Annotated in this window: 57 protein-coding genes and 2 tRNA genes (1 of these 59 running past the window's edge); 23 read left to right on the top strand and 36 right to left on the bottom strand. The window is 67.2% G+C overall.

The features are described from left to right. Positions 1-558 carry the 3' portion of an AEC family transporter gene (locus DDZ14_RS15400; protein ID WP_109425868.1) on the top strand. Its footprint begins 375 nt before the window's first position, so the window shows 558 of its 933 coding nt (coding positions 376-933); its start codon lies beyond the left edge, outside the window; it ends in the stop codon at positions 556-558. A gap of 63 nt (positions 559-621) precedes the next feature. On the opposite strand, the gene DDZ14_RS15395 is transcribed toward DDZ14_RS15400, so the two are convergent. From DDZ14_RS15395 to DDZ14_RS15375, 5 genes are all read right to left on the bottom strand, one after another. Continuing rightward, the gene (locus DDZ14_RS15395; RefSeq protein WP_109425867.1) at positions 622-1,809 is read right to left on the bottom strand and encodes an ABC transporter permease; all 1,188 of its coding nucleotides are present in this window, start codon (positions 1,807-1,809) and stop codon (positions 622-624) included. Between the two features lie 5 nt (positions 1,810-1,814). Next, positions 1,815-3,503, bottom strand: a complete 1,689-nt coding sequence (locus tag DDZ14_RS15390) for an ABC transporter permease (protein ID WP_199221357.1) — start codon at positions 3,501-3,503, stop codon at positions 1,815-1,817. 104 nt (positions 3,504-3,607) lie between these two features. Continuing rightward, on the bottom strand, positions 3,608-4,717 hold the full coding sequence (locus DDZ14_RS15385; RefSeq protein ID WP_109425865.1) for an extracellular solute-binding protein: 1,110 nt from the start codon (positions 4,715-4,717) through the stop codon (positions 3,608-3,610). 115 nt (positions 4,718-4,832) lie between these two features. Beyond that, a complete protein-coding gene (locus DDZ14_RS15380) occupies positions 4,833-5,930 on the bottom strand; it encodes an ABC transporter ATP-binding protein (protein ID WP_109425864.1) in 1,098 nt (365 codons plus the stop codon). A gap of 259 nt (positions 5,931-6,189) precedes the next feature. After that, positions 6,190-6,939, bottom strand: a complete 750-nt coding sequence (locus DDZ14_RS15375) for a YebC/PmpR family DNA-binding transcriptional regulator (protein ID WP_109425863.1) — start codon at positions 6,937-6,939, stop codon at positions 6,190-6,192. 175 nt (positions 6,940-7,114) lie between these two features. On the opposite strand from DDZ14_RS15375, the gene DDZ14_RS15370 reads away from it, so the two are divergent. After that, positions 7,115-8,893: an SLC13 family permease gene (locus DDZ14_RS15370; protein ID WP_109425862.1), complete on the top strand. Its 1,779-nt coding sequence runs from the start codon at positions 7,115-7,117 to the stop codon at positions 8,891-8,893. Between the two features lie 104 nt (positions 8,894-8,997). Beyond that, on the top strand, positions 8,998-9,384 hold the full coding sequence (locus DDZ14_RS15365; RefSeq protein ID WP_109425861.1) for a hypothetical protein: 387 nt from the start codon (positions 8,998-9,000) through the stop codon (positions 9,382-9,384). 18 nt (positions 9,385-9,402) lie between these two features. Here DDZ14_RS15365 and DDZ14_RS15360 read toward each other — a convergent pair whose 3' ends face one another. Genes DDZ14_RS15360 through DDZ14_RS15345 form a run of 4 tightly spaced genes read right to left on the bottom strand, consistent with a single transcriptional unit; the run spans position 9,403 to position 12,859 of the window. Continuing rightward, positions 9,403-11,193 carry an SLC13 family permease gene (locus tag DDZ14_RS15360; protein ID WP_233252607.1) on the bottom strand — a complete coding sequence of 597 codons (1,791 nt, stop codon included), beginning with the start codon at positions 11,191-11,193 and terminating at the stop codon, positions 9,403-9,405. A gap of 4 nt (positions 11,194-11,197) precedes the next feature. Next, entirely contained in the window at positions 11,198-11,437 is a 240-nt protein-coding gene (locus tag DDZ14_RS15355) for a hypothetical protein (protein ID WP_109425860.1), read from the bottom strand. Continuing rightward, positions 11,434-12,246, bottom strand: a complete 813-nt coding sequence (locus DDZ14_RS15350) for a TIGR00282 family metallophosphoesterase (protein WP_109425859.1) — start codon at positions 12,244-12,246, stop codon at positions 11,434-11,436. The genes DDZ14_RS15355 and DDZ14_RS15350 overlap by 4 nt, the downstream gene beginning before the upstream one ends. A gap of 49 nt (positions 12,247-12,295) precedes the next feature. After that, entirely contained in the window at positions 12,296-12,859 is a 564-nt protein-coding gene (locus DDZ14_RS15345) for a 5-formyltetrahydrofolate cyclo-ligase (protein ID WP_109425858.1), read from the bottom strand. A 79-nt stretch (positions 12,860-12,938) separates the two neighbouring features. On the opposite strand from DDZ14_RS15345, the gene DDZ14_RS15340 reads away from it, so the two are divergent. Then, entirely contained in the window at positions 12,939-13,571 is a 633-nt protein-coding gene (locus tag DDZ14_RS15340) for a VOC family protein (RefSeq protein ID WP_109425857.1), read from the top strand. Positions 13,572-13,574: 3 nt separating this feature from the next. Here the strand turns inward: DDZ14_RS15340 and DDZ14_RS15335 are convergent, their stop codons facing one another. Beyond that, positions 13,575-14,837 (bottom strand): SulP family inorganic anion transporter, encoded by a 1,263-nt coding sequence (locus tag DDZ14_RS15335; protein ID WP_109425856.1) that lies wholly within the window; start codon positions 14,835-14,837, stop codon positions 13,575-13,577. 383 nt (positions 14,838-15,220) lie between these two features. Between DDZ14_RS15335 and DDZ14_RS15330 the strand changes: the two genes are divergently transcribed. Continuing rightward, on the top strand, positions 15,221-15,664 hold the full coding sequence (locus DDZ14_RS15330; protein ID WP_109425879.1) for an MmcB family DNA repair protein: 444 nt from the start codon (positions 15,221-15,223) through the stop codon (positions 15,662-15,664). Positions 15,665-15,674: 10 nt separating this feature from the next. Here the strand turns inward: DDZ14_RS15330 and DDZ14_RS15325 are convergent, their stop codons facing one another. Then, positions 15,675-15,863: a DUF6324 family protein gene (locus DDZ14_RS15325; protein ID WP_109425855.1), complete on the bottom strand. Its 189-nt coding sequence runs from the start codon at positions 15,861-15,863 to the stop codon at positions 15,675-15,677. A gap of 117 nt (positions 15,864-15,980) precedes the next feature. Here DDZ14_RS15325 and DDZ14_RS15320 point away from each other — a divergent pair. Next, positions 15,981-16,057, top strand: a tRNA-His gene (locus tag DDZ14_RS15320). A 113-nt stretch (positions 16,058-16,170) separates the two neighbouring features. Here DDZ14_RS15320 and DDZ14_RS15315 read toward each other — a convergent pair. From DDZ14_RS15315 to DDZ14_RS15305, 3 genes are read right to left on the bottom strand one after another with little or no spacing between them, the layout of a single operon-like run. Then, positions 16,171-16,815, bottom strand: coding sequence for a hypothetical protein (locus DDZ14_RS15315; RefSeq protein WP_109425854.1), 645 nt, complete (start codon positions 16,813-16,815; stop codon positions 16,171-16,173). Between the two features lie 17 nt (positions 16,816-16,832). Next, entirely contained in the window at positions 16,833-17,393 is a 561-nt protein-coding gene (locus DDZ14_RS15310) for a TadE/TadG family type IV pilus assembly protein (protein ID WP_109425853.1), read from the bottom strand. Beyond that, on the bottom strand, positions 17,390-19,126 hold the full coding sequence (locus DDZ14_RS15305) for a TadE/TadG family type IV pilus assembly protein (protein WP_109425852.1): 1,737 nt from the start codon (positions 19,124-19,126) through the stop codon (positions 17,390-17,392). Before DDZ14_RS15305 ends, DDZ14_RS15310 begins: the two co-directional genes overlap by 4 nt. 233 nt (positions 19,127-19,359) lie before the next feature. Here DDZ14_RS15305 and DDZ14_RS15300 point away from each other — a divergent pair, with 233 nt between their 5' ends. After that, complete coding sequence (locus tag DDZ14_RS15300; protein ID WP_109425878.1) at positions 19,360-20,790, top strand: Glu/Leu/Phe/Val dehydrogenase; 1,431 nt, start codon at positions 19,360-19,362, stop codon at positions 20,788-20,790. A gap of 24 nt (positions 20,791-20,814) precedes the next feature. Here the strand turns inward: DDZ14_RS15300 and DDZ14_RS15295 are convergent, their stop codons facing one another. The 4 genes from DDZ14_RS15295 to DDZ14_RS15280 all read right to left on the bottom strand — a co-directional run bounded on the left by DDZ14_RS15295 (position 20,815) and on the right by DDZ14_RS15280 (position 23,804). Next, positions 20,815-21,303: a hypothetical protein gene (locus tag DDZ14_RS15295; RefSeq protein ID WP_109425851.1), complete on the bottom strand. Its 489-nt coding sequence runs from the start codon at positions 21,301-21,303 to the stop codon at positions 20,815-20,817. 60 nt (positions 21,304-21,363) lie between these two features. After that, a complete protein-coding gene (locus DDZ14_RS15290) occupies positions 21,364-22,209 on the bottom strand; it encodes a hypothetical protein (RefSeq protein WP_109425850.1) in 846 nt (281 codons plus the stop codon). Further along, positions 22,206-23,174 (bottom strand): NAD(P)-dependent oxidoreductase, encoded by a 969-nt coding sequence (locus DDZ14_RS15285; RefSeq protein ID WP_109425849.1) that lies wholly within the window; start codon positions 23,172-23,174, stop codon positions 22,206-22,208. The genes DDZ14_RS15290 and DDZ14_RS15285 overlap by 4 nt, the downstream gene beginning before the upstream one ends. A gap of 258 nt (positions 23,175-23,432) precedes the next feature. Continuing rightward, the gene (locus tag DDZ14_RS15280) at positions 23,433-23,804 is read right to left on the bottom strand and encodes a hypothetical protein (RefSeq protein ID WP_146193160.1); all 372 of its coding nucleotides are present in this window, start codon (positions 23,802-23,804) and stop codon (positions 23,433-23,435) included. Between the two features lie 95 nt (positions 23,805-23,899). On the opposite strand from DDZ14_RS15280, the gene DDZ14_RS15275 reads away from it, so the two are divergent. The 3 genes from DDZ14_RS15275 (at position 23,900) to DDZ14_RS15265 (ending at position 26,263) form a co-directional block, all read left to right on the top strand. Then, positions 23,900-24,661 carry an alpha/beta fold hydrolase gene (locus tag DDZ14_RS15275; RefSeq protein ID WP_109425847.1) on the top strand — a complete coding sequence of 254 codons (762 nt, stop codon included), beginning with the start codon at positions 23,900-23,902 and terminating at the stop codon, positions 24,659-24,661. A gap of 103 nt (positions 24,662-24,764) precedes the next feature. Then, positions 24,765-25,916: a methyl-accepting chemotaxis protein gene (locus tag DDZ14_RS15270; RefSeq protein WP_158275542.1), complete on the top strand. Its 1,152-nt coding sequence runs from the start codon at positions 24,765-24,767 to the stop codon at positions 25,914-25,916. A 68-nt stretch (positions 25,917-25,984) separates the two neighbouring features. Beyond that, positions 25,985-26,263 carry a hypothetical protein gene (locus DDZ14_RS15265; RefSeq protein ID WP_109425845.1) on the top strand — a complete coding sequence of 93 codons (279 nt, stop codon included), beginning with the start codon at positions 25,985-25,987 and terminating at the stop codon, positions 26,261-26,263. A gap of 12 nt (positions 26,264-26,275) precedes the next feature. On the opposite strand, the gene DDZ14_RS15260 is transcribed toward DDZ14_RS15265, so the two are convergent. Beyond that, positions 26,276-26,458, bottom strand: a complete 183-nt coding sequence (locus DDZ14_RS15260) for a CTP synthetase (protein ID WP_109425877.1) — start codon at positions 26,456-26,458, stop codon at positions 26,276-26,278. A gap of 297 nt (positions 26,459-26,755) precedes the next feature. On the opposite strand from DDZ14_RS15260, the gene DDZ14_RS15255 reads away from it, so the two are divergent. The 6 genes from DDZ14_RS15255 to DDZ14_RS15230 all read left to right on the top strand — a co-directional run bounded on the left by DDZ14_RS15255 (position 26,756) and on the right by DDZ14_RS15230 (position 31,065). Beyond that, entirely contained in the window at positions 26,756-27,529 is a 774-nt protein-coding gene (locus DDZ14_RS15255) for a DUF5020 family protein (RefSeq protein WP_109425844.1), read from the top strand. A 115-nt stretch (positions 27,530-27,644) separates the two neighbouring features. Beyond that, positions 27,645-27,773: an entericidin A/B family lipoprotein gene (locus DDZ14_RS15250; protein WP_109425843.1), complete on the top strand. Its 129-nt coding sequence runs from the start codon at positions 27,645-27,647 to the stop codon at positions 27,771-27,773. Between the two features lie 127 nt (positions 27,774-27,900). Next, positions 27,901-28,488, top strand: a complete 588-nt coding sequence (gene hisB, locus DDZ14_RS15245) for an imidazoleglycerol-phosphate dehydratase HisB (RefSeq protein WP_109425842.1) — start codon at positions 27,901-27,903, stop codon at positions 28,486-28,488. Positions 28,489-28,491: 3 nt separating this feature from the next. Beyond that, a complete protein-coding gene (hisH, locus tag DDZ14_RS15240) occupies positions 28,492-29,130 on the top strand; it encodes an imidazole glycerol phosphate synthase subunit HisH (RefSeq protein WP_109425841.1) in 639 nt (212 codons plus the stop codon). Next, complete coding sequence (locus DDZ14_RS15235; protein ID WP_233252606.1) at positions 29,127-29,798, top strand: adenine nucleotide alpha hydrolase; 672 nt, start codon at positions 29,127-29,129, stop codon at positions 29,796-29,798. The genes hisH and DDZ14_RS15235 overlap by 4 nt, the downstream gene beginning before the upstream one ends. A 76-nt stretch (positions 29,799-29,874) precedes the next feature. After that, on the top strand, positions 29,875-31,065 hold the full coding sequence (locus DDZ14_RS15230) for an amidohydrolase family protein (protein ID WP_109425840.1): 1,191 nt from the start codon (positions 29,875-29,877) through the stop codon (positions 31,063-31,065). Between the two features lie 13 nt (positions 31,066-31,078). On the opposite strand, the gene DDZ14_RS15225 is transcribed toward DDZ14_RS15230, so the two are convergent. From DDZ14_RS15225 to DDZ14_RS15175, 11 genes are all read right to left on the bottom strand, one after another. Further along, positions 31,079-31,540, bottom strand: a complete 462-nt coding sequence (locus DDZ14_RS15225; protein WP_109425839.1) for a MarR family winged helix-turn-helix transcriptional regulator — start codon at positions 31,538-31,540, stop codon at positions 31,079-31,081. A gap of 126 nt (positions 31,541-31,666) precedes the next feature. Further along, positions 31,667-32,368 carry an ABC transporter ATP-binding protein gene (locus tag DDZ14_RS15220; protein WP_109425838.1) on the bottom strand — a complete coding sequence of 234 codons (702 nt, stop codon included), beginning with the start codon at positions 32,366-32,368 and terminating at the stop codon, positions 31,667-31,669. Then, positions 32,361-33,134: an ABC transporter ATP-binding protein gene (locus DDZ14_RS15215; protein ID WP_109425837.1), complete on the bottom strand. Its 774-nt coding sequence runs from the start codon at positions 33,132-33,134 to the stop codon at positions 32,361-32,363. Before DDZ14_RS15215 ends, DDZ14_RS15220 begins: the two co-directional genes overlap by 8 nt. After that, on the bottom strand, positions 33,131-34,990 hold the full coding sequence (locus DDZ14_RS15210; RefSeq protein WP_109425836.1) for an ABC transporter permease: 1,860 nt from the start codon (positions 34,988-34,990) through the stop codon (positions 33,131-33,133). The genes DDZ14_RS15215 and DDZ14_RS15210 overlap by 4 nt, the downstream gene beginning before the upstream one ends. Before the next feature lie 94 nt (positions 34,991-35,084). After that, a complete protein-coding gene (locus tag DDZ14_RS15205) occupies positions 35,085-36,302 on the bottom strand; it encodes an ABC transporter substrate-binding protein (protein ID WP_109425835.1) in 1,218 nt (405 codons plus the stop codon). 56 nt (positions 36,303-36,358) lie between these two features. Further along, positions 36,359-36,943, bottom strand: coding sequence for an amino acid synthesis family protein (locus DDZ14_RS15200; RefSeq protein WP_109425834.1), 585 nt, complete (start codon positions 36,941-36,943; stop codon positions 36,359-36,361). Positions 36,944-36,979: 36 nt separating this feature from the next. Beyond that, entirely contained in the window at positions 36,980-37,855 is an 876-nt protein-coding gene (locus DDZ14_RS15195) for a UPF0280 family protein (protein ID WP_109425833.1), read from the bottom strand. Continuing rightward, the gene (locus DDZ14_RS15190; protein WP_109425832.1) at positions 37,852-39,315 is read right to left on the bottom strand and encodes a 6-hydroxynicotinate reductase; all 1,464 of its coding nucleotides are present in this window, start codon (positions 39,313-39,315) and stop codon (positions 37,852-37,854) included. Before DDZ14_RS15190 ends, DDZ14_RS15195 begins: the two co-directional genes overlap by 4 nt. Further along, positions 39,312-42,065: a molybdopterin cofactor-binding domain-containing protein gene (locus DDZ14_RS15185; protein ID WP_109425831.1), complete on the bottom strand. Its 2,754-nt coding sequence runs from the start codon at positions 42,063-42,065 to the stop codon at positions 39,312-39,314. Before DDZ14_RS15185 ends, DDZ14_RS15190 begins: the two co-directional genes overlap by 4 nt. Further along, positions 42,058-42,912 (bottom strand): xanthine dehydrogenase family protein subunit M, encoded by an 855-nt coding sequence (locus tag DDZ14_RS15180; protein WP_109425830.1) that lies wholly within the window; start codon positions 42,910-42,912, stop codon positions 42,058-42,060. Before DDZ14_RS15180 ends, DDZ14_RS15185 begins: the two co-directional genes overlap by 8 nt. A 105-nt stretch (positions 42,913-43,017) precedes the next feature. Then, positions 43,018-43,413 (bottom strand): DUF2147 domain-containing protein, encoded by a 396-nt coding sequence (locus DDZ14_RS15175; RefSeq protein WP_109425829.1) that lies wholly within the window; start codon positions 43,411-43,413, stop codon positions 43,018-43,020. 176 nt (positions 43,414-43,589) lie between these two features. On the opposite strand from DDZ14_RS15175, the gene hisA reads away from it, so the two are divergent. After that, positions 43,590-44,315: a 1-(5-phosphoribosyl)-5-[(5-phosphoribosylamino)methylideneamino]imidazole-4-carboxamide isomerase gene (hisA, locus tag DDZ14_RS15170; protein ID WP_109425828.1), complete on the top strand. Its 726-nt coding sequence runs from the start codon at positions 43,590-43,592 to the stop codon at positions 44,313-44,315. A 9-nt stretch (positions 44,316-44,324) separates the two neighbouring features. Here hisA and DDZ14_RS15165 read toward each other — a convergent pair whose 3' ends face one another. Then, positions 44,325-44,783 carry a DUF302 domain-containing protein gene (locus tag DDZ14_RS15165; protein WP_109425827.1) on the bottom strand — a complete coding sequence of 153 codons (459 nt, stop codon included), beginning with the start codon at positions 44,781-44,783 and terminating at the stop codon, positions 44,325-44,327. A gap of 150 nt (positions 44,784-44,933) precedes the next feature. On the opposite strand from DDZ14_RS15165, the gene hisF reads away from it, so the two are divergent. From hisF to DDZ14_RS15150, 3 genes are all read left to right on the top strand, one after another. Then, complete coding sequence (gene hisF / locus DDZ14_RS15160; RefSeq protein ID WP_109425826.1) at positions 44,934-45,695, top strand: imidazole glycerol phosphate synthase subunit HisF; 762 nt, start codon at positions 44,934-44,936, stop codon at positions 45,693-45,695. Then, entirely contained in the window at positions 45,692-46,006 is a 315-nt protein-coding gene (locus DDZ14_RS15155) for a phosphoribosyl-ATP diphosphatase (RefSeq protein ID WP_109425825.1), read from the top strand. Before hisF ends, DDZ14_RS15155 begins: the two co-directional genes overlap by 4 nt. 117 nt (positions 46,007-46,123) lie before the next feature. Next, positions 46,124-46,768 (top strand): DUF6778 family protein, encoded by a 645-nt coding sequence (locus DDZ14_RS15150; protein ID WP_233252605.1) that lies wholly within the window; start codon positions 46,124-46,126, stop codon positions 46,766-46,768. A 30-nt stretch (positions 46,769-46,798) separates the two neighbouring features. On the opposite strand, the gene DDZ14_RS15145 is transcribed toward DDZ14_RS15150, so the two are convergent. Then, complete coding sequence (locus DDZ14_RS15145) at positions 46,799-49,063, bottom strand: hypothetical protein (protein WP_146193159.1); 2,265 nt, start codon at positions 49,061-49,063, stop codon at positions 46,799-46,801. Positions 49,064-49,228: 165 nt separating this feature from the next. On the opposite strand from DDZ14_RS15145, the gene DDZ14_RS15140 reads away from it, so the two are divergent. Further along, positions 49,229-49,927, top strand: a complete 699-nt coding sequence (locus tag DDZ14_RS15140; RefSeq protein WP_109425823.1) for an SIMPL domain-containing protein — start codon at positions 49,229-49,231, stop codon at positions 49,925-49,927. 16 nt (positions 49,928-49,943) lie between these two features. Here DDZ14_RS15140 and DDZ14_RS15135 read toward each other — a convergent pair whose 3' ends face one another. The 4 genes from DDZ14_RS15135 to rlmB form a co-directional block, all read right to left on the bottom strand. Further along, positions 49,944-50,183, bottom strand: a complete 240-nt coding sequence (locus DDZ14_RS15135; RefSeq protein ID WP_109425822.1) for a hypothetical protein — start codon at positions 50,181-50,183, stop codon at positions 49,944-49,946. 196 nt (positions 50,184-50,379) lie between these two features. Continuing rightward, the gene (locus tag DDZ14_RS15130) at positions 50,380-51,672 is read right to left on the bottom strand and encodes an O-acetylhomoserine aminocarboxypropyltransferase/cysteine synthase family protein (RefSeq protein ID WP_109425821.1); all 1,293 of its coding nucleotides are present in this window, start codon (positions 51,670-51,672) and stop codon (positions 50,380-50,382) included. Between the two features lie 79 nt (positions 51,673-51,751). Beyond that, the gene (locus DDZ14_RS15125; RefSeq protein WP_109425820.1) at positions 51,752-52,231 is read right to left on the bottom strand and encodes a CoA-binding protein; all 480 of its coding nucleotides are present in this window, start codon (positions 52,229-52,231) and stop codon (positions 51,752-51,754) included. Positions 52,232-52,509: 278 nt separating this feature from the next. Then, complete coding sequence (gene rlmB, locus DDZ14_RS15120; protein ID WP_109425819.1) at positions 52,510-53,304, bottom strand: 23S rRNA (guanosine(2251)-2'-O)-methyltransferase RlmB; 795 nt, start codon at positions 53,302-53,304, stop codon at positions 52,510-52,512. Between the two features lie 124 nt (positions 53,305-53,428). Between rlmB and DDZ14_RS19745 the strand changes: the two genes are divergently transcribed. Next, positions 53,429-53,512: transfer RNA gene (locus tag DDZ14_RS19745), tRNA-Tyr, on the top strand. A 310-nt stretch (positions 53,513-53,822) separates the two neighbouring features. Beyond that, positions 53,823-54,719 (top strand): hypothetical protein, encoded by an 897-nt coding sequence (locus tag DDZ14_RS15115; protein ID WP_146193158.1) that lies wholly within the window; start codon positions 53,823-53,825, stop codon positions 54,717-54,719. Positions 54,720-54,857: the final 138 nt, after the last annotated feature.

The following is a 54,857-nucleotide window of genomic DNA, read 5'->3' as shown; positions in this document are numbered from 1 at the left end:
CCCGCCTTCGCCATCATCGCCTTCCACGCGGCCTTCTGCTACGGGCTGGGGATCACGACGATGGAAATTACCCGCAGCCGGGGAGGCGGCTGGAGCAGTACTGCCCGCGCCGTTGGCCGCGCGATGTTCCGCAACGCGCTGATGATCGGCATCGGACTGGGCTTTGTCGTAAACCTTTCCGGCATCGGACTGCCCGGCGCGCTGGTCGAGGCGATCGACCTGATGATCCGCGCCGCCCTCCCGGCCGCTCTCTTCGGACTGGGCGGGGTGCTGGTGCGCTACCGCCCTGAGGGCGACCTGCGCGAGATATCCTGGGTCATCTTCCTGTCGCTGCTGGTCCATCCCGGCGTGGCTTGGCTCCTTGCCACACAGGTCTTCGCCCTGCCGCTGGAGCAGTTGCGCGCCGCCGTCGTGATCGCCGCGATGGCACCCGGCGTGAACACCTATGTCTTCGCCAGCATCTACGGGCGCGGCATGCGCGTCGCCGCCAGTTCGGTGCTGGCCGGTACGCTGATCTCCATCCTCAGCGTCACCGCCTGGCTGGCGATCCTGCCCTGAGAATGCGGAAACGCCCCCGGCCTTGCGGCGGGGGCGTTTCGGGATTGCAGCGGTGCGGCGCGGTCAGGCCGGGCTCATGCCCCGCAGACGCTCGGACCGGCGGCGCAGCATTTCGACCACGGTCAGAAGGCAGATCGAGATCGCCACCAGGATCGCGGCCACCGCCAGGATCGTCGGGCTAATCTGCTCGCGCAGGCCGGTGAACATCTGCCAGGGCAGCGTCTTCTGCCCCGCCGAGCCCACGAAGAGCACGACCACCACCTCGTCAAAGGAGGTGATGAAGGCGAAGAGCCCGCCGGAGATCACGCCGGGCAGGATGAGCGGCATCTGGATGCGGAAGAAGGTGGTCACCGGATCGGCGCCCATATTGGCCGCGGCCCGCGTGAGCGACCGGTCAAAGCCCACCAGCGTCGCCGTCACCGTGATGATGACGAAGGGGATGCCCAGCGCCGCGTGTGCCAGCACCACGCCCCAATAGGTGCCCTGCAAGCCGATGCGGGAATAGAAGAAATACATCCCCGCCGCCGAGATGATCAGCGGCACGATCATCGGCGAGATCAGGATCGCCATGATCGGACGGCGGAACGGCACATGTTCCTGGCTGAGGCCGATCGCGGCGAGGGTCCCGAAGCTCACCGACAGAAGCGTCGCCAGCGGCGCGATCTTCACCGAGTTGGCCAGCGCCTGCTGCCAGTCGGGGTTGGAGAAGAAGTCGCGGTAGTGCCTCAGCGAATAGCCTTCCGGGTCCAGCGCCAGCATCTTCGGCGTGAAGGTGAAGAACATCTCGGCATTGAAGCTGAGCGGCAGGATCGTGACGATCGGCGCGATCAGAAAGAAGAAGATCAGGCCGCAGATGAACAGGTATGTATTGTGCCAGAGCACCTGCGGCGCGGTGTAATAGATCGGAACCGTGTTGCGATAGTCGCCGGTGCTGAGCCAATATGTGATCCAGCCCATCACCCCGCCTATAGCGGCGCCGGCGACGATCCCGGGCAGCCCGCCGACCAACAGGCCGATCACCGCGAACAGGGCCACCGCCGCCCAGCGCCCGGCGCGCCGGCTGGGCATGAAACTGACCAGGGCATAGGCCAGCGCAGCGCCCACCACGGCGCCTATGACCAGCCCCGGCGAGGGCGAGTCCATGGCCGAGCCGGTCAGCAGGCCGAAAAGCGCGCCTGCGCCGGTCACGATGGGCAGGACAAAGCGCGTCAGGCTGGGCTTCGGGGTGCTTGGAAGGTCGATGCTGCTCATCTTGATTACCCCAGTTTCACGTTGTCGATGCCCACGATCTTGTCATAGGCCCAGTAAAGGATCAGCACTGCCGCCAGCAGGATCGAGCCCAGCGCCGCCGCCAGACCCCAATTCAGCGAACTGGAGATGTGATAGGCGATCCGGTTGGAGATGAACGTCCCCGTTGTGCCGCCAACGAGCTCCGGCGTGATGTAGTAGCCGATGGACAGGATGAAGACGAGGATGCTGCCCGCGCCGATCCCCGGCACCGATTGCGGGAAGTAGACCCGCCAGAAGGCGGTCCAGTTCGTCGCTCCCAGGCTCTTGGCCGCGCGCAGATAGCTGGGCGGGATGGTTTGCATGACCGAATAGAGCGGCAGGATCATGAAGGGCAGCAGGATGTGGGTCATCGCCACGATCGTGCCGAACTGGTTGTTGATCATCACCAGCCGGTTCGCATCGTCTACGATCCCGCTCCATACCAGGATGTCGTTGATCACACCTTGTTGCTGCAATAGCACCTTCCAGGCCGAGGTTCGCACCAGCAGCGAGGTCCAGAACGGCAGCAGCACCAGGATCAGCAGCAGGTTGGACGTCCGCACCGGCAGGTTGGCCAGAAGCCAGGCGATCGGATAGCCCAGCAGGATGCAGCTGAACATGATGGTCAGCGACATGAAGATCGTGCGCTTGAAGAGCAGGATGTAGATCTGCTGGTCCTCGTCGCGGGGCGAGATGCCGTCCGCCGAAAGCTCCAGGTCCACTGAGTTCAGGAAATAACCCGGCGTGTAGGACGCTGAATAGGTCTTGATCGTCTCCCAGACGCCCTGGCTGGCCCAGTCCTCATCGACATCGAGGAAGGCGGATTTGAACCCGCCGGCCGGCAGTTGGTCCGCCGCCGCGGCCGCGGCGCGCAGCGCGTCCGCGCCCGGCCCTTCATAGACCTGCACCGCGTCGCGGGTCTCGGCATTCGCCAGATCGACACCAAGCGCGGCATAGACGGCCTCCCAGGGGTCCTCCTCGGCGACCACGTCCCCGTCCGCGAGCGCCGTGAAGATCGCGAAGTCGGTGTAGGCTTCGGCGGTCTTGGGAAGCAGCGCCGAGATCTCGGCCGCGGGTGCGAAACCGATATCGCCAGAGGCCAGATCGGCGATCAGCCGGTTCATGGTGCCCAGCCGCTCCGACATCAGCGCCGTGTCCGGCTCACCGCCACCGGCGGTCATCATGTCGTACCAGAACCCGGCTTCCTTGAAGCGCGGATCCACATCCTCGAACACGTCCTGATAGGCCTCGCCGATATCGTCGCTGCGCCGGCCCGTGGTGCGGAAGAGTGACGAGATGCCGGTCTCCTCGTAATTGAGGCGCGTGCCCAGCTTGGTGTGTTCCTTGGCCTCCGCGGCCACGAAAAGGTCGAAATAGAGCGCCTGGTAGACCTTTTCGCCCGGTTCTTCCTGGCCGTCCCAATCGTCCAGCGCGATCACGGTGCGCGGCAGGGTGTTGGAGACGATCTGGTTTTCCACCGACCGGAAGAGCATGTCCGCGATCGGCGCGATGAAGGTGAGGAGGATGAAGAACAGAAGCGGTGCGATCAGCATGAGCGCGCGCATCTTTTCGCGCCGGAGCGCCTTGCGCAGGCTGCGCTTAAGCGGCGTGCCATCGGCGGCCAGCATCGGGCCGGCAGTGCTTGCGTCGCTCATGGAAGTGCTTGCGTCGCTCATGTTGTCCCCGTCGGTCTTGTTATCGTTTTGGTCGGAAAGGTCATAACGAATGTCTTGGGGTGAGAGGGCCCGTCAGGGCCCCCTCCGTCATGTCGCGCGGGCAATCAGCCCTTGGCCAGCCACGCCTGGAATTTCGCATCCAGATCGTCGCGGTAATCCGCCCACCATTCGTAGTTGTAGAGGAAGGTGTTCTGGGCGTTGTCCGGATCGGTCGGCATGTGCGGGGCCATGTCGATGCCCAGTTCCGCATGCTCACCGACGAGCGGCGCCGAGGACTGACGGGCCGGGCCGTAGGAGATGTAAGCCGCCTGATCGGCCAGACGCTGGGTGTCGGTCGCGAACTTCACGAAGTCCTTGACGCGGGCCAGACGGTCGGCCGGAAGACCGGCGGGAATGATCCAGCCGTCCAGGTCGAACACCTGCGCGTCCCACAGCATCGCAACCGGCTGGTCCTGCTCCTCGATCACCGAGAAGAGACGGCCGTTATAGGTCGAGCCCATGACGACCTCGCCATCGGCCAGAAGCTGCGGCGTGTCGGCGCCGGCCGACCACCAGATCACCTGATCCTTTATGGTGTCGAGCTTGGCGAAAGCCTGGTTCTGGCCTTCCTCGGTCTCCAGCACGTCATAGATGTCTTCCTTGGCGACACCGGAGCACAGCAGCGCCCATTCCATGTTGTTGATCGGGCGCTTCTCCAGGCTGCGCTTACCCGGATAGGCTTCCAGGTCGAACACGTCGCAGATGTCATCCGGCGGTGTGTCGCCGACCATGTCGGTGCGGTAGCCGAAGGTGGTCGAATAGACGATCTGCGGGATGAAGCAGTCCGACACGATCAGGTCGCCGAAATCCTCGGAGGCCGGTGTGCCGTCCGGCGCCGGGGCCAGAAGCTCGTCCGGATCGTATTCCATCGCCAGGCCCTCGTCGCAGAGGCGCATGGCGTCGGAGGCCACGACATCCACGAGATCCCAGGTCACGTTGCCGGCTTCGTTCATCGCGCGCAGCTTGGCCACGGCCTCGTTGGAGCTTTCGTCCCAGACCACTTCGAGGCCGGGATGCATCTCCTTGTAGGGCTCGGCATAGGCGTTCCTCTGGCTCGCCTGATAGGCGCCGCCCCAGGAGACCAGCGTCATGCTGTCGGCCATTTCCTGTGCGAAGGTGGCACTGGCGGTGACCGCAAGCGCGCTCGTCGCCAGAAGGGTTGTCATACGTCTCATCTAATACTCCCTAAGTCATCCCGTTTTGGGTATCGGGGTTCCGTGTCACGGGTGAAACAACCGGAACCTCAGGCTCACCGCACCGCAAGGGTGCGAATTCGCGGATGCCTCACGCTCACGCATCGAGTGCGCGGCAATCCTCAGGCATCCAGCCGATCTCGATCATCTCGCCGGGCTGCAGGCGGCGCTGATCGGGGGCGTTGCGGGTCTTGATGATGAAATCGTCCAAGCCCGCCACCTTGAGCTTGGTGCGGAATATGTCGCCCATATAGATGAACTCGACCACCTCCGCCTTGAGCGTGTGCGCGTCCGCGTGCAGCCGGTCCTTGTTGAATTCCACACGCTCCGGACGGATCGAGACGCGGGTCCGCTCGCCCGGTTTCGAGACGTTGATCGGCTTGGTGTCGATCAGATCGCCGCTGTCGAGCTGGACCACCGCAACGCCGTTCTCGACCGACTGGATGGTGCCCAGCATCGTGTTGTTCTCGCCGATGAACTGCGCCACGAAGCTGTTCTCGGGCTCCTCGTAGAGCTTGTCGGGCGCCGCGAGCTGCTGGATGCGGCCATCGTCGAACACCGCCACGTTGTCGGACATGGTCAGCGCTTCGGTCTGGTCGTGGGTGACGTAGACCGTGGTGATGCCCAGCTCATGCGCCAGGTTGGTGATCTCGAACTGCATGTGTTCGCGAAGCTGCTTGTCGAGCGCGCCAAGCGGCTCGTCCATCAGCACCAGTTCGGGCTCGAAGACCAGCGCGCGGGCCAGCGCCACACGTTGCTGCTGGCCGCCCGAAAGCTGTGCGGGGCGGCGGCCCCCGAAGGTTTCCATCTGCACCATGCCCAGCGCGCGCGTGACCTTCTCCTCGCGCTCGGACTTGCCGATCTTGCGCACTTCCAGCGGAAAGGACAGGTTCTCGGCGATCGTCATGTGCGGGAAGAGCGCGTAGTTCTGGAACACCATGCCGATGCCGCGCTTGTGCGGCGGGATGTTGTTGATTGGCTTGCCGCCGAGAAGGATGTCGCCATGCGTGGCCGTCTCGAACCCGGCCAACATCATCAGGCATGTCGTCTTGCCCGATCCCGATGGCCCCAGCATCGTCAGGAACTCGCCCCGTCCGACACTCAGATTGAGGTCTTTGACCACCAGTGTTTCGCCGTCGTAACTCTTCTGGACGCGGTCGAAGACCACGAATCCGTTCTCAGACGCATTCGTCAAGCAAACATCCCCTCTGTTGTTTCAAGCCACTTGCGCGGCATGGTTTTCGCGGGTTCTAGGCCCGATTCCGTCGAAACGGTAGCATGGTTTTCCCCAAGATCAACGTGTAACTTGCTGAGCTTAGCATCAGGCGCGAAAAACGGCGATTCTGCGGGTTTGGGGGGCATCCTCTGAACTTCAAGTGGCTTTGCGCAGGGCTCGCTCGCCCCTGACGGGAGCGCCCGGCGCGCTCCGGTTGCGCATCTCGTTCGCCGCCCGATCACGCCGCGCCCAGTTCCTCCATCACCTCGTCGGAAATCTCGAAATTCGCAGTGACCGTCTGCACGTCGTCGTCGTCTTCCAGCGCGTCGATGAGCTTCATGAGTTTCTGCGCGCCCTCCAGGTCAAGCTCGGTCGTGGTGGTGGGCTTCCAGACCAGCCTGGTCGAGTCGCTCTCGCCCAGATCGGCCTCCAGCGCGGTGGACACGTCGTTGAGATCGGTATCCGCGCACCAGATCACATGGCCGTCCTCGCCGCTCTCGACATCCTCGGCCCCGGCCTCGATCGCCGCCATCATGACGGTATCGGCATCGCCGGCCTCCGGCCCGTAGGTGATCTGTCCCTTGCGATCGAACATGAAGGCGACCGAGCCGGTCTCGCCCAGGTTCCCGCCGTTCTTGGTAAAGGTCGAACGGACGTTGGAGGCGGTCCGGTTGCGGTTGTCGGTCATCGCCTCGACGATCACCGCCACGCCGCCGGGGCCATAGCCTTCATAGCGGATCTCGTCATAGGTCTCGGCATCGCCGCCCTGGGATTTCTTGATCGCCCTCTCGATGACGTCCTTGGGCACCGAGTTCGTCTTGGCGTCCTTGACGGCAAGGCGAAGGCGCGGGTTCTTCTCGGGATCCGGGTCGCCCATCTTGGCGGCCACGGTGATTTCCTTGGACAGTTTCGAGAACAGCTTTGACCGCGCGGCATCCTGACGCCCCTTGCGGTGCTGGATATTCGCCCATTTGGAATGGCCTGCCATCCGTGACTCCACGTGTTGAATTCATGATCGCGCCTGTCTTACCGTGCCGTGGCGGGAAATTCCAAGGGGTTTCGCGCCAGGATCGCGTCCGCGCCGGAACGGCGGCCGCGGCGCCGCTTCCCCGCCCGCCGCTTTTCCGCTGGCCCTCGCCCCTCCGGCTTCCTAGGCTCTGGCCATGACGAACGACCAGATCATCCTCTTCGTTCTCTTCGGCGCGGTCTTCGGGCTGTTGCTCTGGGGCCGCTGGCGCTACGACCTCGTGGCCTTCGCGGCGCTGCTTTCAGGCGTGGTCGCGGGTGTGGTGCCCGCCGACCGCGCCTTCGAGGGCTTCGGCCATCCCGCGACGATCATCGTGGCGCTGGTGCTCGTGGTCTCCGCCGGGCTGGCACGGTCGGGCGCGGTGCATCTGATCACCCGTACGATGGTGGACAGCAGCCGCAGCCTGGGCGGACATATCGCGATCATGGGCGGCGTGGGCGCGGTACTTTCGGGCTTCATGAACAATGTCGCGGCGCTGGCGCTGCTGATGCCTGTGGACATCCAGACCGCCCGCAAGGCCAAACGAAACGTCGGGCTCAGCCTGATGCCGCTCTCCTTCGCGACCATCCTGGGCGGCATGGTCACGCTGATCGGCACGCCGCCCAACATCATCGTCGCCTCGATCCGCGAGGATGCGCTGGGCGCTTCCTTCGCGATGTTCGACTTCGCGCCGGTGGGCGCGGTCACGGCGCTGGCGGGGCTGGTTTTCGTGGCGCTGCTGGGCTGGCGGCTAATCCCGCAGCGCGAGAGCGAGAGCGCGGGCGAGTCGCTGCTGGAGACAGCGCGCTACGTCGCCGAGCTGACGGTGCCCGAGGATTCCGGGATCATCGGCAGCAAGGTCTATGAACTCTATGCCGAGGCCGAGGGCGCGGATGTCGCGATCATTGGGCTGATCCGCGACGGCAAGCGCCGCTACGGCACCTCGCGCAACACCGCGATCCGGGCCGGCGACGCGCTGGTCCTGGACGGACGCCCCGACGCGCTGGACGAGTTCCGCACGACGCTCTCGCTCAACTTCTCCGACGCCTCCCGGCAGGAGAAACTGGACGCCGCCGGCGAGGGGCTGGAACTGCTGGAAGTCGTGGTCCCCGAACAGGCACGCATCGCCGGCAAGACGGCGCAATCCATCGGCCTGTCCTGGCGGCGCTCCACCATCCTGATGGGCATTTCCCGCCACGGCCGCAAGATCACCAAGCAGGTGCGCAAGACCGTAATCCAGCCCGGCGACATCCTGCTGCTTCTGACCCCGGCGGAGGCCGAGGAGGACGTGACGCACTGGCTGGGTTGCCTGCCGTTGGCGCATCGCGGCCTGGCGGTCACGCAGGACAGCATGACCTGGGTCGCCATCGGCATTTTCGCCGCCGCGGTGGCCGCGGCCAGTTTCGGGCTGATCTACCTGCCGGTGGCGCTGGGGATCGTGGTCGCGCTTTACACGCTCACGCGGATCATTCCGCTCTCGGAGGTCTACACCCATGTGGAATGGCCGGTGGTGGTGCTTCTGGGCTCGATGATCCCGCTGGGAACGGCGCTGGACGAGGCCGGCGGCACGGCCCTGATCGCCGGCGCGCTGACCGATCTGGCAGGCGGGTTGCCGGCCTGGGCGGTGCTGGCGCTGCTGATGGCGGTGACGATGACGCTCTCGGATGTGCTCAACAACACCGCCACCGCGATCGTCGCCGCCCCGGTCGCCATTCAGATGGCCGACAACCTGGGGGCCGATCCCGACCCGTTCCTGATGGCCGTGGCAGTGGCCGCGAGTTGTGCCTTCCTTACCCCGATCGGGCACAAGAACAACACGCTGATCCTGGGCCCGGGCGGCTACAATTTCGCCGATTACTGGCGGATGGGCCTGCCGCTGGAGATTCTGGTCGTCGCCGTATCGGTCCCCGCGATCCTGGTCTTCTGGCCGCTCTGAGCGCCCGGTCCCGCCGGCGCGAGATCGCCGAAACCGGCGCCGCCGCCTTGCGAAACGCGCGGCTCTGGCCTACGTCAGTCGGGTCACAAGGTTGGAGGGCTGTGATGACTGAAATCAGGCAAGCCGGTATCGGCCCGCTCGCGGCGCTGCTTCTGATCCTGTCGGCAGGCTTTTTGTGGGCGCAGAAGGCGCAGGACTGGATACCGGCGGAAATCTCGCTGCCCGAGGACATGGAAGTGCTGACCGACCGGGCCATCGGCTCCTCCGCGCGGATCTTCTCCTTCGCCACCGGTCAGGACGTCGGCGCGCTTCTGGAAGGCTGGCGCACGGCGCTCATGGGCGCAGGCTACGAGGTCAAGAACCAGCCCGAGGCGGTGGAAATGCAGCAGATCGAGTTTTCCGGCCCCGGCATCGGCAACGCCAAGATCTCGGTCTCGCCCAGCCCGGAAGACGAACGCAGTGTGCTGCAATTCGACGCCTCGCTGAAATAACCCCGCGTTCCCGCCCCGTCACAAAGGCCAGAAGACCGGCACCAGCAGGCTCGCCAGAAGGCCCATCGACAGGTTGAGCGGCACCCCGATCTTCAGGAAATCCGTGAACCGGTAGCCACCGGGACCGTAGACCAGCGTGTTGGTCTGATAGCCGATGGGGGTGGCGAAGCTTGTCGAGGCGGCCAGCATCACCGCCACGACCAATGCACGCGGCTCGACGCCCAGCGCATGCGCCAGGCCGATGGCAAGCGGCGTCAGCACCACGGCCACGGCGTTGTTGGTCACCAGTTCCGTCAGCACCGAAGTTAGCAGATAGACCGCCCATATCAGCAGGAAGGGCGGCAGGCCCAACAGATGCGGGCTGACCGCGTCCACGATCATCCGCAGCGCGCCCGAGGCCTCCAGCCCCGCGCCGACCGCGAGCATGGCGAAGATCAGCACCATCAGCCGCCCGTCCACGACCGAAAACGCCTCCTCCGCGTCGATGCAGCGCGTCAGCAGCAACGCCGCCACCGCGACCACCGCGAGATAGAGGATCGGCGCCGCGTCGAAGGCGGCCAGCCCGACGATGGCGGCCAGCGCGCCCACCACCAGCGGCGCATGGCTGCGCCGGTAGGCGCGCGCCGCGGGCTGGGAGATGTCCACCATCTCCATGTCCGCGGAAAGGCGGCGGATATCCTCGGGCGTGCCTTCCAGGAGCAGCGTGTCCCCCACCCGCACCACCAGGTCGTCGAGCTGGCGACCGATATTCTGGTTCCGCCGATGCACCGCCAGCGGATAGACGCCATAGCGCCGCCGCAGCCGCAGCGAACCCAGCGAACGGCCGATCATCCGGCAGCCCGGCGAGATCAGCGCCTCGACCGTCGTGGTCTGCACCGAGGAGAGCTTGTCGACCATGCGCAGCTGCTTGGACTGTTGCAGGCCCAGAAGTTCCGACATTTCGGTGCGCAGCACCACGCGGTCGCCCGCCTCCAGGGTGACGGCGGCGAGGTCGCGCCGCAACGAGGCATCGCCGCGCAGCACGTCGATCAGCCGCACGCCGTCGCGCTTGAAGAGATCCACGTCACGCACGGGCTGGTCAATCAGTTCCGACCCCTCGGGCACCGCCACCTCGGTGAAGAATTTCATCCGGCTGCGGTCCGATAGCAGATCGGCCATGGAATCGCGCGCGGGCAGCAGGCGGCGGCCGATGACCCGCAGATAGATCAGCCCCCAGGCCACCAGGACCAGCGCCAGCGGCGTGACTTCGAAGATCGAGAACGCCTCCAGCCCCTGTTCGCGCGCCACACCGTCCACCAGCAGGTTGGTCGAGGTGCCGATCAACGTCGTCATGCCGCCCAGGATCGCCGCATAACTCAGCGGGATCAGCAGCTTGGAGACCGGAAGCCCCAGCCGGCTGGCCAGCCGCACGAAGACGGGGATCATCATAACCACGACCGGCGTGTTGTTCATGAAGGCCGAGGCCACGACCACGAAGCCCAGAAGAATGCCCAGCCCCATCGCCGGGTTCCTCTCGGTCATGGTCTGGGTCATCGCGGTGAAACTGTCGAGCGCGCCGGTTCGCGTCATCGCCCCCATCACGATGAACATCATCGCGATGGTCCAGGGTGCGGGGTTGGCAAAGACCGAGAGCGCGGCGTCAAAGGGCAGAATGCCGGTCAGCAGCATCACGACCGCGCCCGCCATCGCCACGACTTCGACCGGGTAGACCTCGCGCAGGAACATCGCGAACATGCCCAGCACGATCAGGATCGCGATTACCGGATGGGCCATCCCCATCCCCGGCATCGCCGCCAGAAAATCCGCCATCGGGTCACACCCCCTGCCTGTCGGCGCCATCCTTACCGACGGCAACGGGGGCCGCAAGCGCCTCTTTGGGCAGCGGTTGCACGAGCCGGAGCCCGGCGCGCACCACCCCGATCACGAGCGGCCGCTGGATGGTGCCGAGATGCAGATAGCCACCCGCGCCAGCGATCCTGGCCAGCAGCACGGTTACGCCCGAGCCCGCGCCCAACGCCGTCAGGAGCGGGACCGGCGCAAGCCGCGCGCTCACACGCCGGCCTCCTGCAGCCGGCCACCCTGCCGGACCATCTCGATGCGGGTTGCGCGCCCCGTCCGGTCGTCGGTTTCCACATAGACGCCCGAAAGCGTGGCCTCGCCCATTGCAGGCGTGAAGCGTTCGCGCCCCATCCCGGTGATGAAGCGGCGCAGCGGCTCGGCCTTGTCCATGCCGATGACCGAATTGTAGTCGCCGCACATCCCCGCATCGGTCAGGTAACCGGTGCCGCCCGGCAGGATCTGCGCATCGCTGGTCGGTACGTGGGTATGGGTGCCCACGACCAAGCTCGCCCGCCCGTCGCACCAGTGGCCCATTGCCATCTTCTCCGACGTGGCCTCGCAATGGATGTCCACCAGCGCCGCCTGGACAGCACCGCCCGGCGGGTGCGCCTTGAGCACCGGCTCCAGCGCCGAGAACGGATCGTCGAAGGGCCGCTTCATGAAGACCCGGCCCAGCGCCTGCGCCACCAGCACCTTGCGCCCGCCGGTGGCGGCGTATACCCGCGCGCCCTTGCCCGGCGCGCCCTTGGCGAAGTTGAGCGGGCGCAGGATGCGTGGCTCCTCCTCGACGAAGCGCAGCATGTCCTTCTGGTCGAAGGCGTGATCGCCCAGCGTCACGCAATCGGCCCCGGCCTCCAGCAGCAGTTTCGCATGGGCCGGCGAAAGCCCCGCCCCGCCGGTTGCGTTCTCGCCGTTGACCACGACGAAATCCAGCCGCCAGTCGCGCCGCAGTTGCGGCAGGTTCCCGGTGACGGCCGCGCGCCCCGCGCGCCCCATCACATCGCCAAGAAAGAGTATCCTCATACGGTCTTCCCTATGCGCTCGGGCAGCGGCGGGCAAGCGCGGTGGCGCATCAGAAGCGGATCACGCCGTCCTCCGTCACCACCGCGTCGAGCCGCTCATCGGTGGGCTCAGTCGGCACCGCCGCGGTTTCCTGCGCGCCATAGGCGAAACCGACCGCCAGCGTGGCGCGCACCGCGCGCAGCCGCTCCAGCGTGCGGTCGTAGAAGCCGCCGCCATAGCCCAGGCGAAAGCCGCGCCGGTCGAAGGCCAGCATCGGCACGATCAGCGCCTCTGGCTCCAGCCAGTCGCCAGTCTCCGGCACCACCGCCCCGAACGGGCCGTCCACCAACGCGGAACCCGGTGTCCACTCGCGGAAGGCCAGCGGGAGCCCCTCCCCCACGATCACCGGCACGCAGAGCCTGCGGCCCTCCGCGGCCAGCTCCGCCATCACCGGCAGCGGGTCGATCTCGGTCCGGATTTTCATGTAGCCGGCGATCACCTGCGCCGGGTGCCTACGCAGCAGGGCCAGCAGGTTTTCCCGTGCGGCCGCGTCCAGCCCCGTTCCATGAGCGGGTTTTCGCCGGGCATAGGCGGCCTTGCGGGCCATCTGCTTGTCAGTCGCCACCTCGTCCATCGCATCCTCCCTTTGGCGCAGCCCTGCACCCTGCTACACTGCCGGCAACAGCTTCGCCACTTCGGCCCGGACATTTGCCATGCAAAACCGACATTTCACCGTCAGGCTGGACCATCTCGCCGTGACGGCGCCCGATCTGGCCGCGGGGCTCGCGCATTGCCATTCGGGGCTTGGGCTACTGCTGCCGCAGGGCGGCGCGCATCCCGCGATGGCCACCCACAACCACCTGATGGCGCTGGGCGACGCGGAATATCTGGAGGTGATCGCGCCGGACCCCGCCGCCCCGCCGCCGGGCCGGGCGCGCTGGTTCGCGCTGGACCAGCGACGGCCGGCGCGGCTGGCGACCTGGGTCGTGCGGGTGGGCGACCTGGACGCCGCGATCGCCGCAGCGCCGCTCGACCTGGGGCGCGCGATCGAGATGTCGCGCGACGACCTGCGCTGGCGCATCGCGGTCCGCGACGATGGCAGCCTGCCGATGGACGGCGCCTTCCCGACGCTGATCGAATGGCCCGATATCGACCACCCCGCCGGCATGATGGTCGATCTCCATGCAAGGCTCAGGCAACTCCAGATCGAGACGCCGCAGGCCCCGGTCCTGTCCAACTGGCTGATGCAGAACATGGACGACCGGCGTATCCAGGTACGCCAGGCCCCGCTCTTTCGGCTGACCGCGCAGATCACCGTGCCCGGCGGGCAGCGCGAGTTGCGCTGAGCCTTAGCGCTCGGGCGTATGCCACTTGGCCGGCGGCACCTCGCGGCGCCGCAGGCGCAGCGCGAGACCCAGCGCCACCCCCACCCCGATCGCGACGGTCAGGTCGGTCAGCACCGTCAGCACCAGCGTGACCAGCAGCAGAAGCCTGTCGGAGACGCGTTCGGCCATGTAGCTCCGCCACTTGTGCGGTTCGCTCATGTTCCAGGCAGTCACCATCAGCAGCCCGGCCAGCGCCGGCATCGCCATGCGGCCCGCGAGCGGGGCGGCCGCCATCATCACGGCAAGGATCGCCACCGCATGCACCATCCCCGCAACCGGCGTGCGCCCGCCAGCGCGCACATTGGTGGCGGTACGCGCGATGGCGCCGGTGGCCGGCAGCCCCCCGAAGAGGCTCGATCCGATATTGGCCGCGCCCTGGGCCAGCACCTCGGCATTGGGGCGGTAGGCACCGCCGATCATCCGGTCGGCCACCATCGCCGAGAGAAGCGACTCGACGCCCGCCAGAAAGGCGATCACCAGCGCCGAGGGCAACAGTTCCAGCACCCGGTCCAGCGAAAGGACGGGCAGCGCCGGCCACGGCAGCCGGTCAGGCAGCGCGCCGAAGCGGCTGGCGATCGTATCCACCGGCAGCGCCAGCAGCGCCACCGCGGCGGAGCCCAGCGCGACGGCCAGGATCAGCCCCGGCAGCCGTGGTGCGGCGCGGCGCAGAGCCACGATCAGCAGTATCGTGGCCAGACCCACGGCAAGCGCCGGAACATTCAGCGTGCCGCGCGCATGCCAGAGCGCGGGAAGCGTCTCCAGGAAGTCGGCGGGCTGCGCGGCAAACTTCAGGCCGGCCAGATCCTTGATCTGGCTGGCACCAATGATGATCGCGATCCCGATGGTGAAGCCGTTGACCACTGCCTCCGGTACGTGCCGCACCAGGTTGCCCAGCCGCAACGCCCCGGCGGCCAGCAGCAGCAGGCCGGCCATGAAGGTCGCCAGCACCAGACCGTCATAGCCATGTTCGGCGATCACCCCGAAGACGACCACAATGAAAGCGCCGGTCGGGCCGCCGATCTGCACCCGGCTGCCACCCAGCGCCGAGATCAGGAAGCCCGCCACGATTGCGGTGACGAGCCCGGTCTGGGGCGGCGCACCCGAGGCGATGGCGATGGCCAGACTCAGCGGAAGGGCAACCATCGCGACGGTCAGCCCGGCCAGCAGGTCGGCCAGGAAGAGGGGGCGCGAGTAGGTGCGGATCGTGGTTAAAATCTTGGGGCGCATTGCAGGCGTGTCTTACAGGCTTTGCGCGCACCGGACACAGGATCCCACGACAGGCGAACGCCGCCCGGCGCGGTCGGAGCGGCCGGGCGGCGCGCGGTTTCGTTTATCACTCGGTGCGGCGGGCCCACCACGACCGTGGAGGTGACGAATTCCCGAGAGCCTGTATACACAGGTGGGCGCCAGGTAACGAGGCCACGGCCCCGACAGAGCCAGCTCCCTCGGAAAGGATTAAGGCCACTGGAATTGGACCTTTCACGGGAAGGGCAGAACCCGCCATTGCCACAGCTATGCCGCTCCGGGCGCGCTGGCAAGTGTCGTGACGCCGCGGCCGGTCACAAATCTGCGCCCTTGCGCCTGTTCACTGAATGTTCCAGATTGCCACCATGTCCGATCCCTCGCAGCCCGGTCAGCTTCTGGCCCGCGGTACCTGCCGCCATCTGCGCAGCCTCGATTTCCAGGGGCTGGAGGAGTTCTGTCCCGCGCCGGGGCTTCGCGTCGATGTGATGGCGTTGGGACCGAAAGGCGAGATCTGGGTGATCGAGTGCAAGTCCTCGCGCGCGGACTACCTGTCGGACGCCAAGTGGCAGGGCTATCTGGAATTCTGCGACCGGTTTTTCTGGGCGGTCGATGCGGAGTTTCCGCAGACGCTCCTGCCTCCGGAGACCGGGCTGATCCTGGCCGATCCCTATGATGCCGAGATCCTGCGCATGGGACCGGAGAGCCGCCTGCCGGGCGCCCGGCGCAGCGCGCTCATCCGGAAATTCGCGCGCGACGCGGCGCACAGGCTACGACGCTTCACGGACCCGAAACCGGGTCAGGCGGTCTGAGGCGCGGGCGCTACTTCGCCAGCTTGCGGGCGCTGGCTGCCGCGGCGCGCAGTTCCTCGGCGATCTCCTCGGCCTCATCGGGGTCGAAATCGAGCGGCAATTCCAGCCCCTCGGCCTCCACATAGAGGCGCACCATCCCCAGCGTGGTCGGGCCGATCTGCAGATTCGCGGCGATATCGCTCTCTTTGTCGATGCCCATGATTGCGCCTCCTGTTCCAGCCCGTCCGGTACAGCGAATATCGCCCGGATTCAAGCGCCACGGAGCGCCCGAAACGCTTGCATTCCGGCGCGCCGGACGCTACATCGCCTTCCACGTGCCGCCTTAGCTCAGTTGGTTAGAGCGCTGGATTGTGGATCCAGAGGTCCCCCGTTCAAGCCGGGGAGGCGGTACCACCTCCACTTCCCGAAATTCGACGTCCGGCGACGGCGCCCGGCCGCCTGGCCCGGACGTGAAAAGGCCCGCCACCGGGGCGGGCCTTTGACCGTTCGTAAGCGTCAACACGCTGTCAGTGTTCGTCGCCCATATCCACCGTGGGATCGAAACTGCCGTCATTGTTGACGCCGGGACAGGTCGGGCAGGCCATCTGGCTGACGAAACGCGGCCGCGTGGCGAACTTGATGTCCCAGGTCTGGTTGCCGAATTCCGGCGTCTTCCAGTAGCCCAGATCGAAGCCGAGATTGAAGATCGGCTCGTAGGTGATGAAGGTTTCGGTCAACAGCACGATGTCGTCGTCGCTCATCGCCGGGATCTCTTCGGGTTGCATGTCGACCACCTGCTGCTGGGTCAGCGGATCGTTGCCGTCCGACGCATAGGACCACAGCACGAAATAATTCGGCGCCTTTTGCTTGTTATAGGTCACCAGCGAGACGCGCAGCCAGGGGTCGCCCGGCGTGGTGTCGAGCGCGTTGAGCGCGGTGTCGAGCCCGTCGATGAATTCCGGCGTCATCGCCTGGCGGTGGCGCGCAATGATGTCGCTGACCGTATAGCTGGCCTTCAGCGACTGACCATAGTTTTTCTGCGCGTCGAACCAAGTGTAAAGGGCCATGTAGAAAAAGGCCAGAACCGGCATCATGAGCGCGGCTTCCACGGCCATGATGCCGCGTGTCTCAAATGCGAACCAGCGCAGATATGTCAGGGATTTTCGATACATGCCTGTCTCCCTTGCTCCTATACGTCCGGCTCGATGGCGAAGGCCGATTTGGCGACGACCTGGAAATTGCCGTTCGGGTCCTTGACGAGCGACCCGCCGAGCCAGGCCGTGGGAAAGATCAGATCGACCACCACGCAGGCACGCACAAACATCACCTCGTTTGCCGCGCCTTGCTGGAACTGCACCACCGGCTCGGCGTTTTCGTCGCGGTCCACGCAGACCACACCGTTGGCCGGGAAAGCCCAGGTGTCGGTGGTGGAGTCGTAGACGCGCGTCATCTCCACCGTGAGGTTGTTCATGCAGTCCTCGAACACGGTGGCGGTGTCGCATATCTCCTGGCGGATGACATCCGGGTCCACCGGGTTTCCGCTGGAGAGCCGGATGGTGCGCACCGCCATGTCGAGCGACCGCTCGAGCATGGCGTAGCGCGTCAGCAGGAGGCCCGATTCCGCGCCCGAGACCATCACGCCCACGAAGAGCGGGAAGAGCAGCACGAACTCGAAGGTGGCAACTCCGTCGTCGCGCCGCACGAGCTCGCGGAACTTCCGGCGAACGGATGTGAGCGCGACGCCGATCATTGCGTGAGCCTCAGGTTGTTGATCGCCAGCGCGATGTTGTTGAACGCGTCGGAGATCGAGCGCCCTTCGGCATCGTAGTAGTGGTTGATCGAGCTGGCGCAGTTCCGCAGCGCGGTCCGGCCGTTGTTCGGGGCCTCGAAGCCGACGGTGAAGACGATGATCCCGGCCTGCTTGGCCTGGGTGCAGACAGCGTTCAGGCGCTGGTTCTTTTCCCAGTTGCCATGCCCGTCCCAGACCCGCGGCAGGAAGGAGAAGTCCTCGAAATAGTCGGTGTTCACCTCGGCCCAGAGTGCCGGGTAGCTCATCTGCGAGACCTGGTCGGGACGCTCCTCGAAATTGCAACCTCCGTTACAGATCCGGCGGTAGTAAGGGCTGTCGGCGTAGCCGCCATACTCCGGATAATAGTACTGGTCGCGTCCGGCATTGTAGACGACGTAAAAGTCGCCGTCTTTATCCGTATTGTCGTTGTCGGCCTCGACGCTCTTCCAGAATTCCGACGGGCCCGACCGGAAATCCGGCTTCAACTCGTGCTGGGTCGTGTTCTCGCCATCCGACATCAGGACCACGATCTTGACCGCTTCCGGATCATCGAAATCCAGTGGACGGTTCTCGGGGAAATCCGGCTCCACCGCCGGGGCACCGCCGACACGCGCGACCTCCGAAAGGTCGGAGATCATGTCCCGCAGTTCGGGATCCAGCAGCGCCGTGCCCCATTTCATGCCTATGTCGATGGACGTGTTGCCACCGGCCCGCAGGTTGTTGATGAGATAGTTCAGGTTCGAATGGTGTGCCACGAACGGGCGGATGTAGCGCCAGGTCTCCGTGCGGCAGGCCCAGTTCCCGACCGTGGTGCTATACGTGTTCCACGGGTCAAAATGCCCGGTGCGGTTAATATCCGTAGACGCGGCCAGGTTGGTGGTGTTGAAATCCGCCTCCGTGAAGTTGAGGCAATGCGAATAGTCATGCTCGTCGGTAATGTCGTAGCTCGTCAGGTTGGGATCGTCGATGCCATCGAGAAGATACGGCCCGGCATTGACCTGTTCGGAGAACGGCACCAGCGAGATCGACACCAGGCCCGGCGTGACCGAGCAGTTGCCGTTGCTGTTTAGATCCGAGCCCGGATCGCACAGCATGTGCCAGGAAAATTCCTTGGCCGCTGCCTGCATGTTCTTGAGGCGCTGGTTCCAACCCATCGAGCCCGACGCGTCGAGCACGAGCGAAATTTCAAGCTGAGGAATGTTCTCGGTCGCGCCCGCGGCCATGCCGGAGGCGAGTTCGAAAACGCCCTTGCTGTTCTCGAAACGCTTGCCGAAGGCGCCCATGGTCAGGGAATAGTCCATGAGCCGAAGGAAGCGCGTCGGCACGCGCGTCTCGCTGGAGATGTTGACGACGCTGCTGGTGATCCCGTCGCCATCCTCGGATACCGTCACGCTGGTCTTGTCCAGGCCGGCCACCTCGAAATAGCTTTCCACCACGTCCTGCGCAGGCAGCACCTGCGTCAGCGACGCGGCGGCCAGCACCGAACGGTCCATCGCGGCCTGGGTGCGTACCCGTTCGGCCTCGAACCGCATGATGTCGTAAGCCATGCCGCCCACGAAGAGCATGATGACCATCGCATAGAATGTGAAGATGGTCAGGGAGCCGCCCTGATCCGCCGCGAATGACGCAGGCGTCGCTCGCGAACGCGGGGCTCCGCCCGAAATGCCGGCATTGAACTTCCCATACCAGGTCATATTCCACCTCTCTCCCGGGCCCTGCCCGGTTAATTTACTCACCCCTGCCGCGGGACAGATTCCGCGCGCAGTTTCCACCACCGTGATTTGGAACGGGATGCGTGGCGAAAATAAGGCAGGAAAGCCCGAAAAATTGATATTTTCGCCGAAAATTTTCGCGGTTGGTGATCGACACAGGACAAAAGCTGAGTACAGTCAGCATTATAAACAACAAGGAAATCGGGGAGACGAAAGTGCTTAACAGACCTGAACCAACATTCCGCGAGTCAGTCGACCTCATGTTCAACCGCGCGGTCGCGCTGATGGACCTCCCCCCGGGGCTGGAAGAAAAGATACGCGTCTGCAACTCCACCTACACCGTCCGGTTCGGCGTCAGGCTGCGCGGCCAGATCAAGACCCTGACAGGCTATCGCGCCGTGCATTCCGAGCATATGGAGCCCGTGAAGGGCGGCATCCGCTACTCGCTGGGCGTCAACCAGGACGAGGTGGAGGCGCTCGCCGCCCTGATGACCTACAAATGCGCGCTCGTGGAGACGCCCTTCGGCGGATCCAAGGGCGGGTTGTGCATCGACCCGCGCGAATACGAGGAGCACGAGCTGGAAATGATCACGCGGCGGTTCACCTACGAACTTGCCAAGCGCGACCTGATCAATCCCAGCCAGAACGTTCCCGCCCCCGACATGGGTACGGGCGAGCGCGAGATGGCCTGGATGGCCGACCAGTATGCGCGGATGAACACGACCGACATCAATTCGCGGGCCTGCGTGACCGGCAAGCCGCCCCATGCCGGCGGCATCCAGGGCCGGGTCGAGGCCACCGGACGCGGCGTGCAATTCGCGCTGCAGGAATTCTTCCGCCACCCCGAGGACGTGAAGGCCGCAAATCTCTCGGGCTCGCTCGACGGCAAGCGGGTGATCGTGCAGGGGCTGGGCAATGTGGGCTACCACGCAGCGAAGTTCTTGTCCGAGGAGGACGGCGCCAAGATAACCGGCATCATCGAGCGCGACGGCGGGCTCTATGACGAGAAGGGGCTCAACATCGAGGATGTGCATCAGCACATCGTTCGCAGCGGCGGGGTCAAGGGCTTTCCCAGCGGGGAATATGTCGTCGATGCCTCCAAGCTGCTGGAGGAAAAATGCGACATCCTGATCCCGGCCGCGATCGAGGGTGTGATCAACATCGGCAATGCCGATCGGGTACAGGCCAATCTCATCATCGAGGCCGCCAACGGCCCGGTGACGGCCCCCGCCGACGAGATCCTGCGCAAGAAGGGCATCGTGATCGTTCCCGACATGTTCGCCAACGCGGGCGGCGTGACCGTGTCCTATTTCGAATGGGTCAAGAACCTCAGCCATATCCGCTTCGGCCGGATGGGCCGCCGCCAGGAAGAGGCGCGCCACCAGCTCATCGTCAATGAGCTCCAGCGTCTCGACGAACATCTGGGCAGCTCCTGGTCGATGTCGCCGGGCTTCAAGAAGAAGTACCTGCGCGGCGCTGGCGAACTTGAGCTGGTGCGTTCGGGACTCGACGACACGATGCGCGCCGCCTACCAGTCGATGCGCGAGGTCTGGCACTCGCGCGACGACGTGCCCGACCTGCGCATGGCCGCCTATCTGGTGTCGATCGGCCGCGTGGCCACCAGCTACAAGGCCAAGGGTCTCTGATCGCCAAGGGGCGCGGTGCGCGGCTCAGTCCCGCGCCGCGCCTCCGTCTTCCATGATCCGCGCCGTCAGCATGTCGGCCATGATCCGGCCCTGCGCCCCCGGTGTCACGCCGCCCACGCCCACGCGGCGGCCCAGCCGCCACCACATCCCCGGCGCCCAGCCGCGCGGATAGCGCCGCCGGAGCCGGATCAGGAAACCGTTGGATGGCTTGAAGGCGAATATGCCGCGCTCCACCCCCTCCACGTCCTCGATCGCGCAGATGCGCGTGCCGTCGCTGTCGTAAAGGCCGTCCTCGCGCAACTCGATCATGCCGGCGGTCGCCCACCACATCCGGCTGGTCAGCACCAGCACCAGCGCACCCAGACCGATCAGGAAGATCTGCCACAGCGCCGCGGCCGGCGGCCGCGCCAGCCCGATATAGATCAGCAAACAGCCCAGCACCGCCAGCACCGCCAGCGAGAACACCCGACGTGCGGGCGAAGGCCCCAGCCTCACGATCGTCTCCGACACCATCCGCACCTCCCTGCCGCTGCGCGCCAAGCCATAGCGGAGCCCGCGCGGCAGGTCGAGGGCTCAGTCCATGAGCGCGTCCGCGCGCGGCCCGGCGCGCTCCAGATGCACCGGCAGCACCCGGCCGTAAAGCTGGCGCACCCTGACCGGATTGCCGACCATGCCGGGCGCTTCGACATAGGAGTAGATCGCGACGTGGCGCGGGCGCAGGCCATCCAGCGGGGTCACGCGATGCAGGGAATGGCGCCCGCGGAAGAGTTGCAGGTCGCCGGGCTGGAGATCGAGCGTGCGCACCGCGTCGGACTGCCCGTCCAGCACCTCGGCCACGGCCTCGAAATTTTCGCCGTCGCTGCGGATATCCGGGACGTATTCGAACGCGCCGCCCGTCTCGGCGGTCTGGAGCGCCAGCGTCACGGTGAACGGGTTCGTGTCGAAATGCCAGGGAAAGCCGTTGCCGGCCTCGGCGGTGTTCACGATCACGTCGCCCAACGGATCGGCGTAACGGTGAAACAGGGCCTTCGGCACATCGAGCGCCTCGCGCAGGAATCTGTCGAAACCGGGATGGTTCTGGACCTGCCGCAACACCCCGTCGGGGGCGAAATTGTCGGCCGGGATGAAGGCGTTGGAGCGGTCGAAGAAGCGTCGCACGGGATGCTCGGGCGGCAGGCTCTCGTCGTCTTCGGTGAAATAGGCGTTACAGCGGCTCATCGACCGGTGCGCCAGGTGGGCCACGGACGCGGTTTCCCGCACCGCGGCGCGCACGCCTTCGGGCGTCAGAAAGCCGGGCAGGACGGCGCAGCCCTCCTCCTCCAGTTCGGCACGCAGGTCGCGCAGCATCGTGCGATAGGCGGCGCTTTCGGGCAGGTCGATCGGGTAGCGCCCCAGGTCGATCCAGATCCGGGCGTTCATTCGGCAGCCTCCTGCCGGCGCGGGACAACCTCGTATCCCGGCGCCTCGGGTTCGTCGTCGGTCATCTCCGCCGGGAAGCCCGGCGCGCGGATATCGAGGCCGGTGGCCTCCTCCAGCCTGCGGATGATGTTGGGCGACAACTCGCGCGGGCCGTAGCGGGCAATGCCGTCCCGGATGATCTCGATGAGCAGCGGGTTGAGTTCCAGCGGCACCCCGGCGCGGTCGGCCACGTCCTGGAAGAGGCCGATATCCTTGGCTACCAGATCCATCGTGAACGAGATGTCGCGCGAGCCGTTCAGGATCACCTGGCTCTCGGTCTCATGCACGAAGCTGGTGCCCGAGGATATCCGGATCGCCTCATAGGCGGTGGCCAGGTCCATGCCCGCGCCCCCGGCCACGGACAACGCCTCGGTGCAGGCGATGAGGTTCGCGGTGGCCAGGTAGTTGGTCAGCACCTTCAACACCGATGCGCTGCCCAGATCGCCGGTATGCAGCACCCGGCGTCCCATCATGGTCAGAAGTGGCAGAATGCGCTCGAACGTGGCGCGGTCGCAGCCCGCGAATATCGAGATATTGCCGGTTGCGGCGCGGTGGCAGCCGCCCGAGACCGGGCAATCGGCGGCCGCGCCGCCCGCCGCGGCGACCTTGCCCCCCAGGCGCTTCACCTCGGCCTCGTCTGTGGTGGACATCTCCAGCCAGATCTTGCCCGGCCCTATCGCCTGCAGCAGCCCGCCGGGGCCCTCGACCACCGCAGCGGAGGCCGCGGGGCTGGGCAGGCAGGTAATCACCGTGTCGCAGGTCGCCATCATCGCCGCCGGACCCTCGCCCGCGCGGGCGCCGCGCGTCACGAACTCGGCAACGCGCGCGCCTTCGAGATCGTGTACTGTCAGGTCGGCGCCGTTGCGCAACAGGCTGCCAGCGAGCTTCGCGCCGACATTGCCCAGTCCGATGAAACCGAGCTTCATGGCCGCCTCCCCTTGGTGCCTCGCTTTCGATGGTTGCGCCGCCCGCGGCCCGACGGTTGTCCGTTCGCGACCCTGCTGGTCCGCCTGCGTCAGGAAAATCGGGCTATAGCGGCCCGCCTGTGCAATTTCGCGCAGAACCCTGTACCGCGCCGCTGCTTTGGCGACCGGGATGCGCAACCCCAGTTCAGCGGCGAAAGCGGATGGCCTCATGTCCATGCGTCCCGTCACCGCCACGCGCAGTGACTTTGGCGTGCGGGATCAGATCAGCCCGCGCCACCATGCAATCGCCACCAGCGCCGCGGCCGCGATCAGCAGGTTGATCGCCAAGTTGCGCAACCAGCCCATGAACCGGCCCCAGCGTTCCGCTTTCGGGTCGATACCCTTCAGGTAGGTGCTGATCGTCTCGTAGGCCGCGGCCACGCCTGCGTCGTCGATCTCGTGCTCGTGCTTGGGATGGGCGATCCGGGCCTCCGTCTCCACCAGATAGACGCCGGCCTTGCGCACCGAACGGGGCAGCCGCCGCCCGGCGCGGCGCAGCTTGGCCTTCAGCGACCCCCCGCTCACGCCGAGTTGGCGCGAAAGCTGGTCCTCGACCCGCGAGACCATGGTTCTGAACGTGGTCGGGTGCATGCGCCTGCGCTCCTTGCCGGTTTCGCCCCAAACTGCCGTCTGGCCATTGCCGGCGCAAGCCTTTAGACAAGGCCGCCAGACCGGAGACCGCCGCCATGCTCAACACCGTCATCACCGGAGACGCCTCCGACCGGCCGCCGCTCGTGATTGCGCACGGACTTTTCGGGTCGGCTCGCAACTGGGGCGTCCTGGCGCGGCGGCTGGGCACGGACCGGCAGGTGATCGCGGTCGACATGCGCAACCACGGCCAGAGCCCGCGTTTCAGGACCAACGGCTATGCCGAGATGGCCGATGACCTGGCCGACGTGATCGCGGCGCATGGCGGGCGCGCCGACGTGCTGGGCCATTCGATGGGTGGCAAGGCGGCGATGGTGCTGGCCCTGGGCCGCCCCGAACTGGTCGCTCGCCTGATCGTGGCGGATATCGCGCCGGTGGGATATGGCCACAGCCAGACGCCGCTGATCCGCGCGATGAAGGGGCTCGATCTGGATGCCGTTACCACGCGCCGCGACGCGGACGCCGCGCTGGAGCAAGCGATTCCGGAGCCTCCGGTGCGCGCCTTCCTGCTGCAATCGCTCGACCTGAAGGGCGAGCGTCCACGCTGGCTGATAAATCTCGACGTGCTGGAGGCGGAGACGGACGCCATCATCGGCTTTCCGGACGTGGCGGGCCGCTTCGACGGCCCTGCGCTCTTCCTGGCGGGCGGTGCATCGGACTATGTGCAGGCGGCGCATGAGGATCGCATCCGCGCGCTCTTCCCGGCCGCAAAGCTGGAGTGGATCGAGGGCGCGGGGCATTGGCTCCATGCCGAGAAGCCGCGCGAGTTCGAGGCCGAGATCCGCGCCTTCCTGGACTGATCCGCAGGCCCCCGCACACGGGCCGTCAAACCTGCGCGAGGCCGCTGGCGCGCGGCGCCCCGCACGGGGCATGATCGCCCCGTCATCACCGCGAGCCCGCACCATGCCCGAACCGCCTGTCACGGCCGCCCCGCCGCATCGCTTCGACGACAGTTTCGTGCTGCGGATGATCCGGGATTTCTTCTTCGGACTGCTGATGATCATCGCGCTGGAGCTTGGCGCCCGCTACGCGCTCGTGCTCTGGCGCTACAACAATCAGGAAGTCGCCCGCACCGAGGCCGCCGCACGCAACCTGGCCGAGGACGTGCGCGCCATCATGCTCAACCGGGGCGGCCCTGTCGCGGCGCGCACGGTCTATCCAATCCTCAAGCGCGACCACGCGCAGTTCGGCCTGGAGATCGCGATCACGCCCTCCCCGGACACGGTGCGCGCGGTGGGCGCGCTGGTGCCCGGCACGCCGCGCGGCATCCCGCCGGACTGGCCGGAGGGCGTGCATCACGAGGCGCGGGTCGATATCCTGGCCGAGCCGTTCTGCATCCAGTGCCACAGCGCGTCGGATCCCGGCGATACGCTGGGCAGCGTGACGGTGCGCAACTACCGCGACACGCATCTGGCGGTCTGGTGGCAGGATGTCTGGCTCTCGGGCGTGTTCGGCATGGGCAATATCATCCTCGACGTGATCGTGCTTCTGATCCTCCTGCGCTTGCGGATGGAGCCGCTCCTGGGGTTGCGCGCCGTGGTGGCGGAGCTTGCGGGATCGGGTGGCAATCTGGAGCACCGCGCGCCGGTGCGTTCCGATGACGAGTTCGGCGCGCTGGCCCATGACCTCAACCGGTTCCTGGACCGGCTGAGCCTGATCGCAGGCGATATGGGCCGGGTGCTGTCGGAGATGGACGCGCTTTCGACCCGGATGCGCGCCGCCTGCGATGCCGTGGACCGGCAGACAGATGCGCTGGCCCGCGATGTGGCCGCGATTTCGTCGGGGCCGAATGACGCCGACCTCGCGGCACTGCGCGATGCGGTGGCGGCGCTGGCCCGGCGGGTCGATGCGGAGGCTCACATTCCCGCCCGCTCCGCCGAGGCGGCGCCTGGCGCGGTGGACACCGGCGCGGCGGAGCGCGCAGCCGCGCAGATGCAGGCGCTGAGCCGATCCGCCCGTGACCTGAGGCTTCTGGAAGAGCGGATGCAGACCCTCGCCGCCGAGGGCCAGCGTCTGCTCGCGCGGCTCAACGACCGGCCGGCGGCCCCCGCTTGACCTGCATCAAGGCGGGTTTTCGAAGAACCGTTATACTAAGGAATCATGACCCAGACGGGGACGGGAGGATGATCACCCTCGACGACATCATCGGCATGACCTGCCTCACGCGGGACGAGATCGAGGCGATCGGCGAGCATGAGGGATGCTGCGGCGTCAGCGCCGCGGTCATGGCCGAGTACACAAGCCAGGAGCCGAAGGGTTTTCAGCATATCCAGCAGATGATCTGCGAGGATATCCGCGAGGCACTGCACCGCGACGACGTGGATCATGCCCGCGCGCTCTACACCGTGCTGCATCACTATATGGAAACCCATCCCGACGCCGCGCGCGGCGCCGCGGGCTGACCGGTCCGGTCGTTAACGTCCCGTGAGCTTGCGCACCACGGCCCAGGTCACCGGCAGCGACACCGCCAAACCGACCGCCGCGGCGAGCAGGATCGGGCGCAGCGTGTCATATCCGGCCGTCAGGACCGCGATGACCGCGATGCCCATCAGGGCGGTTGCCGCCATTGCGAAAACGGGTAGGGCCAGCCGTATCATCTCGACCTCCATCAACTGATTACACGCGAAGTTTACCGCGGGCCGCGGCCACGCACCTTGACATGGCTCAAATCCTGCGACGGCGAAAATCCAAAACCCTTCACATTCACAGGCTTGGCGACTGCCGCACCAGACCCGGCATTCTGCGGATTTTACCGCAGGTGTTTCCGGAATTGCCGATCTACTGAACCCGGCCGGGTCGTCCTAGGCTGCCCGCACTCACGTGAACGCAAAACTCACGCCAACGAAAAGCGCGCGCCGTGCCAAGGCGCCGCGCAATGCAATGGGGAGACAGAGATGTTGTCCAAGGGACTGAAGACGATCGCGCTTGCCGGGCTGATGGCCGGCACCGGCGCGGGCGCGGCCAGCGCATTTTCCACCACCGAGATTCAGGCGCTCTATGGCGACGGCTTCCACTTCGGCAAGAACGGCGCCGGCGAGACCGCGCGCACCACGATCACGCTGGAACATTTCACCGCTTTCGAATACGGCGACGTGTTCTTTTTCGTCGATCTCAACCAGGATTTCGACGGCCCCGCCTCGGGGCGCGACACCGACCAATATGGCGAGATCTACGGCCATCTGAGCGCCAAGACCGTCGGGCTGGATTTCAGCGACAGCGGGCTGATCCGTGACGTCGGGCTAGACGTGGGCATCAACCAGGGAACGGATTTCCTGGTCGGGCTCTATGGCGCGCGGGTCGATTTCAACGTGCCGGGCTTCAACGTGCTGACCTTCGGGCTGTATGCCTATGACAACCTGGAAGACCCGTTCGACCGCAATCTCGACACCACCTATCAGGCGACCGTCGTCTGGAACGCGCCCTTCGAGATCGGCGGGCAGAAATTCTCCACCCAGGGATTCATCGACTTTATCGGCGACCAGGGGTCCGGCGTGGACGACCAGATCGTGTTTCAGCCGCAACTTCGCTGGGATATCGGCCATGCGATGGGCGGCAAGGAGAACCGCCTGAACCTCGGGCTGGAATACGCTTACTTCGAGAACAAGTTCGGCGTCTCCGGCGTCGATGACAACGTACTCCAGGTTTTCCTGGCGTGGAAACTTCACTGACCACTCACGGAGGCAGGCGGGCCGGATCACCGGCCCGTCTGTGACCCCTTGCACAGCCTCTGGACGCCGGGCGGAAACCGGGTATCTTCCGTTCCGTCAAGACCGGAGATGACCCATGCGCCACCCTGCCCGACCCGTCCTCCTCCTGCTCTGCCTCGCCCTTGCCGCCTGCAACACGATCGAAGGCGCGGGCCGGGACCTGCAATCGGCTGGCGACGCGATCTCGGACGCAGCGCACCAGTAGCGGGGCGCGGCGCGGGCGGGCCATTTCGGCAACGCCGGCGCGGCAAGGCACAGTGCCCCCCGCTTGGGCCTTGGCCCGCCCGCCGGCACGGCTTATACAGCCCGCGACAGCAGCGAGCGGAGCAGCCATGCGCAGCGCCACCATCACCCGCAAGACGGCGGAGACCGAGATCCGCGTCGAGATCGACCTCGACGGGTCCGGCAGCTATGCCAACGCCACCGGAGTCGGCTTCTTCGACCACATGCTCGATCAACTCGCCCGTCATGCGCTGATCGACATGAAACTGTCCTGCACGGGCGATCTGCATATCGACGACCACCACACGGTGGAGGATTGCGGCATCGCGCTGGGCCAGGCGCTGGCGCAGGCGATGGGCGACAAGCGCGGCATCCGCCGATATGGCGCCTGCCTCCTGCCGATGGACGACGCGCTGGTGCGCGCGGCGCTGGACCTGTCCGGGCGGCCCTATCTGGTCTGGTCGCTGGACATGCCCACGCCCAAGATCGGCAGCTTCGACACCGAACTGGTGCGCGAGTTCTTCCAGGCGCTCTCCACCCATGCGGGGATCACCCTGCACGTGACCGCACTGGCCGGGATCAACAGCCACCACATCGCCGAGGCCGCCTTCAAGGCAGTGGCGCGTGCGCTGCGCGACGCGCTGGAGCCGGATCCGCGCCGGTCCGACGCGGTGCCCTCGACCAAGGGGACGCTCTAGGCCGTGGCGACCGTCATCCTGGATTACGATTCCGGCAACCTGCACTCGGCGCTCAAGAGCTTCCAGCGCATGGCCGCGGAAACGGGCGCCGGTCCGGTCAGCGTGACCTCGGACCCCGAAACGGTGGCCCGAGCCGACCGCATCGTACTGCCGGGCGTCGGCGCCTTCGCCGATTGCCGGGCGGGGCTGGCAGCGCGCGGCGGGCTCTTCGAGGCGATGGAGGATGCGGTGATCCGGCGCGGCCGGCCCTTCCTGGGCATTTGCGTGGGCATGCAGATGATGGCCACGCTGGGGCGCGAATACACGGTGACGCAGGGCTTCGACTGGATCGGCGGCGAGGTGGTGGAGATCACGCCCTCCGACCCGGCACTGAAAGTGCCGCATATGGGCTGGAACGACCTGGTGATCGACCGACCCCACGCGCTGCTGGAGGGGATTTCCACCGGCGATCACGCCTATTTCGTGCATTCCTACCACATGCGCCCGGCCGATCCCGCGCACCTGATCGCCCATGTCGATCACGGCGGCCCGATCACCGCGGCGATCGGGCGCGACAATCTCTTCGGGACCCAGTTCCACCCGGAGAAGAGCCAGAAGACCGGGCTGCGGCTGATCGCCAACTTCCTTGGCTGGATGCCGTGAGCGCGCCGCGCGCGGCGCTCTCCTGGTCGTCGGGCAAGGATTGCACGCTGGCACTGATGGAAGTGCGGCGCCAGGGGCTCGCTGAAGTTGTCACCCTGCTGACGACCACCAATTCGCAATTCGACCACGTGGCCATGCACGGCACCCGCGACAGGATTCTCCGGGCGCAGGCCCGCGCGGTCGGCCTGCCGCTTCTGAACGTGCCGCTACCCTGGCCCTGCAGCAACGAGGCGTACGAGGCGCGTATGGCCGGCGCGGTGGAAAGGCTCAAGGCGCAGGGCATCACCCATGTGATCTTCGGCGATCTCTTCCTGGAGGATGTGCGCGCCTGGCGCGAGGCGCGCATGGCCGAGTGCGGGATGCAGGCGCTCTTTCCGCTCTGGGGGCGGGACACGGGCGCCCTGTCGCGGCAGATGGTCGATGACGGCATAAGGGCGCACCTGGTCACGCTCGATCCCGCCCGCCTGCCGGCCGATCTGGCCGGGGCGGCATACGATCATGCGTTTCTCGATGCCCTGCCCGAGGGCGTGGATCCCTGCGGCGAGAACGGTGAGTTCCACACCGCCGTCCTGGATGCGCCCTGTTTCGCCGCTCCGATCCCGGCGCGCCGCGGCGAGACCGAATCGCGGGACGGTTTCGTCTATGCCGATCTGGTGCCGCTGGGTTGAGCGTTCTGCCCGCGCTTGATCCCGCGCCCGATGCCCGTAAGCTGACGGCAGGCCTCAGAGGCCGGGAGGAACCGCCATGCACACAGAGATCCGCAAGACCGTGATCCGCAATATCGGGCTCTGCCTGAGTGGCGACATGCACGCCCCCATATTGGAGGCCGACTGCATCGTCGCGCTGGACGGCCGGATCGCCGCGATCGGGCGCGCGCGCGACATGGACACCGACGACGCGACCACGCTGGTCGACGCGCATGGCGTGGCGCTGGCGCCCGGCCTGATCGACAGCCATGTGCACCCGGTCGTGGGCGACTACACCCCGCGGCAGAACCAGCTCAACTGGATCGACAGCACGCTGCATGGCGGGGTGACGACGATGATCTCGGCCGGCGAGGTGCATATGCCTGGCCGCCCGAAAGATGTCGTCGGCCTCAAGGCGATGGCGATCGCGGCCCAACGCTGGTACGAGAATTTCCGCCCCTCGGGCGTCAAGGTCCTGGCCGGGGCGCCGGTTCTCGAACACGGGATGGTGGAGGAGGATTTCAGGGATCTGGCCCAGGCCGGCGTGAAGCTGCTGGGCGAGGTCGGGCTGGGCTCGGTCAAGGACGGCAAGACCGGCCGCCAGATGGTGGACTGGGCGCGCAAATACGGGATCCAGAGCACGATCCATACAGGCGGACCGTCGATCCCCGGCTCGGGGCTGGTGGACGCCGACATGGTGCTGGAGACCGGGACCGACGTGATCGGCCATATCAATGGCGGCCATTCGGCACTGCCTGACGACCAGATCGTCTGCCTCTGCGAGAACTGCCTCAAGGGGCTGGAGATCGTGCATAACGGCAACGGACGCGCGGCGCTTCTGACACTCAATACCGCGCGCGAACTGGGGCAGCTCGACCGGGTGATGCTGGGCACCGACGGGCCAGCCGGATCGGGTGTGCAACCGCTGGGCATCCTGCGGATGGTGGCGATGCTGGCCAGCCTCGGGGATGTGCCCGCCGAGATCGCCTTCTGCTTCGCGACCGGCAACACCGCGCGCCAGCGCGATCTGGATTGCGGCCTGCTTGAGCCCGGCCGCGCCGCGGATTTCGTGCTGATGGACCAGGCCCAGCACGCACCGGGCGTCTCGCTGCTGGAATCGGTCGCGTTGGGCAACCTGCCCGGCATCGGAATGACACTGATCGACGGCGAGGTGCGCAGCCTGCGCTCGCGCAACACGCCGCCCGCCGCGCGGCTGCCGGAACTGGTGACAGGCGCGGTCGCTAGCTGACCCGGCGCGCGGATCAGACCAGTTTCTTCAGCAACTCCAGGAAGGTCTTGCGTTCTGCGACCGAGAGCGGCGCCAGCGTCTCGCGCGTGATCTCGCGGCCCATGCGGCTCAACTCGGGCAGCGCATCCTTCGCCGTCTGCGAGAGCGAGATCAGCGTGCGCCGCTTGTCGCCGGGATCGGGGCGAAGCGTCACCAGACCCTTGCGTTTGAGCCGGTCCACAACCCCCTTGATCGTGGCCACGTCCATCGCGACCAGCCGCCCCAGATGGTTCTGCGAGCACTCGCCCTCGTCGCTCAGGCGTATAAGCGTCGAGAATTGCATCGCACTGAGTTCGAGCAACGCACGCTCTGCGAAGATCGCCGCATGCCGCTGGCTGGCAAGCCGCAGCAGGTAGCCCACCTGTTCGTCGAGTATATATTCGGGCGTGGCTTCGGGAATCGGGTCTTCGCTCTTGGCGGGTCTGTCGCTGAACATCGGCCATCCTGTGTCGGTTTCGCCTCGCGCCGGGCACGGCAATCACCACCGCTCACGACATGTTACAATAGGCATGCCAAGGAGGGCGCCGCAATCGCCCGGCGGAAATCCGGGCGGTTGGCGGGGTCAAACGGCCAAAAATTGCTCACTGACCTCCGGACGCGCGTCGAGATCGGCGAAATCGCCCTCGTAGCGGACCTGGCCGGTCTCGATGATATAGGCGCGATCCGAGACGAGCCGCGCGAAATGCAGGTTCTGCTCCGATAGCAGAACCGACAGGCCCTCGCGCTTCAACTCGGCGATGACGCGGGCCATCTGCTCCACGATCACCGGGGCGATGCCCTCCGACGGTTCGTCGAGCAGCACCAGTCTGGGGTTTCCCATCAGCGTGCGCGCGATGGTCAGCATCTGCTGCTCGCCACCGCTGAGTTGCTTGCCCTGGTTGCGCCGCCGTTCCGCGAGGTTGGGAAAGAGCTCATAGAGATGCGCCACACTCCAATGCGGGGCGCCCTCGCGCGTCGGGCGGCGGCCGACCTCCAGGTTCTCCGCCACCGTCAGGTCGGCGAAGATGCGGCGTTCCTCCGGCACATAGCCGATGCCCGCGCGGCAAATCACGTGCGGCGGCCTGCCCAGCAATTCACGCCCTTCGTAGCGCACACTGCCGGATATCTGGCGCACCAGCCCCATGATGCTCTTGATCGTGGTGGTCTTGCCTGCGCCGTTGCGGCCCAGAAGTGCGACCACCTCGCCCCCCGCAACGGTCAATTTAACGCCGCCCAGGATATGCGCGCCCCCATAGCGCGCATGGAGATCCGTCACCTCAAGCATGATCCGCCTCATCGCGGGCGCGAATCGCGCCGCCGCCCAGATAGACCTCACGCACGGTCGCGTCGGCGCGGATCTCATCGCCCGTGCCTTCGGCGATCAGGCGGCCGCGATTCAGCACCAGGATGCGGTGGGCATGGGCGAAAACCACGTCCATGTCGTGTTCGGTGAAGATCACGCTCAGCCCCTCGCGCGCCACGATCCCGGCGGTCAGCGCCATCAGCGCCACGCGCTCGGACGGGGCCATGCCCGCGGTTGGCTCGTCCATCAGCAGAAGCCGCGGTTTGTGGGCCATCGCGATGGCCAGCTCCAGCCGTTTCAGATCGCCATAGGCCAGTTCCGAACAGGGTCGCCCGGCATGCGCCTCCATGCCGGTATCGGCCAGCAGTGCGTCGGCCTCGGCCACATAGAGCTTTGCGGCCGCCGAGACCATGTCGAAGCTGCGCCGGTGATGCGAGATCAGCGCCATCTGCACGTTCTCGCGCACCGTCATGGAGCGGAAGGTCTCGGTGATCTGGAAGGTGCGGCCCACGCCCATGCGCCAGATCCTGCGCGGCGGCAGGCCGACGATATCGCGCCCTTCCAGCCGCACGCTGCCACGGTCTGGCCGCAGGTAACCGCCTATCATGTTGAAACAGGTGGTCTTGCCCGCGCCGTTCGGGCCGATCAACGCCAGGAACTCGCCGCGAGCCAGGTCGAAGGACACATCCCCCACCGCCACCAGGCCGCCGAATTTCTTGGTCAGACCGCGCACTTTCAGCAGGCTCATCGCGCCGCGCCCCCGCCGGTTGTGCGCCGCAGCAGGCGGCGCAGGCGCTCCAGTCCGCCGGCCAGTCCGTCGGGCGCCAGCAGCACCACCGCCAGGATGATCGCTCCGAAGATGAAGCGCCAGAAATCGAGCCGCGAAACCCAGTCCTCGATCAGCACGAAGACGCCCGCGCCCAGCAGCGGCCCGGCCAGAGCGTGGATGCCGCCCAGAAGCACCATGATCAGCCCGTCCACCGATTGCGCGATGCCCAGCACGTCGGGAAAGACGCTGCCCTTGGAGAAGGCGAAGACCGTTCCTGCGAGCCCCGCAAGCGTGCCCGCCAGGGTGAAGCCGGCCCATTGGTGGCGGCGCAGGTCGAGCCCGATCGCCTCGGCCCTGACGGGCGAGTCACGGCCGCCGCGCAGAAGGTAGCCGAAGGGCGAATGCACGACCCTGCGCAAGGCCCATATCCCGCCCAGGCAAATCGCCGCCGCGAGGTAGAAATAGGCGGTGTCGGAGCTGGCCCAGGGTGCGGGCCAGACCCCGAGGATGCCGTCATCGCCCCCGGTCACGTCCTGCCACTGGAAGGTTATCCCCCAGACGATCTGTGCCGCCGCCAGGGTCAGCATCGCCAGGTAGACACCCGAGAGCCGCACGCAAAACCAGCCGAAGACGAGCGCGCCCAGCGCACCGGCCAGCGGCCCGGCCAGCATCGCGCCGCCCATCCCGAGGCCCAGCGTTTTGACCGCCAGCGCCGCTCCATAGGCCCCGATCCCGAAAAAGGCAGCGTGCCCGAAGGACACCATGCCGCCCACGCCCATCAGGAAATGCAGGCTCGCGGCGAAAAGCATCGCCACCAGCAGGTCGACCAGCAGGATCAGGGTAAAATCGCCCGCCACCGCGGGGCTGGCCAGCATCGCCAGCACCAGCGCAGCCAGCGCCATCCGGCCGCGCCCGGACATGTGGCGGAGCGGCGCCTCCGGTTCGCCCGGCGCGCCATGCCCGCTGCCCGGTTTCCCGAACAGCCCGTGCGGGCGCAGCACCAGTACAACGGCCATCACCACGAAGGGCAGAACGATGGATATCTGCGGGAAGACCAGCACCGCGAAAGCGTTGAGAACCGAGATCAGCACCGCCGCCACGAAGGCGCCGGCCACGCTGCCCATGCCGCCGATCACGACCACGACGAAAGCCTCTGCGATGACGTTGAGATCCATCTGCAGGCTGACCGCCTCGCGCGGGATCTGCAACGCGCCGCCCAGCCCTGCCAGCGCCGCGCCCAGGAAGAACGCCGCCGAGAAGAGCCAGTTCTGATTGACGCCGAGCGCCCCCACCATGTCGCGGTCCTGCGTCGCCGCGCGGACCAGGATGCCCCAGCGCGTGCGGTGGAAGAGCAGCCATATCCCCGCCAGCACCAGAGGGCCGATCCCGATAAGCGCCAGGTCGTATTGCGGGATCGGCTCGCCGAAGATGCGCACCGCGCGGGCCAGCCCCGGCGCGCGCGGACCCAGCAGGTCCGCCGCACCCCAGATCGCCAGCGCCACGTCCTGGATCACCAGCACCAGGCCGAAGGTCGCCACGAGCTGGAAGAGTTCCGGCGCGCGGTAGAGCCGGCGCAGGATCAGAAACTCCATCGCCAGCCCGACCAGCCCCACCGCCAGCGCCGCGGCCAGCATCCCGAACCAGAAGCCGAACACCCCCGCGTCGAGCCGCGTGACCACCGAATAGGCGATATAGGCGCCCAGCATGAAAAGCGAACCATGCGCGAAATTGACGATCCGCGTCACCCCGAAGATGATCGACAGTCCGCAGGCGATCAGGAACAACGACGACGCATTGGCCAGGCCGGTCAGAAGCTGCGCGAAATAGAAGCTCATGGCTCACCTGTCCCGGAAGATGGGCGCGCGCGCCCCGGCGGGGAGGCGCGCCGATGATCGGACGGCGCACATCCCCTTGCCCGGCGCCCCGCGGCTACTCGGCCGGGCGCATCTTCGCGGCCTCTGCCTCGGAGGGCAGGTAATCCGCACCATGGGCATAGACCCAGTCCACCATCTTGGGCGTGCCGTCCACCAGCGCAGTGCGCCCGACATAGGCGCCCATCGTGGCCTGATGGTCGGCGGCTCGGAAGCGGAACGGGCCGGTCGGGCTCGACGGCACCTCCAGCCCCTCCATCGCCGCCAGAAGATCCTCGGTCTCGAGCGACTCGGCCTTCTCGAGGAGCGCCTTGATGGACAGCATCGAGTTGTAGCCCACGATCGAGCCGGTCATCGGCGGCTCGCCCCAGCGGTCGATATAGGCCTGCGCAAACGCCTGATGTGCCTCGGTCTCGATATCGGTGCCGGGATAGCCGGTGACGATCCAGCCGTCGGGCGTCTCGTCGCCCAGGGGCAGCAGGTATTCGGGCTCGCCGGAGAGCAGCGACACGACCGGGCGGTCTTCGAAAAGCATCCGGATGGAGCCCTCGCGCACGAATTTCGCCAGGTCGCCGGCGAAGGTGACGTTGTAGATCGCGTCGGGCTTGGCGGCCTCCAGTGCGCGCACGGTGGAGCCCGCGTCGATCTTGAAGACCGGCGGCCACTGCTCCTCGACGAATTCCACATCCGGGCGCAGCCGGGTCAGCTCCGCCTTGAAGGCCGCCACCGCGTCGCGGCCATAGGCGTAGTTTGGCGCCACCGTCGCCCAGCGCACCGCGTCGAGCTTGGCGGCCTCCTCGGCCAGCATTGCCGCCTGCATATGGGTGGAGGGGCGCAACCGGTAGGTATAGCGGTTGCCGTTCGACCAGACGATCGCATCCGAGAGCGGCTCGGACGCCAGGAACAATGTCTTGTTCTGCTTTGAAAAATCCGAAACGGCCAGACCGATATTCGACAGGAAGGTGCCGAAGATCATCGTCGCCTCGTCCTTCGAGATCATCTCCTCCGCGATGCGGATCGCGGTGGCCGGGTCGCCGGTGTCGTCGCGGCTGATCACCTCGATTTCCTGTCCCTTGATGCCGCCTCCGGCGTTGATCTCCTCCAGCCCAAGCTGCCATCCCTTCTTGTAGGGTTCTGTGAAGGCGGGCAGCCGCGTGTAGGAGTTGATCTCGCCGATCACGATCCTGTCCTGTGCCGCAGCCGGTCCGGCCAGGGTCGTGAGCATCGGCAGCGCCGCCAGCGCGCCCAGTAGCGATCTGCGTTTCAGTCGTGCCATCTCTCGGAACTCCCTGTTCAGATTTCTCTCGTTATCGCGTGCCCGGCCGGGCTTGTCTATCGCAGCCCGTCACGGCCTTCGACCTCGTCCACGGTCAGCCCGCCCACGCGGGGCAGTGGCCGGCCGCTGTCTGTAACCGCCACGGCCACCAGGATTTCGCCCGCGCGGGGCGCATCGGCCAGCCGCACCTCGATCCCGTCGAAATGCGAGCGCACATAGGCCGCATCCTTGTGGCCGAGCGGCACGTCGAGCGTCTGACCCGGCCCACCCATTTTCTTCGACGACGGCACCAGCGCCGCGCCCGAGCCCACGGCGGCGCGCAGCGGTGCGCCCAGCTTCGGGTGCAGGATCGCGGCGGCGTGTTCCAACTCGCCCGCCTCGCCCACCATCGCCGCCTTGCCGTAGCTTTCCGCGGCCTCCGGCGCGATGCCCAGCGCCGCGACGCATCTTTCGCCCAGAAGGCCCCCCAGATCCGCGCCTATCTCCATCAGCGCCGACAGATCCTCGGCATAGCGGCCCGCGAAGGGGTTGGCGATTACCGCCACGGCCACGGCCTTGCGGGTGGGGGGTGCAATCTCGCGGCCCATTTCGCGGCGGGTTTCCTCGACCGTCACGGCGATCTTGCGTATCTCTGCCTTCATCCTCTCCGCTCCCTTCCTTGCATGCCGCCCGCCGCCTCAGGCATGGGCCGCCAGCGCGCCGGGCTCCGGCGGCGCCACGGCCATCTCGCCCAACGCCATGCTCTGCCCCTGCAACACAAGCGCGGCGGTCCGTATGAGCCCGCGCCCGGCCATCGCGGCGGCCGCGTCCCGGCCGCGCGCCAGCGCCGCGGCGGCATCTTCCGGCGAAAGCCGCCCGCAGCCCGTCACCACCGGGCGCGTCCCGAGGTCGCTCTGCGGGTCGATCTCCTCCGCCGGGGCGCGCAAAATCGCCTTGTGGCCCGGCAGGTCGACCGCATTGGCGATCAGCGTGGCGGCGGCGTCCGCTTCGGCGGCACAACCGGCCAGGACCGTCACTGCGTCGGCGATCCCGAGCGACAGGCTCCGCCCGCCCCGCCCGCTTGTGGCGATGCCGCCCACGCCGTCGCCACCTACGACCGTCACGCGGCCCAGATCGGCGCCGCCGGAACCGGCAATCGCCAGCCGGAAGCGCGCGCCCGGCGCGAGGTGGAGCGCGATGTCCCCGCCATTGTTGACATAGACGCGGTCGAGCGGCGCGGCGGTGCGCATCCGCGCCAGGATCTCGTCCGCGACCGCGCCCGCCACGGCAGCCATCGGCGTGACGAAGACCGTCCCATGGGGGGCGACGGCGCGGGCCATGCGCATTGCCACCGGCCCCTGCGGCGGGTGCTCCGGGTCGAGCGGACGGCGCAGGGCGGACAGTTCGGCGACCAGGCGTTCCAGCAACCCGTCGAAGGCGCGGCGCGCGGCGCGAAAGGCTGCCAGCCGCGCTTCGGGCGCCGCCCCTTCCGCGCCGATGATGAGGTCGATGGGGCCATGCTGCAGATGCAGCCGCGGCCCACCGGGCAGAAGCGCGGCCTGCGGTCCGGTCATTCCCCTTCCTCCCCCTTGCCGCGCCGGTCGCCACCGGGGCGCCCGACCCGACGCACGTCGGCAGAGAGAACGCTCTCGACGCTGCGGATTTGCGCGGTATGGCCGCCCAGCGCGGCATAGTCGGACCGGCGCAGGGTGAATTCGATGGGCGCCACCAGCGCCGGAGTGGGCACATAACCGAAGGCGTTGCTCGGCATCTGCGTGACATCGGCCATCACGGTGATCCCTCCGCCGGGCCAGACATAGGCCGGGGCCCCACCGCAGGAGACCCGCGTGAGTGTATCCTTGACCGAATGGGTCAGGCCGACAGGGTTCGCGGTGACGCCCGCGCGCAGGCTGCCGCCGGCGCCGCCCATGAAGAGTACCGAACAGAGCGCGGGCTCGCAATTCTCCGCGATACGCTCGGACGCGGACAGTAATTCCGGTGTGATTTCCGATATTTCCGGCTCCAACTTCTCGTTGAGGATGAAGTAGGACCATTGCTCGCCGGTGGTCGAGATCATCAGCAACCGCAATCCCGGCCAGGCGTGCTTCGGATCGGCCGGCTTCAGGATCGTCAACGGATCCTCGACATCGGTGCCGCCCCAGCCGGTGCCGGGTTCGGCCACCTGGAAATAGCGGCCCGGCGTGGACCGCCTGCCTTTGACCCGGATGCCCGTGCGGCGCATGTCCAGGCCCCGGCCGGCCTCATGCTCGGACAGCACGCCGGTGATGTGGTCGTCCACGACCACCACCTCGTCCACATGCGGCGCCCATTGGCGGGCGAACATGCCGATCGTGGCCGACCCGCAGCCCACCCGCATCAGTCGCTCCGGCACGCCGTCGATGACCGGCGGACGGCCCGCCTGCACCACCACCCGCGCGCCCTCGTCGATCTCCATCTCGACCGGTTCGCAATTGCAGAGCCTGAGCAGCGCGTCGCAGGTCACGCGGCCCTCGGCCTTGCTGCCGCCGGTCAGGTGCTCCACGCCGCCCAGCGACAGCATGCGTGAGCCGTATTCGGAGGTCATGACATGGCCGATCGGCTCACCCTCCACGCGCACGATGGCGCGTTCCGCGCCGATATGGCGGTCGGTGTCGATCTTTACCTTGACGCCGCAATAGCTGAAGATGCCCTCGGTCACGACGGTCACCATGTCCACGCCATCGACCGGCTGGCTGACGATGAATGGCGCGGGCTTGTAGTCGGGATAGGTCGTGCCCGCGCCGATCGCCGTGACGAAGGGCCGGTCGCCCTGGATCAGGTCGCCGTCCCAGTCGCTGCCGTCGCCGTCCTGCAGGAAAGGCACCGCCGCCGCGCCCGATTCTATCACCGTGAGCGGGTCGAGCCGCACCAGCCGCCCGCCGTGATTGGCGTAGCGGTCGCAGGCGCCCGAACGGCCCTCGGCAATGTAGCACATGACCGGGCAGGCATCGCAGCGGATCTTGCCCGGCGCGTCGGATTTGCGCGCGCCGCTCATTTCTGCCGCTCCAGGATCGCGGCACGCATCCGGTCGGGCGTGACCGGCACGGCGCGCAGCCGGCAGCCGGTGGCATGGCGGATCGCGTTCAGGATCGCGGGCGCGGTGGGAATCAGCACATGTTCCCCCAGCCCCTTCGCGCCATAGGGCCCGTGGGCGTCGGGTTCCTCGACGATCAGCGTCTCCACCGGGGGCATGTCGCCCACGGTGGGGATCAGGTAGTCGTGCAGGTTCTCTGTCAGCCCCGGAAGGTACTCCTCCATCAGCGCCATGCCCATGCCCTGCGCGATGCCGCCATGCACCTGCCCCTCCACCAGAAGCGGGTTGATCGCCCGGCCCACGTCATGCGCGGCCGTGAAACGCTGCGGGCGGACATGACCCAGCGCGGTGTCGACCTCCACCAGTACCAGATGGGCGGCATAGCCGAACTGCGCATAGGGCACCCCCTGCCCCGATGCGTCGAGCGGCCGGGTCGGCGGATCGTAGGTCTCCTCGGCCCGCAGGACATAGCCTTCGGCATCGGGCGGCAACCGGCCGAGCGGCAGGCGCTGCGTTCGCGCGCCCTCCGTCACCTCGACCGCGCCCGCGCCCAGCGCGATCCGCGCGGCTTCCGAGGCGTTGCAACGCATCAGGATATCGGCGCGCAGCGCAGCGCCCGCCAGCCGCGCGGCGTTGCCCGAGACATAGGTCTGGCGCGAGGCCGAGGTCTTGCCCGCATCCGGCGTCACGTCCGTATCCGCGCCCACCAGCGTCACGCAGCCAAGCGGCACGCCCAGCGCAGTGGCGAATATCTGGGCGATCACCGTGTTCGCGCCCTGCCCGACATCCATCGCGCCCTGGTGCAGCACCAGCGTGCCGTCGGCGCGGATGCCCGCCTTGATGGTCGACGGGTTGGGCAACGAGGTGTTGCCGCAGCCATACCAGCCGCAGGCCAGGCCCGCGCCCTTGCGCCGCGGGCCGCCGTCTGATGCGGCGCGGGCGTTGAAGGCCGCGGCCTCGTCGCGTGCCGCCGTCCAGGCCGGGCGCAGCGCGTCGAGGCAGGCACGGATGCCCACGCCCTGTTCGAAGACCTGGCCGCAGACGGTGGGCAGGCCGTTCTCCAGTGCGTTGAGATACCGGAATTCCAGAGGGTCCATGTCCAGCTTTTCCGCAATCTCGTCGAAGAGCACCTCCTGCGCGATCGCGGCCTGCGGCACGCCGAACCCCCGGAACGCCCCCGAAGGCGGGCAATGGGTGTGGATGGCACGCGCCTCGGCCCGGTAATCTGCCACGCGGTATGGACCCGAGGCATGGACCGGCACGCGGTTCGCCACAGTCGGCCCCCAGGAGGCATAGGCGCCGGTGTTGAAATCGCCCGCGAAGCTCAACCCGCAGAGCCGCCCGTCGCGCCTCGCCCCGATCCTGAGCAGGATATCGGACGGGTGGCGCTTGGTGGTCACCTGCATCGTCTCGATACGGCTGTAGGCCAGGCGCACCGGCCGGCCGGTCGTGAGCGCGCCCAACGCCAGGTAGGGCTGCACCGACAGGTCGAGCTTGGAGCCGAAGCCGCCGCCCACCGCGCTGGGCACGATACGCACCGAACCACGTTCCATCCCCAGAATGTCCTCCAGCCCCTCGCGGTCCATCACCGGGGCCTGGGTGCAGGCCTGGACCTCCAGCCGGCCGTCCCGCATCCGCGCATAGCCCGCATCGGGCTCGATATAGGCGTGCTCCACGAAGCCCGAGCGGAAGCGGCCCTCCACCGTGACATCGGCGCGCGCCAGCGCCGCCTCCGGGTCACCGCATTCCACGAAGCCTTCGCACATCACGTTGCCCGCGCGCCCGGCATGGAGTTGCGGCGCCTCCGGCGCCAATGCCTCGGCCAGCGTGGCGACGGCGGGCAGCGGCGTCCATGTCACCGGGAAATCCGCCGGATCGAAGCGGCGCATCGCCTCGGGCGTGCCGATGACCGCGGCCACGGCTTCGCCCCGGAAGCGGGTCTCGGCCTCGGCAAAGACCGGCTGGTCTATGAAACCGGGGATCGTGCCGAAGGCGTTGCGCCCCGGAACATCCGCCGCGGTCAGCACGGCCTCCAGCCCGTCGCGGACGGCAAGGAAAGTATCCAGATCGCCCAGTGCGAAGCGCGCGCGCGGGTGCGGCGACCGGATCACCCGCATTTCCAGCGTTCCGGGCGGGGCAATGTCGTCGCCATAGGCCTCGCGGCCCTCGACCTTGGCCGCCCCGTCGAGCCTGCGCACCGCGCTGCCCACCTCGCCCGCTCCGCCGGGCAGCGGGCTGCGGCCCGCCTCCAGCACCGCGGCGATGATCGCCCGGTAGCCGGTGCAGCGGCAAAGCACACCGTTGAGCGCGTCCATAATAGCAGCCTCGTCCGGCACCGGGTCGGCCCGCAGCAACGCGACTGCCGCGGTGATCATTCCCGGCGTGCAGATGCCGCATTGCGCGGCGGCGCGGTTCTGGAAGGCGGCGGCCAGCGCCCGGCCATGCCGGTCGTCCCGCACCAGCGCCGCGACGGTCTCCACGGAGCGCCCCTCGGCCTGCTGCGCGGGCATCAGGCAGGCGCAAACCGGCGCACCGTCCACCAGCACCGTGCAGGCGCCGCAATCGCCCGCGTTGCAGCCGATCTTCACCTCGCGCGCGCCCAGCCGCTCGCGCAGCACCTCCGAGAGCCGCTCGCCCGGCACGGGGGAGAGCGTCACCGGCGCCCCGTTCAGGCGGAACCGGGTCCGCGCGGCTGCCACGCGCTCATCCATCGCCGCGTTCCGCCACTCCGACAGCCTCCGCCAGCGCCCGGCGGCAGAGCTCCGCCACGGCGTCGAGCCGGTAGGCGGCGGTGCCGCGCAGATCGTCGATGGGCGCGAGCGGTTCCAGATGCGCGGGCGCGATGTCGAACCCGGCCAGCCGCGCCGCGGGACACCCCGCGAGCATGACCTCCAGCGCCGGAAGCCGCCGGGCCACGGGCGAACAGGCGCCCACTGCGATCCGCGCCTCCGCAATCGCGCCCGCGCCGTCGAGCCGCACCAGCACCGCCACCATCGCAATGGAGATCACCATGTAGCGCCGGCTGCCGAGCTTGGCGAACCCCGCGCGCGCCCCGGCGGGCGGGTCCGGCAGATGCAGCGCGGCCACAAGTTCACCCGGCCGCAGCGCCACCTGCCGAACCCCGCTGATGAACTCGCCCAGCGGCAGCCGCCGCTTGCCGCGGTCCGAGGCAAGCTCCACTTCCGCCTCCAGCGTCAGAAGCGGCGGCACCCCGTCGGCGGCGGGCGAGGCATTGCAGAGATTGCCAGCAACCGTCGCCGCATTTTGAATCTGGACCGAACCGACCTCGCGCCCCGCCGCCTTCAGCCCGTCGAAGGCCGGGGGCAAGTCGGCGCGGACGATCTCGCTCCAGCGGGTGCAGGCGCCGATGCGCCAGCCCGTCGGCGTGCGCGCGATGCCTCGCAGCTCGGCGATCCCGGTGATGTCCAGCAAATCGGTGGGTGCGGGCGCGTCGCGCAGGCCCGGATAGAAATCCGTGCCGCCCGCGATCACCGCGACCGGCCCCGCGGCCAGCGCGCTGAGTGCGCCCTGCAATGTGGAAGGTGCGGAATACGCCACGTCCCGGCCCCGCTGGTTTGTCTGAACCAGACGTTAGGGCCGGGCTTCACATGCTGTCAAATCCAAGTTCCGCCCGACCCTGCCGGGACCGGGGCCACCGTCAGCTCACTGCACGCGCTTCCAGTCCTGACCGCGGCAGATCAACCCGCCAAGAACGCAGCCCTTAACGGTCAGCGTGTCGCCACTGAGTTCCATTCTCGAATCGTAGACCTTGTCCCGGTCGGGTGCCCAGATCTTGCCGTCGCCATACGCGCCACCGCCCTGGGGCTTCATGTCCCAGACCATGCGCTTGCCGACATTGTCGCTGTCGATCTGCTGGCCCTCGCCGTTATAGGCGCGCGCCAGCGTGCCGCAGATCGCCGCGCCGCAGCTTTCGACCTCCACATGCGCGAAATTGCCGTCATCGCCGGGGCGGGTCTGCCAGGTGCCTTCGACGGGGTCCGCGAGGGCCGGGACGGCCATGGCCAGAACCAGGCCGGCGCTCAGAACGATACTCTTCATGGATGGGTCTCCTCCCTTGGATCCTGTTGCATCATGGGGCCAGCCCCGGCGTTCGGGCAAGCCTGACGTTGGGTCCGCCCACGCCCCCGGCGGGCGCCTGCCGCCGATCGCTTTGCACCCGGCGCAAAACCCGGCTATCACGCCGCGGACCGCTTTGCCCGCGAAGGACTTCCGCCATGATCCTCTACCCCGCCATCGACCTCAAGGACGGCCAGTGCGTGCGCCTGCTCAAGGGCGCGATGGACGCCGCCACGGTCTTCAACGACGACCCCGCCGCGCAGGCCCGCGCCTTCGCGGATGCGGGCTGCGAATGGCTGCACCTGGTGGACCTGAACGGCGCCTTCGCCGGAACGCCGGTGAACGCAGCGCCGGTGGAGTCGATCCTGGCCGCCGTCGGAGTGCCCTGCCAGCTTGGCGGCGGCATCCGCGACATGGCGACGATCGAGACCTGGCTGGGCAAGGGGCTGGCGCGGGTCATCCTGGGCACCGTCGCGGTGGAGAAGCCCGACCTGGTACGGGAGGCCGCGCGCGCCTTTCCCGGACAGGTGGCGGTGGGGCTTGACGCCCGCCACGGGCGCGTCGCCACCCGCGGCTGGGCCGAGGAGACGGACATGACCGTCACCGACCTGGCGCGGAGCTTCGAAGACGCCGGTGTCGCCGCAATCATCTATACTGATATCGACCGCGACGGCGCGATGCAGGGGCCGAACGTGGCGGCAACCGCGGCGCTGGCGCACGCGGTCGATATCCCGGTCATCGCCTCGGGCGGGGTGTCATCGCTCGGGGACCTGCTGGCGCTCAGGGACTGCGGCGCACCGCTCGATGGCGCGATCTCGGGGCGCGCGCTCTATGACGGTGCGCTCGACCTGCGCGAAGCCCTGGCCGCGCTGGCCGAGGGCTGAGGCCCGCTTTCAGTTCCCCGCCGCCTTGCCAGTCAGCTTCTTGAGCGCGCCGCGCATCTTCGCGATATACTCCGCATCGTCGGAAATGCCGTCGAGATCGCCCAGCATCTCCTCGGGGTCCTCATAGGCCAGCCAGACCTGGCCCTCGGCATCCTCGTAGGCCAGAACCCGCAGCGGCAGGTGGAGCCCGGCCAGAGGGTTGTCCTGCATCGCCGGCGAACCCAGCCTGGGGTTGCCGAAGACCAGAAGTTCCATAGGCTGCAATTCCAGCCCGGCCTTCGCAGCACCGCCGCCGTGGTCGACCCGCGCGAAAACGGTGGCGCCCGCGCCCTCCACCGCGGCAGTCAGCGCATCGACCGTCTCGGCCACGCTGCCCGCGGCCTTCACCCGCAGGATATCGCCGTCGCCGGCCAGGGCCGGGCCGGCAGCGGCAGCACAGAGATACGAGGCGATGAGAATGGCACGCATGGGAGTGTTCCGTTCGGTTGCAGGGGTGAAAGGGTACGACCGCAGACTGGCACCGCGCCTGCGGAGCGGCAAGCGACGATTGCATGACAGCGGCGAAGCGTCGCCGATCCGGTCTTGCATTCGCGGGGCGGCGCGTTATGGCTGCTAGCCATGCTGAAGGTGCGCATCATCCCCTGCCTGGACGTAAAGGACGGCCGCGTCGTGAAGGGCGTGAATTTCGTCGGCCTGCGCGATGCGGGCGACCCGGTGGAGGCCGCCAAGGCCTATGACGCCGCCGGGGCGGACGAACTCTGCTTTCTCGACATCAACGCCACGCATGAGAACCGCGGCACCATGTATGACGTGGTGGCCCGGACCGCCGAGCAATGCTTCATGCCGCTGACCGTGGGCGGCGGCGTGCGTACGCCCGAGGATGTCCACCAGCTTCTGCTGGCCGGGGCCGACAAGGTCTCGTTCAACTCCGCCGCCGTGGCCGACCCGGACGTGGTCGCCCGCGCGGCCGAGAAATTCGGCAACCAGTGCATCGTCGTGGCCATCGACGCGAAATCCGTCGGCCCGGACCGTTGGGAGATATTCACCCATGGCGGGCGCCGAGAGACCGGCATCGACGCGATTGAGTTCGCCCGCCTGGTCGAGAGCAAGGGCGCGGGGGAAATCCTGCTGACCTCGATGGACCGGGACGGCACGCGATCCGGCTTCAACCTGTCGCTCACACGCGCCATAGCGGACGCGGTCTCGATCCCGGTCGTGGCCTCGGGCGGCGTCGGTACGCTCGATCACCTGGTCGAGGGCGTGACCGAGGGCCATGCCTCGGCGGTTCTGGCCGCCTCGATCTTCCATTTCGGCGAATACACGATCGGTCAGGCCAAGGCGCATATGGCCGCCGCCGGCATCGCGGTGCGCGCGCCATGAGCGCGCTGGAACGGCTGGCCGCCACGATCGCGGCGCGCCGGGGCGCAGACCCGGACGAGAGCTGGACGGCGAAGTTGCTGGCGCGCGGCCCCGAAAAGGCGGCCGAGAAATTCGGCGAGGAAGCCGTCGAGGCGATTATCGCCGCGGTCGGGGGCGACCGGGAGAACCTGACTGCGGAGGCCGCGGACGTGCTCTATCACCTGCTGGTGATGCTCGCGGCGCGCGACGTGACGCTGGCCGAGGTCCTGGCGGAGCTGGAGCGCCGCGAAGGCGTCTCGGGCATCGCGGAAAAGGCATCCCGCAAAAAGTGACATTGCGACAACGCGTGCGTGTTTCTCCGTTGGCAAGCATTGGCAAACATTGAAAGAATTCGTAAGAGATTGCCTTTAGGGTCCGGCGGCTCACCGGCCCGCGACATGGAGATTTCGATGACGACACAGACCTCGCCCGATGGCGGCATCCGGCGCATGGCGACCGGCGCGGCGCTTCTTCTCGGCCTGACCGTTCTGTCGGGCTGTGCAAGCCAATGGCACACTGACTACGCAGATGTGGTCGGCCCCGATGTGTCGCGCGGCTGGCGCGTGACCGAGGTCGCGGTCACGGTGCCGGAAACGCTGACCGTATCCGAGGCCAACAGCTTTGCGCCCCAGGCCGATATCGTCTGGCGGGAGGAGCCGCGAGGCAACCGCCACGCGCAGGTCGACCGGATCATTTCAGAGGCCGCGCGCAAGGGCTCCGCCGGATTGCGCGGACAGCGGCCGGTGACGCTCGATATCGAGGTCGCCCAGTTCCATGCGCTGACCGAGAAGACCCGCACCCGACTGTCGCATTCGGGCGTCCACAACATTACCTTCACCGCCCAGGTTCGCGATGCGCGGACCGGCGCGCCGCTGACCCCCAGGGACCGGATCGAGGCCGATCTGATCGCCTATTCGGGCCAGGACGCGCGCGAGGCCGAAGCCCGCGGCGAAACCCAGCGCGTGCGGATCGTGGATCATGTGAGCCGCGTCGTCGCCGGATGGCTGGGCGCAGGACCCGACCCGCGCGGCAGTTTCCGGCGGCGCGGGCGCTGACCGAACCGCCCGGCCCGATCCCGGCGGCGCTCAGCCGCCAGAGGGCATTTTCAGCGTGATCGCCCGGCCGCGCTTGATGTAGCGCAGCGAATCGTCCCCGATCGCGGCCACCTGGCCGCCATCGACCTTGTCGCCGATCGCCACTTTCAGGTAGCGGCCGCTGGGAAGACGCACCAGCGCGCGCCGATTGGCGGCGCTGCCATAGACCCCGATCAGGTTGATATCGCCCAAGCGGATCGCGTCCTCCTGCGTGGCGCGCCGCGTGACCGAGGCGCGCGACGGCAGGATTGGTGCGCTGCGCGCGGGCTGCGCGGTTGTGCGGGCCCCCTGAACGATGGTGCCGAAATCGCTGGGGCGCGGGCGCGGCACCCGCGCGTTGCTGACCGCCAGCCGCGTGCCGGCGCTCTCCGGCACGACCTCCCCAACCGCCCCGCCATCCGGTGCCGGGATGCGCGCCACCCCCGCCGGGCGGGGGCGCGGGCGCAGCGCCGACAACGCGTCGCGGGTGCGCCCGCCAAGCTGCGCGATCTCGTTGCGTTCGGTCAGCCCGTCGGGCCGCGGCCGGGGCGTTTTGCCCGCCAGCGGGTCAGGCGCCGCCACTGCCTCAAGAGCCGCCTCGGCGGCGCGGCCGGGGCGCGGCGGCGGGCTGATACGCGGCCGCCCGGCAAAAACCCGCAGCCCATCGGCGGTCAGCGCCCCTTCGCGTGTCGGGATAACCAGCCCACGCGCGTCGAGCGTGAAACGGGTACCGGCCGGGGCGGGCGACAGGGGCGTGGACGGGCGCGCATCGCCAGGCCCGGCGGAGAAATCCGGCAGGGTAACGGGATCCTGGGGCAGGATTTCCCGATCCGCCGTAGCGATGAAGACATCCTCCGCGGCCTCAGGGATATCGGGCGGCTCCAGCGCGTCCATGCCGGTCATCACCTTGTCCGCAGCGGGGCTGGGTCCGGCTGCGATTCGGGGCGCGGATCCCGGTTGGCCATCCAGGTCCACGTCGGGATCGGATGCATCCTGCTGGGCGGCCTCCGGTTCCGGTTCCGGTTCGGGCTGAAGTTCGGCCTCAAGAACATCCGAAAGCGGCACAGGGGCCTGCTCCGGTTGCGGCGCGGCTTCGGATCCGGCTTCGGGTTCGGTGGCCTCTGCCGCCTCGGCGGATGGATCGCCGGCGGGTTCTGACGCCTGCGGCGCGGATGGCAAGTCGGCCTCCCGCGGCCCGGATTGGAGCGCCGCAGGCGGGGCCTCCGCTGCGACTTCCGGCGCCGATTCCGGCGCTGGGTGCGGTGGCGCCTCCTGCACCGTCTCGACCTCCGGCGCGCGCCCGAGGAATCGGGTCACCGGATTGTCGGGCAGGAAGATCAGCGACCAGATCGCGACGGCAATCAGCACCAGAATCAGGAGAACGGTCAGTGCCAGACCGGTGCGGCCGCGGGGCGGCGTTTCCGCCCCGTCCTGTTTGCCCGTAGCCTGCCATCCCGCGTTCTGGCCCGGCCCGGCCTGACGGGGCGCGGCGGCGAATTGCGCCGGCAGCAGCTCAGCCTCCGAAGCGGGGGCGGGCGGCAGCCCGGCAACGGCGGGCCGGGGCGGCGCAGATTCCGCGGTTTCCCGCACGGGCAACGGCGGCGTGATTCGAGGGATGGCCCGCGAGGCCGCCAATACCGCCCCGGCGGGCGGAGCGGGATCGGCCGCCGCCGGCGCCTCTTCCTCCGCCTTTGCGACAGGCGCGGCCCCCTCGCCGTCCTGCGACAGCGGCTGGCCGATCTCCATGCGCTCCGTGTCGCGCTCCACGACGGCGGCATCGCCCAGCAGCGTCGCCGCATGCGCGGTCACGCCGAAGAAGGGCTCGCCGTCGAAATTGCCGGGATCGGGACGGGCGACGAAGGAGACCGGGTTGAACCTGTGACGCTGCGCGAACGCCTCGGCCTCACCAAGCGTCTCGCGCGCCACGACGGCCACCTGCACCTTGTTCCCCGCGCTGCACCAGTCATAGACCAGATCGGACACCGCATAGGGGGTCAGCCCCTCAAGCGCGGCCTCGATCTGCCCGCGGCGTTCGGCATCCGACGGCCCTTCGGCGGTCACCGTGACATAGCGGATTTCGCTGTCCGGAATCACCAGCTTGGAGGCGAAACCCCGGCCCTCCAATCCCACGGCGGTGCCGCGCAGGACTGCCAGCGCCTCCTCCATGTCGGGCGCGGCGAGCGACACCTCACCCACGGGTGTCCAGACGCCCCGGCGCGCGCGGTGCAGCAATCCGATACCCTCATGGGACAAGCTCAGGGCAAAATTCGGCTTCATCCGGCCCATCTGACAATTGTTCCGAGCGGCAAGGAGACTCGCCCCCTCCGACCCGGCGGGACTATAGCAGGAATCGGCCCGCAGGGTACAACCCCGGGCAAACGGGGATTGCAAATCGGCGCGCCTGAGCGAATGCTTGCCGCAACCCATGAAAGGAGGCCCGTCATGTACCGGTTCATCGCCCTCGTCCTTGCATCCGTTCTTCTGGCCGGGGCGGCCAAGGCCGCCGACCCCGCGCCGCGCCTGACCGTGCAGGGGACCGGGACGGTCACCCGCAGCCCCGACATCGCCCATGTCAGCATCGGCGTGGTGGCCGAGGCCGAACGCGCCGAAGAAGCCCTGGCCGCAAACAGCCGCCGGATGGAGGCCGCGCTGGCCGCGCTTGAGGCGGCGGGCGTTGCCCGCGCCGACATCCGCACCAGCGCGATCGACCTTTCGCCACGCTGGACCCGGCCCCGCAACGGCGAGGACGAGCCACCGCGCATCGCGGGCTTCACCGCCTCCAACATGGTGGAGGTGCGGGTCCGGCAACTCGACAGTCTGGGTAAGGTCCTCGACGCGGTGGTGCGTGCCGGGGCCAACCGGGTGCAGTCGATCCGCTTCGGCCTGGACGACCCCACCGCGGCCGAGGACGCGGCGCGACGCGCAGCGGTGGCGGACGCGCAGCGCAAGGCCGCACTTTACGCCGAGGCCGCAGGCGTGAGCTTGGGCGGCGTGATCGAACTATCCGAGACCGGCGGCGCTCAACCGCCCCAGCCGATGTTCGAGGCCGCAATGGCGCGGGATACCTCATCCGTGCCGGTCGCCGAGGGGGAACTGACCGTCCGAGCAGAAGTCCGCATGATTTTCGGCCTGGATCAGTAGCCCCCCGGCACAGGGCTCAGATCCCCAGGATGCTCTTGGCTTCCTCCAGCGCCTCGACAGAAGCGTCGTGATCGCCCGCCTCGTGCAGGTTCTGGCCTTCAGTGCGCAATTCCTGAACACGCGCCATATCCTCGTCCGACAGCGACGCGGACGGCATCGCGGCGTCAATCTCGCCCATAAGGTTCGGGCAATTATGCGCCAGAGCGAGGCTCGGGGCCAGAATGAGCATCCCGGCAAGTGCAACAGTCCGTAGCATGGCAGCTTCCTTTCCAATTAGAAGTGAAGCACCGTCCCCCGGTTTGTTTTGACGCAATCCTACACCGGTGCGGCCCGCGCATCCACAGCCGCGCGCACGGGGGCGAACCGGAGGGGCGGTTTCGGCGGGCTCCCGCCGAAACCGTGCGATCCGGTGGCGCTCCTGCGGGGAGCGCAGAGACCGCTGGCGCGGCGATTCAGGCCGTGGCCCGGGCCAGCGCCTGGTCGAGATCGGCGATCAGGTCGTCGGCATCCTCGATCCCGATGGAAAGCCGCACCACATTGGGCGCGGCCCCTGCGGCTTCCTGCTGTTCCGGCGTAAGCTGCCGGTGCGTGGTCGAGGCCGAATGGATGATCAGCGAACGGGTGTCGCCCAGATTGGCCACATGGCTGAAAATCTCCACCGAATCCACGAGCTTCACGCAGGCGTCGTAGCCGCCTTTCACGCCGAAGGTGAAAAGCGAACTCGCGCCCTTGGGGCAGATCCGCGCGACCCGGTCGTGATAGGGCGAGGATTTGAGCCCGGCATAGGTGACGAACTCCACCCGCGGGTCGTCCTCCAGCCATTTCGCCACCTTCTCGGCATTCTCGACGTGGCGGGCCATGCGCAAGCTCAGCGTCTCGATACCCATAAGCGTGTAATGCGCCGCCTGCGGGTTCAGCGTCATGCCCAGATCGCGCAGGCCGACGGCGATGCCGTGGAAGGTGAAGCCCAGCGGCCCGAACGTCTCGTGGAATTTCAGCCCGTGATAGGCCGGCTCCGGCGCGCTGAGCGAGGGGAACTTGTCGGAGGCCGACCAGTCGAAACGCCCCGAATCCACCACCACGCCGCCGGTCACGGTGCCGTTGCCGGTCAGGTACTTGGTCATCGAATGCACCACCAGCGTCGCGCCGTGTTCGATCGGCCGGCACAGGTACGGCGTGGCCGATGTGTTGTCGACGATGAGCGGCAGCCCCGCCTTGTCTGCAATCGCGGCCATCGCGTCGAGATCGGTGACATAGCCGCCCGGATTGGCGATCGACTCGCAGAAGATCGCGCGGGTGTTGTCGTCGATTGCACCCTCGACCGCGGCCAGATCGTCGGTATCGACGAATTTCGCCTCCCAGCCGAAACGCTTGATGGTCTGGCTGAACTGGGTGATCGAGCCGCCATAGAGCCGGGTGGAAACGACCACGTTCAGCCCCGGCCCCATCAGCGGGAAGAGCGCCATGATCTGCGCCGCGTGTCCCGACGAGCAGCAGATCGCGCCGACCCCGCCTTCCAGCGTGGCCACGCGTTCCTGCAGGACCGCCACGGTGGGGTTGGTCAGCCGCGAATAGATATAGCCCACTTCCTGGAGATTGAAGAGCGCCGCCGCATGGTCGGCGTCGCGGAACACATAGGCCGTGGTCTGGTAGATCGGCGTCTGCCGCGCGCCGGTGGCCGGGTCGGGCCGCGCGCCGGCATGGATCTGCAATGTGTCGAAGCCATAGCTGGGGCTACCGGTCATGAATGTCTCCCTCGATCTGTAACGCGCGCCAGACGCTACGGCATCGCGCGGGGCTGTACAACGCCGCACGCACGCCGCGTTACAGTTTCGAAGAGATCACGCCGGTCGCGAAGCCGCCCATCCTGAGTTCGCCGAAGAGGCGCTGATACTCGATCTTCGGGCAATGGTTCTGGATCACTGTCAGGCCCGCGGCCTCGGCCTGCGCGGCAGCCTGCTTGTGGGTCACGCCGATCTGCATCCAGACGGTTCCAAGATCGGGCAGATGCGCCATCGCCTCCTCCACGATCTGCGGCACGGCCTCGGAGCGGCGGAAGATGTCCAACACGTCCACCTTTGCATCATCGGGGATCGAGGCCAGGTCGGGATAGACGGTCTGGCCGAAAAGGCGTTCGCCCCCGTGGCCGGGATTGACCGGGATCACGCGGAACCCCTTCAGCGACAGGTAGCGCGCCACGAAATAGGACGGGCGCACGGGATTCATCGACACGCCGACCATCGCGAAGACGCGGGCGTTGGTCAGGATGCGGCGCAGAAGCGCGTCGGAAGGTTCGGTGGTCATGGAAGGTTATCTAGTCATCACGGCGCCGGGCTGCCACCGAAAAAAAAGCGCCTGCGACAGAGCCGCAGGCGAGTTCGGAACGAGGGACAGTGAAATGAAACGCGAGGTTCCGTATTCGCGCTTCTGTGGTAATATTTAGTATTCACGCAGGCGCATTCTAGGGGCGCGCACGTAATAAATATGTGAAGCTGCGTGGGAAATTCTCCCGTTGTGGCGCCATCCCGGCGCTTGGCAATTTCAGGTTGCATGGCACACGCCAGGATAGCCGCGCGGTGCGGTCAGCGCCCGCGCGTGGCAGCGTAAAGCGCCACCGCCGCGGCGTTGGAGACGTTGAGCGAGCCGAACGCACCGGCCGCGGGGATGCACGCCAATAGATCGCAGCTTTCGCGCGTAAGCGCCCGCAATCCGGGCCCTTCGGCGCCGAGCACCAGCGCCAGCGGGCGATCCGCATGGTCCGCGCAGACCTCGTCCAGCGTGGCCTCGGCGGCGCCATCGAGGCCGACCAGCAGATAGCCCATCCCGGCCAGTTCCGCCATCGCGCGGGCCAGGTTCTGGACCCGCAGATATGGCTGGCGTTCCAGCGCTCCGGAGGCGGTCTTGGCCAGCGCGCCGGTCTCGGGCGCGGCCCCACGGCGCGGCGCGACGACTGCACGGGCGCCGAAGACCTCGGCCGAGCGCAGGATCGCGCCCACGTTATGCGGGTCGGTCACCCGGTCGAGGCAGAGCACCACTGCACGGCCCTCTCCCGCGGCGCAGGTCGCGTCCAGCCCGCCCCAGTCCAGCGGCCGAACCTCCAGCGCCGCGCCCTGATGCACCGATCCGGGGTCGAGCGGCGCGGGGAACTTGCGCGGATCGGCGATCTCGGGCGCCATGCCGGAGGTGGCGATCGCATCGGCCAGCCGGTCGGCGGCGTTGCGCGTCACGATCAGCCGCAGGCGCTGGCGCGCGGGGTTCTCGAGCGCATCGCGCACCGCGTGCAGGCCGAAGAGCCAGACGGTCTCGCGCGCGGCCTCGCGGCGGGCACGCTCCTTGCCGACGACCCAGACGGGTTTCTTGGATTTCGACTTGCTCATGGCGGGCGACACTGCGCCGCGCGGCCGCCGCAGGCAAGGGCCAATCGGCCCGGATTTTCCTGTTGACGATACAGGGGGCGCCAAGTATCCATCGCGCCATTCGCGGCGGCGCGCCCCCGCGGATGGGCGACGAGCTGCAAGGTGCGGCAGCGGACTGTAACTCCGCCGGGGAGACCCATGCCTGGTTCGATTCCAGGGTCGCCCACCATTCCCAACAAAACCAATGACTTGGGCTGCATGATCCGCAGGTGGGGTTCGACGGCGGCACGATTGTGGTCGGTAGCCTGTTACGCCCTTGAGCACTTATTTTGGTAGGTTTATCGAGTTCGGCCCATGGCTGCCCTTCAGGCGTCGTGTCGTGGGCGACCGGACCCAGCCTTTCGTCGGCATTCAGACTTTAACGGGCGCGGCGCGGTGGATCTTGAAGTTCGCGAGGCGCCACTACATCGCGTTCTCCACTGTAGAAAAGTGCGCAGATATAGATTAGTTAGGGGGCAATTATTAGATTTGAGGCCCACATGGCGGAAGACGCACTGGTCACATCAAAACGTAACCCTGTCAGTTGGTATGAGGAAGTTATTCCCGTTCGCGGCTGTCGGCTTTCGCTGGAAGACATTAAGGGACTCTATCGTGACCTACACTCCATCAATAAAAAATTTGGTGAGCAGACGATTGCAACATTGAAACGCGATCCCGAATTGACGAATGAGCAATGGGATCAACACAAGTCGTTTCTTCTCGATGACGCATTTTGCCTAACCACCACGGTGAATGGCTTACGGGATCAGAAGATATATGCCGAATCGGTTGATATCTTTGATAATCTAGATCTTCCGAAGCCTATAAAATCCATCTTCTTCACGAACGTAAACTCGTTTAAACGGAATGCGAACGGTAACGAGCCAATAAATCGCATCGAGGTGTTCTTGGATTTCAACAAGCCGGATTTATTTGACCCTAACCCTCTCGTATCAGCAGCAACTCCGAACGACAGCTACGTGACCGTTAACGCTCAAGAAATCACGTTCTTCAACGCCGTCCAGAAGGCTGTTGAAAAGAAACTGACAACGCACAAGACGTGGTACGGCGCAATTCACCGCAACTTCGCCTATGATATTGGCATGTGGTTTATCGCCCTTCCGGTATCTCTCTGCTTCTCCACCTACTACATGGACCAGATGATCCCGGCGGGCAGTAGGTTTGAGTTATTTCGTTGGCCATTGTTTATCTACTTTATTGGACTTTCCCTCATCTTCTACAGGGCTTTGACGGCCTATGCAAAGTGGGCCTTCCCGGTGAACATTCTCGAGGAGAACAAGGATCGAGCATGGAACCACCGCCTTGTTTTGGGCGGATTTGCAACGTGGCTCTTGTACAAGGTTGCGAGCACAGCCTACGGCATCATTGTTGGATAGGTGTTACTAAAGCCTAGGGTCAGGACCCATTGATTTCAGCCGAGCATCGTGATTCACCGCCTGAAAACAGAGCGGTGACATGTCTGATCTTTACTGGCTGAGCGACGCGCAGATGGCGCGTCTGGAACCCTATTTTCC

Source organism: Maritimibacter sp. 55A14 (assembly GCF_003122205.1).
GTDB lineage: Bacteria > Pseudomonadota > Alphaproteobacteria > Rhodobacterales > Rhodobacteraceae > QEYE01.
Note: the sequence above shows the minus strand (reverse complement) of the source record. Positions and strands in the feature narration are given on the sequence as shown.

Coding starts and splice junctions, on each gene's coding strand:
- DDZ14_RS15155 (WP_109425825.1), top strand. CDS start 45,692: ATGAGCGCGCTGGAACGGCTGGCCGCCACGATCGCGGCGCGCCGGGGC.
- DDZ14_RS15350 (WP_109425859.1), bottom strand. CDS start 12,246: ATGAGGATACTCTTTCTTGGCGATGTGATGGGGCGCGCGGGGCGCGCG.
- DDZ14_RS15330 (WP_109425879.1), top strand. CDS start 15,221: ATGTCCGATCCCTCGCAGCCCGGTCAGCTTCTGGCCCGCGGTACCTGC.
- DDZ14_RS15305 (WP_109425852.1), bottom strand. CDS start 19,126: ATGACCTGGTATGGGAAGTTCAATGCCGGCATTTCGGGCGGAGCCCCG.
- DDZ14_RS15150 (WP_233252605.1), top strand. CDS start 46,124: ATGACGACACAGACCTCGCCCGATGGCGGCATCCGGCGCATGGCGACC.
- DDZ14_RS15205 (WP_109425835.1), bottom strand. CDS start 36,302: ATGGCACGACTGAAACGCAGATCGCTACTGGGCGCGCTGGCGGCGCTG.
- DDZ14_RS15260 (WP_109425877.1), bottom strand. CDS start 26,458: ATGATACGGCTGGCCCTACCCGTTTTCGCAATGGCGGCAACCGCCCTG.
- DDZ14_RS15340 (WP_109425857.1), top strand. CDS start 12,939: ATGCAAAACCGACATTTCACCGTCAGGCTGGACCATCTCGCCGTGACG.
- DDZ14_RS15140 (WP_109425823.1), top strand. CDS start 49,229: ATGTACCGGTTCATCGCCCTCGTCCTTGCATCCGTTCTTCTGGCCGGG.
- DDZ14_RS15290 (WP_109425850.1), bottom strand. CDS start 22,209: ATGAACGCCCGGATCTGGATCGACCTGGGGCGCTACCCGATCGACCTG.
- DDZ14_RS15200 (WP_109425834.1), bottom strand. CDS start 36,943: ATGAAGGCAGAGATACGCAAGATCGCCGTGACGGTCGAGGAAACCCGC.
- DDZ14_RS15335 (WP_109425856.1), bottom strand. CDS start 14,837: ATGCGCCCCAAGATTTTAACCACGATCCGCACCTACTCGCGCCCCCTC.
- DDZ14_RS15375 (WP_109425863.1), bottom strand. CDS start 6,939: ATGGCAGGCCATTCCAAATGGGCGAATATCCAGCACCGCAAGGGGCGT.
- DDZ14_RS15370 (WP_109425862.1), top strand. CDS start 7,115: ATGACGAACGACCAGATCATCCTCTTCGTTCTCTTCGGCGCGGTCTTC.
- DDZ14_RS15175 (WP_109425829.1), bottom strand. CDS start 43,413: ATGAAGAGTATCGTTCTGAGCGCCGGCCTGGTTCTGGCCATGGCCGTC.
- DDZ14_RS15135 (WP_109425822.1), bottom strand. CDS start 50,183: ATGCTACGGACTGTTGCACTTGCCGGGATGCTCATTCTGGCCCCGAGC.
- DDZ14_RS15125 (WP_109425820.1), bottom strand. CDS start 52,231: ATGACCACCGAACCTTCCGACGCGCTTCTGCGCCGCATCCTGACCAAC.
- DDZ14_RS15185 (WP_109425831.1), bottom strand. CDS start 42,065: ATGGATGAGCGCGTGGCAGCCGCGCGGACCCGGTTCCGCCTGAACGGG.
- DDZ14_RS15255 (WP_109425844.1), top strand. CDS start 26,756: ATGTTGTCCAAGGGACTGAAGACGATCGCGCTTGCCGGGCTGATGGCC.
- DDZ14_RS15210 (WP_109425836.1), bottom strand. CDS start 34,990: ATGAGCTTCTATTTCGCGCAGCTTCTGACCGGCCTGGCCAATGCGTCG.
- DDZ14_RS15215 (WP_109425837.1), bottom strand. CDS start 33,134: ATGAGCCTGCTGAAAGTGCGCGGTCTGACCAAGAAATTCGGCGGCCTG.
- DDZ14_RS15220 (WP_109425838.1), bottom strand. CDS start 32,368: ATGCTTGAGGTGACGGATCTCCATGCGCGCTATGGGGGCGCGCATATC.
- rlmB (WP_109425819.1), bottom strand. CDS start 53,304: ATGAGCAAGTCGAAATCCAAGAAACCCGTCTGGGTCGTCGGCAAGGAG.
- DDZ14_RS15230 (WP_109425840.1), top strand. CDS start 29,875: ATGCACACAGAGATCCGCAAGACCGTGATCCGCAATATCGGGCTCTGC.
- DDZ14_RS15390 (WP_199221357.1), bottom strand. CDS start 3,503: ATGAGCGACGCAAGCACTTCCATGAGCGACGCAAGCACTGCCGGCCCG.
- DDZ14_RS15285 (WP_109425849.1), bottom strand. CDS start 23,174: ATGAAGCTCGGTTTCATCGGACTGGGCAATGTCGGCGCGAAGCTCGCT.
- DDZ14_RS15145 (WP_146193159.1), bottom strand. CDS start 49,063: ATGAAGCCGAATTTTGCCCTGAGCTTGTCCCATGAGGGTATCGGATTG.
- DDZ14_RS15165 (WP_109425827.1), bottom strand. CDS start 44,783: ATGCGTGCCATTCTCATCGCCTCGTATCTCTGTGCTGCCGCTGCCGGC.
- DDZ14_RS15275 (WP_109425847.1), top strand. CDS start 23,900: ATGCTCAACACCGTCATCACCGGAGACGCCTCCGACCGGCCGCCGCTC.
- DDZ14_RS15280 (WP_146193160.1), bottom strand. CDS start 23,804: ATGCACCCGACCACGTTCAGAACCATGGTCTCGCGGGTCGAGGACCAG.
- hisA (WP_109425828.1), top strand. CDS start 43,590: ATGATCCTCTACCCCGCCATCGACCTCAAGGACGGCCAGTGCGTGCGC.
- DDZ14_RS15360 (WP_233252607.1), bottom strand. CDS start 11,193: ATGGCGGATTTTCTGGCGGCGATGCCGGGGATGGGGATGGCCCATCCG.
- DDZ14_RS15395 (WP_109425867.1), bottom strand. CDS start 1,809: ATGAGCAGCATCGACCTTCCAAGCACCCCGAAGCCCAGCCTGACGCGC.
- hisF (WP_109425826.1), top strand. CDS start 44,934: ATGCTGAAGGTGCGCATCATCCCCTGCCTGGACGTAAAGGACGGCCGC.
- DDZ14_RS15315 (WP_109425854.1), bottom strand. CDS start 16,815: ATGTATCGAAAATCCCTGACATATCTGCGCTGGTTCGCATTTGAGACA.
- DDZ14_RS15325 (WP_109425855.1), bottom strand. CDS start 15,863: ATGGGCATCGACAAAGAGAGCGATATCGCCGCGAATCTGCAGATCGGC.
- DDZ14_RS15250 (WP_109425843.1), top strand. CDS start 27,645: ATGCGCCACCCTGCCCGACCCGTCCTCCTCCTGCTCTGCCTCGCCCTT.
- DDZ14_RS15265 (WP_109425845.1), top strand. CDS start 25,985: ATGATCACCCTCGACGACATCATCGGCATGACCTGCCTCACGCGGGAC.
- hisB (WP_109425842.1), top strand. CDS start 27,901: ATGCGCAGCGCCACCATCACCCGCAAGACGGCGGAGACCGAGATCCGC.
- DDZ14_RS15310 (WP_109425853.1), bottom strand. CDS start 17,393: ATGATCGGCGTCGCGCTCACATCCGTTCGCCGGAAGTTCCGCGAGCTC.
- DDZ14_RS15385 (WP_109425865.1), bottom strand. CDS start 4,717: ATGAGACGTATGACAACCCTTCTGGCGACGAGCGCGCTTGCGGTCACC.
- DDZ14_RS15270 (WP_158275542.1), top strand. CDS start 24,765: ATGCCCGAACCGCCTGTCACGGCCGCCCCGCCGCATCGCTTCGACGAC.
- DDZ14_RS15345 (WP_109425858.1), bottom strand. CDS start 12,859: ATGGACGAGGTGGCGACTGACAAGCAGATGGCCCGCAAGGCCGCCTAT.
- DDZ14_RS15225 (WP_109425839.1), bottom strand. CDS start 31,540: ATGTTCAGCGACAGACCCGCCAAGAGCGAAGACCCGATTCCCGAAGCC.
- DDZ14_RS15365 (WP_109425861.1), top strand. CDS start 8,998: ATGACTGAAATCAGGCAAGCCGGTATCGGCCCGCTCGCGGCGCTGCTT.
- DDZ14_RS15130 (WP_109425821.1), bottom strand. CDS start 51,672: ATGACCGGTAGCCCCAGCTATGGCTTCGACACATTGCAGATCCATGCC.
- DDZ14_RS15190 (WP_109425832.1), bottom strand. CDS start 39,315: ATGAGCGGCGCGCGCAAATCCGACGCGCCGGGCAAGATCCGCTGCGAT.
- DDZ14_RS15195 (WP_109425833.1), bottom strand. CDS start 37,855: ATGACCGGACCGCAGGCCGCGCTTCTGCCCGGTGGGCCGCGGCTGCAT.
- DDZ14_RS15115 (WP_146193158.1), top strand. CDS start 53,823: ATGGCGGAAGACGCACTGGTCACATCAAAACGTAACCCTGTCAGTTGG.
- DDZ14_RS15295 (WP_109425851.1), bottom strand. CDS start 21,303: ATGGTGTCGGAGACGATCGTGAGGCTGGGGCCTTCGCCCGCACGTCGG.